Annotated in this window: 52 protein-coding genes, 1 riboswitch and 1 other annotated feature (2 of these 54 running past the window's edge); of the genes, 33 read left to right on the top strand and 19 right to left on the bottom strand. The window is 31.0% G+C overall.

Annotation, left to right across the window (positions count from 1 at the left end):
* From rsgA to BR66_RS0105145, 6 genes are all read left to right on the top strand, one after another.
* On the top strand, nt 1-132 hold the 3' end of the coding sequence (gene rsgA, locus BR66_RS0105170) for a ribosome small subunit-dependent GTPase A (protein ID WP_026881964.1). 939 nt of this gene lie to the left of the window's left edge; 132 of the gene's 1,071 nt are visible here — the last part of the coding sequence; the start codon falls outside the window, past its left edge; it ends in the stop codon at nt 130-132.
* Nucleotides 133-536: 404 nt separating this feature from the next.
* A complete protein-coding gene (locus tag BR66_RS0105165) occupies nt 537-2,252 on the top strand; it encodes a methyl-accepting chemotaxis protein (protein WP_026881963.1) in 1,716 nt (571 codons plus the stop codon).
* 182 nt (nt 2,253-2,434) lie between these two features.
* Complete coding sequence (locus tag BR66_RS0105160) at nt 2,435-2,818, top strand: MerR family transcriptional regulator (protein ID WP_026881962.1); 384 nt, start codon at nt 2,435-2,437, stop codon at nt 2,816-2,818.
* Nucleotides 2,802-3,596: a carboxymuconolactone decarboxylase family protein gene (locus BR66_RS0105155; protein ID WP_026881961.1), complete on the top strand. Its 795-nt coding sequence runs from the start codon at nt 2,802-2,804 to the stop codon at nt 3,594-3,596. The genes BR66_RS0105160 and BR66_RS0105155 overlap by 17 nt, the downstream gene beginning before the upstream one ends.
* A gap of 140 nt (nt 3,597-3,736) precedes the next feature.
* Complete coding sequence (locus tag BR66_RS0105150; RefSeq protein WP_026881960.1) at nt 3,737-4,240, top strand: flavodoxin domain-containing protein; 504 nt, start codon at nt 3,737-3,739, stop codon at nt 4,238-4,240.
* Nucleotides 4,227-4,844 (top strand): TetR/AcrR family transcriptional regulator, encoded by a 618-nt coding sequence (locus BR66_RS0105145; protein WP_026881959.1) that lies wholly within the window; start codon nt 4,227-4,229, stop codon nt 4,842-4,844. Before BR66_RS0105150 ends, BR66_RS0105145 begins: the two co-directional genes overlap by 14 nt.
* 75 nt (nt 4,845-4,919) lie before the next feature.
* Here BR66_RS0105145 and BR66_RS0105140 read toward each other — a convergent pair whose 3' ends face one another.
* Both BR66_RS0105140 and BR66_RS0105135 read right to left on the bottom strand, forming a co-directional pair.
* The gene (locus tag BR66_RS0105140; RefSeq protein WP_026881958.1) at nt 4,920-5,927 is read right to left on the bottom strand and encodes a glycosyltransferase family 4 protein; all 1,008 of its coding nucleotides are present in this window, start codon (nt 5,925-5,927) and stop codon (nt 4,920-4,922) included.
* Between the two features lie 112 nt (nt 5,928-6,039).
* Nucleotides 6,040-6,954, bottom strand: coding sequence for a bifunctional helix-turn-helix transcriptional regulator/GNAT family N-acetyltransferase (locus BR66_RS0105135; RefSeq protein WP_026881957.1), 915 nt, complete (start codon nt 6,952-6,954; stop codon nt 6,040-6,042).
* Between the two features lie 712 nt (nt 6,955-7,666).
* Here BR66_RS0105135 and BR66_RS0105130 point away from each other — a divergent pair.
* From BR66_RS0105130 to BR66_RS0105120, 3 genes are all read left to right on the top strand, one after another.
* Nucleotides 7,667-9,007 carry a glycoside-pentoside-hexuronide (GPH):cation symporter gene (locus tag BR66_RS0105130; RefSeq protein WP_156946231.1) on the top strand — a complete coding sequence of 447 codons (1,341 nt, stop codon included), beginning with the start codon at nt 7,667-7,669 and terminating at the stop codon, nt 9,005-9,007.
* Between the two features lie 141 nt (nt 9,008-9,148).
* Entirely contained in the window at nt 9,149-10,600 is a 1,452-nt protein-coding gene (locus BR66_RS0105125) for a tagaturonate reductase (RefSeq protein WP_026881955.1), read from the top strand.
* 47 nt (nt 10,601-10,647) lie between these two features.
* Entirely contained in the window at nt 10,648-11,073 is a 426-nt protein-coding gene (locus BR66_RS0105120) for an HIT family protein (protein WP_026881954.1), read from the top strand.
* An 86-nt stretch (nt 11,074-11,159) separates the two neighbouring features.
* Here the strand turns inward: BR66_RS0105120 and BR66_RS0105115 are convergent, their stop codons facing one another.
* The 3 genes from BR66_RS0105115 to BR66_RS0105105 form a co-directional block, all read right to left on the bottom strand.
* Nucleotides 11,160-12,599, bottom strand: coding sequence for an MDR family MFS transporter (locus tag BR66_RS0105115; RefSeq protein ID WP_026881953.1), 1,440 nt, complete (start codon nt 12,597-12,599; stop codon nt 11,160-11,162).
* A gap of 133 nt (nt 12,600-12,732) precedes the next feature.
* The gene (locus BR66_RS0105110; RefSeq protein WP_026881952.1) at nt 12,733-13,317 is read right to left on the bottom strand and encodes a TetR/AcrR family transcriptional regulator; all 585 of its coding nucleotides are present in this window, start codon (nt 13,315-13,317) and stop codon (nt 12,733-12,735) included.
* Nucleotides 13,318-13,495: 178 nt separating this feature from the next.
* Nucleotides 13,496-14,386: a LysR family transcriptional regulator gene (locus BR66_RS0105105; protein WP_026881951.1), complete on the bottom strand. Its 891-nt coding sequence runs from the start codon at nt 14,384-14,386 to the stop codon at nt 13,496-13,498.
* A 190-nt stretch (nt 14,387-14,576) separates the two neighbouring features.
* Between BR66_RS0105105 and BR66_RS0105100 the strand changes: the two genes are divergently transcribed.
* The 5 genes from BR66_RS0105100 to BR66_RS0105080 all read left to right on the top strand — a co-directional run bounded on the left by BR66_RS0105100 (nt 14,577) and on the right by BR66_RS0105080 (nt 19,192).
* The gene (locus BR66_RS0105100; RefSeq protein ID WP_026881950.1) at nt 14,577-15,542 is read left to right on the top strand and encodes an NmrA family NAD(P)-binding protein; all 966 of its coding nucleotides are present in this window, start codon (nt 14,577-14,579) and stop codon (nt 15,540-15,542) included.
* A 270-nt stretch (nt 15,543-15,812) separates the two neighbouring features.
* The gene (locus BR66_RS0105095) at nt 15,813-16,532 is read left to right on the top strand and encodes a PadR family transcriptional regulator (protein ID WP_026881949.1); all 720 of its coding nucleotides are present in this window, start codon (nt 15,813-15,815) and stop codon (nt 16,530-16,532) included.
* An 84-nt stretch (nt 16,533-16,616) separates the two neighbouring features.
* Nucleotides 16,617-17,354: an ABC transporter ATP-binding protein gene (locus BR66_RS0105090; RefSeq protein ID WP_026881948.1), complete on the top strand. Its 738-nt coding sequence runs from the start codon at nt 16,617-16,619 to the stop codon at nt 17,352-17,354.
* 29 nt (nt 17,355-17,383) lie between these two features.
* Nucleotides 17,384-18,130 (top strand): ABC transporter permease, encoded by a 747-nt coding sequence (locus BR66_RS0105085; RefSeq protein ID WP_026881947.1) that lies wholly within the window; start codon nt 17,384-17,386, stop codon nt 18,128-18,130.
* The gene (locus tag BR66_RS0105080) at nt 18,131-19,192 is read left to right on the top strand and encodes an ABC transporter permease (protein ID WP_026881946.1); all 1,062 of its coding nucleotides are present in this window, start codon (nt 18,131-18,133) and stop codon (nt 19,190-19,192) included.
* Nucleotides 19,193-19,331: 139 nt separating this feature from the next.
* Here the strand turns inward: BR66_RS0105080 and BR66_RS0105075 are convergent, their stop codons facing one another.
* The 10 genes from BR66_RS0105075 to BR66_RS0105030 all read right to left on the bottom strand — a co-directional run bounded on the left by BR66_RS0105075 (nt 19,332) and on the right by BR66_RS0105030 (nt 29,125).
* Nucleotides 19,332-20,009, bottom strand: coding sequence for a hypothetical protein (locus BR66_RS0105075; RefSeq protein WP_026881945.1), 678 nt, complete (start codon nt 20,007-20,009; stop codon nt 19,332-19,334).
* 26 nt (nt 20,010-20,035) lie between these two features.
* Nucleotides 20,036-20,725: a phosphodiester glycosidase family protein gene (locus tag BR66_RS23135; protein ID WP_051624108.1), complete on the bottom strand. Its 690-nt coding sequence runs from the start codon at nt 20,723-20,725 to the stop codon at nt 20,036-20,038.
* Between the two features lies 1 nt (nt 20,726).
* Nucleotides 20,727-21,803, bottom strand: coding sequence for a sulfate/molybdate ABC transporter ATP-binding protein (locus BR66_RS0105065; RefSeq protein ID WP_026881944.1), 1,077 nt, complete (start codon nt 21,801-21,803; stop codon nt 20,727-20,729).
* A 2-nt stretch (nt 21,804-21,805) separates the two neighbouring features.
* Nucleotides 21,806-22,489 carry a molybdate ABC transporter permease subunit gene (gene modB, locus BR66_RS0105060; protein WP_035795512.1) on the bottom strand — a complete coding sequence of 228 codons (684 nt, stop codon included), beginning with the start codon at nt 22,487-22,489 and terminating at the stop codon, nt 21,806-21,808.
* A gap of 18 nt (nt 22,490-22,507) precedes the next feature.
* Nucleotides 22,508-23,323 carry a molybdate ABC transporter substrate-binding protein gene (gene modA / locus BR66_RS0105055; RefSeq protein ID WP_026881942.1) on the bottom strand — a complete coding sequence of 272 codons (816 nt, stop codon included), beginning with the start codon at nt 23,321-23,323 and terminating at the stop codon, nt 22,508-22,510.
* A 298-nt stretch (nt 23,324-23,621) separates the two neighbouring features.
* Nucleotides 23,622-24,587: a substrate-binding domain-containing protein gene (locus BR66_RS0105050; RefSeq protein WP_026881941.1), complete on the bottom strand. Its 966-nt coding sequence runs from the start codon at nt 24,585-24,587 to the stop codon at nt 23,622-23,624.
* 120 nt (nt 24,588-24,707) lie between these two features.
* Nucleotides 24,708-25,538, bottom strand: coding sequence for an energy-coupling factor transporter transmembrane component T family protein (locus tag BR66_RS0105045; RefSeq protein ID WP_035795510.1), 831 nt, complete (start codon nt 25,536-25,538; stop codon nt 24,708-24,710).
* Nucleotides 25,531-27,231 carry an ABC transporter ATP-binding protein gene (locus tag BR66_RS0105040; protein ID WP_242841112.1) on the bottom strand — a complete coding sequence of 567 codons (1,701 nt, stop codon included), beginning with the start codon at nt 27,229-27,231 and terminating at the stop codon, nt 25,531-25,533. The genes BR66_RS0105045 and BR66_RS0105040 overlap by 8 nt, the downstream gene beginning before the upstream one ends.
* A 111-nt stretch (nt 27,232-27,342) precedes the next feature.
* Nucleotides 27,343-28,020 (bottom strand): ECF-type riboflavin transporter substrate-binding protein, encoded by a 678-nt coding sequence (locus tag BR66_RS0105035; protein WP_051624107.1) that lies wholly within the window; start codon nt 28,018-28,020, stop codon nt 27,343-27,345.
* 139 nt (nt 28,021-28,159) lie between these two features.
* The gene (locus BR66_RS0105030) at nt 28,160-29,125 is read right to left on the bottom strand and encodes a helix-turn-helix transcriptional regulator (protein ID WP_026881937.1); all 966 of its coding nucleotides are present in this window, start codon (nt 29,123-29,125) and stop codon (nt 28,160-28,162) included.
* 468 nt (nt 29,126-29,593) lie between these two features.
* Here BR66_RS0105030 and nifH point away from each other — a divergent pair, with 468 nt between their 5' ends.
* From nifH to BR66_RS0104945, 17 genes are all read left to right on the top strand, one after another.
* Nucleotides 29,594-30,415 (top strand): nitrogenase iron protein, encoded by an 822-nt coding sequence (gene nifH, locus BR66_RS0105025; RefSeq protein WP_026881936.1) that lies wholly within the window; start codon nt 29,594-29,596, stop codon nt 30,413-30,415.
* Nucleotides 30,416-30,468: 53 nt separating this feature from the next.
* Entirely contained in the window at nt 30,469-30,795 is a 327-nt protein-coding gene (locus BR66_RS0105020; protein WP_026881935.1) for a P-II family nitrogen regulator, read from the top strand.
* 16 nt (nt 30,796-30,811) lie between these two features.
* Nucleotides 30,812-31,195 carry a P-II family nitrogen regulator gene (locus BR66_RS0105015; protein WP_026881934.1) on the top strand — a complete coding sequence of 128 codons (384 nt, stop codon included), beginning with the start codon at nt 30,812-30,814 and terminating at the stop codon, nt 31,193-31,195.
* Nucleotides 31,196-31,220: 25 nt separating this feature from the next.
* Nucleotides 31,221-32,834: a nitrogenase molybdenum-iron protein alpha chain gene (gene nifD, locus BR66_RS0105010; protein ID WP_242841111.1), complete on the top strand. Its 1,614-nt coding sequence runs from the start codon at nt 31,221-31,223 to the stop codon at nt 32,832-32,834.
* Nucleotides 32,834-34,195, top strand: a complete 1,362-nt coding sequence (nifK, locus tag BR66_RS0105005) for a nitrogenase molybdenum-iron protein subunit beta (RefSeq protein WP_026881932.1) — start codon at nt 32,834-32,836, stop codon at nt 34,193-34,195. The genes nifD and nifK overlap by 1 nt, the downstream gene beginning before the upstream one ends.
* Nucleotides 34,196-34,293: 98 nt before the next feature.
* Nucleotides 34,294-35,631: a nitrogenase iron-molybdenum cofactor biosynthesis protein NifE gene (nifE, locus tag BR66_RS0105000; RefSeq protein ID WP_026881931.1), complete on the top strand. Its 1,338-nt coding sequence runs from the start codon at nt 34,294-34,296 to the stop codon at nt 35,629-35,631.
* Between the two features lie 21 nt (nt 35,632-35,652).
* Nucleotides 35,653-38,334, top strand: a complete 2,682-nt coding sequence (gene nifB / locus BR66_RS0104995; RefSeq protein ID WP_026881930.1) for a nitrogenase cofactor biosynthesis protein NifB — start codon at nt 35,653-35,655, stop codon at nt 38,332-38,334.
* A 91-nt stretch (nt 38,335-38,425) separates the two neighbouring features.
* Nucleotides 38,426-39,475 (top strand): homocitrate synthase/isopropylmalate synthase family protein, encoded by a 1,050-nt coding sequence (locus BR66_RS0104990; protein ID WP_026881929.1) that lies wholly within the window; start codon nt 38,426-38,428, stop codon nt 39,473-39,475.
* Nucleotides 39,476-39,493: 18 nt separating this feature from the next.
* Nucleotides 39,494-40,318, top strand: coding sequence for a beta/alpha barrel domain-containing protein (locus BR66_RS0104985; protein WP_026881928.1), 825 nt, complete (start codon nt 39,494-39,496; stop codon nt 40,316-40,318).
* Between the two features lie 30 nt (nt 40,319-40,348).
* Nucleotides 40,349-40,990 carry a Fe-only nitrogenase accessory protein AnfO gene (gene anfO, locus BR66_RS0104980; protein WP_026881927.1) on the top strand — a complete coding sequence of 214 codons (642 nt, stop codon included), beginning with the start codon at nt 40,349-40,351 and terminating at the stop codon, nt 40,988-40,990.
* Between the two features lie 30 nt (nt 40,991-41,020).
* On the top strand, nt 41,021-41,977 hold the full coding sequence (locus BR66_RS0104975) for a hypothetical protein (protein ID WP_026881926.1): 957 nt from the start codon (nt 41,021-41,023) through the stop codon (nt 41,975-41,977).
* Nucleotides 41,978-42,200: 223 nt separating this feature from the next.
* Nucleotides 42,201-43,268, top strand: coding sequence for an N-acetylmuramoyl-L-alanine amidase family protein (locus BR66_RS24715; protein WP_051624106.1), 1,068 nt, complete (start codon nt 42,201-42,203; stop codon nt 43,266-43,268).
* 91 nt (nt 43,269-43,359) lie between these two features.
* Nucleotides 43,360-44,427: a LacI family DNA-binding transcriptional regulator gene (locus BR66_RS0104965; protein WP_156946230.1), complete on the top strand. Its 1,068-nt coding sequence runs from the start codon at nt 43,360-43,362 to the stop codon at nt 44,425-44,427.
* Nucleotides 44,428-44,513: 86 nt separating this feature from the next.
* Entirely contained in the window at nt 44,514-46,307 is a 1,794-nt protein-coding gene (locus BR66_RS0104960; protein WP_026881924.1) for an ATP-binding cassette domain-containing protein, read from the top strand.
* Between the two features lie 72 nt (nt 46,308-46,379).
* Entirely contained in the window at nt 46,380-47,363 is a 984-nt protein-coding gene (locus BR66_RS0104955; protein WP_026881923.1) for a Gfo/Idh/MocA family protein, read from the top strand.
* Nucleotides 47,364-47,469: 106 nt separating this feature from the next.
* Nucleotides 47,470-47,745, top strand: a complete 276-nt coding sequence (locus tag BR66_RS0104950) for a DUF2087 domain-containing protein (RefSeq protein ID WP_026881922.1) — start codon at nt 47,470-47,472, stop codon at nt 47,743-47,745.
* A 5-nt stretch (nt 47,746-47,750) separates the two neighbouring features.
* Entirely contained in the window at nt 47,751-48,521 is a 771-nt protein-coding gene (locus BR66_RS0104945) for a DUF2087 domain-containing protein (RefSeq protein WP_026881921.1), read from the top strand.
* A 147-nt stretch (nt 48,522-48,668) separates the two neighbouring features.
* Here BR66_RS0104945 and BR66_RS0104940 read toward each other — a convergent pair whose 3' ends face one another.
* From BR66_RS0104940 to BR66_RS0104930, 3 genes are all read right to left on the bottom strand, one after another.
* The gene (locus BR66_RS0104940) at nt 48,669-50,114 is read right to left on the bottom strand and encodes a DEAD/DEAH box helicase (protein ID WP_026881920.1); all 1,446 of its coding nucleotides are present in this window, start codon (nt 50,112-50,114) and stop codon (nt 48,669-48,671) included.
* A gap of 152 nt (nt 50,115-50,266) precedes the next feature.
* The gene (locus tag BR66_RS0104935) at nt 50,267-51,253 is read right to left on the bottom strand and encodes an asparaginase (RefSeq protein WP_026881919.1); all 987 of its coding nucleotides are present in this window, start codon (nt 51,251-51,253) and stop codon (nt 50,267-50,269) included.
* Between the two features lie 262 nt (nt 51,254-51,515).
* Nucleotides 51,516-53,555 carry a methyl-accepting chemotaxis protein gene (locus BR66_RS0104930; RefSeq protein WP_026881918.1) on the bottom strand — a complete coding sequence of 680 codons (2,040 nt, stop codon included), beginning with the start codon at nt 53,553-53,555 and terminating at the stop codon, nt 51,516-51,518.
* Nucleotides 53,556-53,769: 214 nt separating this feature from the next.
* Nucleotides 53,770-53,848: riboswitch (ZMP/ZTP riboswitch) on the top strand.
* A 54-nt stretch (nt 53,849-53,902) separates the two neighbouring features.
* Here BR66_RS0104930 and BR66_RS0104925 point away from each other — a divergent pair.
* The gene (locus tag BR66_RS0104925) at nt 53,903-55,078 is read left to right on the top strand and encodes a phosphoribosylaminoimidazolecarboxamide formyltransferase (RefSeq protein WP_026881917.1); all 1,176 of its coding nucleotides are present in this window, start codon (nt 53,903-53,905) and stop codon (nt 55,076-55,078) included.
* Nucleotides 55,079-55,265: 187 nt separating this feature from the next.
* Nucleotides 55,266-56,183 (top strand): polysaccharide deacetylase family protein, encoded by a 918-nt coding sequence (locus BR66_RS0104920; protein ID WP_341350061.1) that lies wholly within the window; start codon nt 55,266-55,268, stop codon nt 56,181-56,183.
* Here BR66_RS0104920 and tyrS read toward each other — a convergent pair.
* Nucleotides 56,180-57,373 (bottom strand): tyrosine--tRNA ligase, encoded by a 1,194-nt coding sequence (gene tyrS / locus BR66_RS0104915; protein WP_026881915.1) that lies wholly within the window; start codon nt 57,371-57,373, stop codon nt 56,180-56,182. The genes BR66_RS0104920 and tyrS overlap by 4 nt on opposite strands.
* Nucleotides 57,374-57,489: 116 nt before the next feature.
* Nucleotides 57,490-57,671: a binding site (T-box leader), on the bottom strand; it runs 84 nt beyond the window's last position.

The following is a 57,671-nucleotide window of genomic DNA, read 5'->3' as shown; positions in this document are numbered from 1 at the left end:
TGGCAAAACTATATGAAACTTAGAAAAGAGGCCAAGTTTGCAGAAAAAAAAGAAAATATAAATTTACGATTAAAAGAAAAGTCACGAGGAAAGAATATAGCTGAATTTAGAAATAAAATTAATAGTAGATAAGAAATAATAATAGGGGCTAAGTGCTGGGATAAAAGATAAAATAGAATACAGTTAACACAATGAATGGGACGCAAGTAGATTTTTTATAATTAATCTGCTTATGTCCCATTTTTATTGTTTTTAAATTTTTACTCGGCTTCAATTCTTTGTGTTACAGTACATAGCTATAATTATACTAAAGTATTATTTAATTATGTCGATTAGTAGTAGTGAGTATTATGATAACTTGATTGACATTCAAATTCAGATTAACGTTAACAATTAATGCGAAAAATTATGACTATTGATTATGGAGTTAATAGATAATGCATCTAGCTATTTTATGATAACGTTATAAGAAGTGTAGAAAGTATACTAAAAAAATTTTGAGTGTAAAATATATTTATTACAGGGGGAGATTTAATTTGAAAATAAATTTGAAAAGGCTTAAAAATGTTAAAATTACTAAGAATATAGTTTTAATATGGATAATATCACTAATGTCCACTATTATAATTGCTGGTGTGGGATATGTAAATACTAATAGGATGTATAATATCACCAGTAGCATAAATAGTGATATAATACCTACACTAAAAGATTGGGAAGATATAAATGGAAATATGGGTGTTTTGAGGAATACTTTAACTAAAATAATCGATAGACCATTTGATGAGGCCAATGAAAAAACAATGTTAGATTTAAACAGTAAAATAAATACAATTATTGCTAGACAGGTTATCGTAGCACAAAACAATCCAAAAGAAGCAGCGTCAGTAAAAATTGCTAAAACTGCTTATGAGCACTATTATTCATATATACCTAATATAATAGAGCAAAGGAAACAAAATTTAGTTCCAGATAAGCAAATAACTAATGTGGATATGGGTGTTTATGGAAACCAGCTAGCTAAAGATATTATTGGGCTTGTGGACAATCAGAAAAATGTTGCTAATTCTATGAGTGAAGAATCAAAAAGTTTGTATCATAAAAGTATGGTAACCTTCGCTATTGTGTTTGGATTATCTCTTTTAATTTTAACTATGATATCATTTACTATAATATTTGCAATTAAAGATTTAATAGAGGAGTTTACAGGTAAATTAAAAACTATATCAGAAGGGGATTTCACAATCGAAATCCATACTGAATACAAAAATGAGTTTGGGGTTATGAACACAGCTTTGAAAAAAACTATCACATCCATAGCTTACATACTTAAAACTATTGAAGAAGAGTCAACAGTTATGTCAAACGAAGCAAATTCACTTTCCACTTTATCGGAACAAATGTATATTTCAACAAAGGATATATCAAGTGCTATTGATGGTGTTGCTGAGGGATCCTCGGATCAAGCTTCGCAGCTTGTAACAATGAATAGTAATTTAAGTGATTTTAGCTTGGAGTTAGATGCAGTAGCAATAACAGTTAAGGGCGTAAATGAAAATACAAATGATATAAATCATAAAGTTAAAAGTTGCAATAATGAATTGGTACAACTTATAAATTCAACAAAGGATATATCGTCATCATTTAGTGATGTGAGTAAAAAAATATCTAATTTAACTAATAGTGTAAAAGAAATAACTGAAATTACTGACCTTTTAAATGCTATTGCTGAGCAGACAAATCTTTTAGCTTTGAATGCAGCAATTGAAGCTGCAAGAGCAGGGGAATCTGGAAGGGGATTTGCCGTAGTAGCTGAAGAAATCGGAAAATTAGCACAGCAGTCTCAGAGTTCTTCTAATGATATAAATAAACTATTGATATCTATACAAAATGAAACGGATACGGTTACAACAACAGCAGATGGTGCTAACAATGAGCTTTCAAAGCAAGTTCTAATTATAGATACCTCAATAAGCTCTTTTAAAGATATAATTTCATCTATTGAAGACATTGTGCCTAAAATCAATGGAATTAATAACTCGATTTTAGATATAAATAAAAATAAAGAAAGTATTATTTCTGTGGCTGAGAGCATAGCTGCTGTTTCAGAAGAAAATTCTGCTTCTTCAGAAGAGATTTCCGCAACTACCCAAGAGATAATAGGCTCATCTAACGAAGTTGGAAAGTCAGCCGAATTGTTAAATAAAAAAACAACTGAGATGGTTACTCAAGTTAAGAAATTTACTTTATAATATAAATAATGAAATAATGAAATAATGAAATAAGGAAATAAGGATATGAACTTAGCGAGAATTTGCTAGTTCATATCCTTATTTTGTTTTGACACTAATTGTTATTTAGCATATTATTTACAATATTGTTATTGACTTAAAGTGCACTTTAAGTGATATGATTTTATTAGGGGAGGAGTTTTATGTTGGAGTTAGGAATAAGTGAGGTATCAAAGATTACCAAATTAAAACCTCATACACTTAGGTATTACGAAAGTATTGGTTTAATTAGAGATGTAAAAAGAAATTCATCAGGAAAAAGAATTTATAGCGAACAGGATCTAAGATGGCTTGAGGTAATTAACAGACTTAGGACAACAGGAATGAATATAAATAAAATGAAAGAATATGCAAGGCTAAGACATTTAGGAGATGAAACCATTACAGAAAGAAAAAACATTATGAAAGATCACTTAAGTTCAATAGAATGTGAAATTGAGATGTTGCAAGAGGCAAGGGAATATGTTACTAGAAAAGTTGAAATTTATAATGAGATGGAGGAAAAATTTAATGGAAGAAGAAAGTAGATTAGAACGAGGATATAAGAAACTTAGCGAAGTTGATGGAAAAGCAGGTGAAGATGTGAAAAACAGTTTAAATGATATATCACCAGATTTAGTGAGATACATGGTTGAATATTGTTTTGGAGATATATATTCAAGAGATGGATTAGACCTGAAATCTAAAGAAATTGCAGTGGTAGCATCATTAACAGCCATTGGAAATGCAGAACCTCAATTGAAAGTTCACCTCAATGGAGCATTGAATGTGGGGTGTACAATTAATGAAGTGAAGGAAATAATACTTCAAATGTCTTCATATTCTGGTTTCCCTACATGCATAAATGCTATGAATGCATTAAAGGATGTATTAAATAACCGTGAAAAACAAGGAATAAAAGATGTGATAGGATATGAACCAACTAACAAAATTTCACCTATGGACAGATATGAAGTTGGTGTAGAACAACTTTGTGAATTAGACAGTAAGCAGCTAGATCGCCTTGAAAAAGCCTATAATGATTTCTCACCAGATTTAGTGAAATTTATAGTATGTGGCCAAGCAGATATTACAGCAAGGAATAATATAAATAAAAAGTATAGAGAAATTGCTACTATTGCAGCTTTAACAGCATTAGGTAATGCGGTGGCACAATTAAAATTTCATATTAATGCAGGTATGAATATAGGTATTACAGCTGAAGAGGTAAAAGAAATTATGCTCTTAATGACTGTTTATTCTGGTTTTCCCTCAGCAATAAATGGAACAAATATATTAAAAGAAGTTTTAGAAGAGAGAAAATGACCATATAAAATTTGTAGCAATGTATACCAGTAATTTACTCTATAGACATAGATATAAATTACTGGTATAATTTTTGTAAACAGTGTTCAATAAAATTTAAATGTTTAATAAATATAAAATATTAAGGGGGATTTATATCTATGAAAACACTAATTGTTTATGCTACCAAACACGAGTTCACTAAAAACTGTGTTGTGAGACTATCAGAAAAACTTCATGGAAATGTTGATATTTTCAACTTAAAAGAAGATAAGGACATAGTAGTCTCAGATTATGATAATGTAATTATTGGAGGTCCTATTTATATGGGACAAATGATAAAGGAAGTAAAACAGTTTTGCTTAAATAATTCGGAGGCGCTAACTAGGGAAAAGATAGGATTATTTGTATGTGGTATGAGTGATTCAGAAAAAATCACTTCAGAACTAAATCAATATTTTCCAGAAACACTTATAAGTAATGCTACAATTGGCATTTTTGGAGGAGCTTTTGTATTTAAAAACATGAATTTTTTTGAGCGATTAATCATAAAACTTGTTTCTAAGACAAATGAAGATATGTCAAACTATAAAGAAAAAGATATTGATGAATTTGCGGAGAAAATGAATTCAGAAAGTTCTGAGGAGGAAAATGGGAATAACTGAAAGAAGACAGACAGAAATAGAAAATATAAAGAAAAAGATAATAGATGCTGCAAATGAGATATTAATTAGTGAAGGTTATGAAAATTTATCTATACGAAAGATTGCAGAAAAAATAGAGTATTCGCCAGGAATTATATATCATTACTTTAAAGACAAAGCAGAAATAATAAAATGCATTGTAGATATTGGCTACAAAAATATATTAAAAAAAATAGGAACAGTACCAGTAGATAAAGAAAATACTGATAAAACACTAATACTGGTACTTAGAGCATACATTGATTTTTTCTTAGATAACCCAGGGCAGTTTAGAGCTATATTAATGAATGATATTAATGAAGTACAAGATAAAGTCAATATACTAGAAAAAGGTATAGCGAAGAAGAGAAAGAGCATGGAAAAATTATGTGAATTGATATCTCTATGTATAGAAAAAGGTAAGTTTAGAGAAATGGATGTAGAACTTACGGCACAAATCATATGGACGTCTACCCATGGACTTATAAGCAGATTAATAATAGAGAAAGATATTCCAGAAGAACAAAAATCAAGACTTATAGATCATCATTTCGAAATACTTATAAACGGACTAGTAAAATATTGATAAGTAAACAACTGATTGAAATGGAACACAAATAGAACTTTTATATTGTTTCATTTCAATCAGTTGTTATAATAATTATCTGTTTAATATTTCATTATAAACTTCTATATAATCTTTTACCATTCGCTTTTGCGAAAATCTTTTTACAACGGTATCACGGCATGCTTGTCTTGAAATGCTTTTTATATCTTTTAATTTTTCAGCCATTTCTTCAATATTTGATACAATAAAGCCATTTTTGCCATCTTCAATAATTTCTGACATAGAACCTCTTTTAAATGCAATTACAGGAGTGCCACATGCCATAGATTCAACAACACTTAATCCAAAAGGTTCACTAAAATTAATAGGATGTAGCAAAGCGTATGCATTTCTTAAAATAGAATCTCTTTCTTCGGGGTTAGCACAGCCGATATAAGTAATATCATCATTAAGAAAAGGTTTAACGTATTCTTCATAATACATCTTATCTTGAATAATTCCCGCAATAATTAACTTCATTTTAGCTTTTTTAGCTACTTGTATAGCTTCACTTGTACCTTTGTCTGGACATATCCTACCAAAATACACAAGGTAATCTCCTTGTTCACTATTCACAGTAAAATTCTCAATGTCTATGCCGTGGTAAACGGTTCGTATATAATCCAAATCGGTACATCTATCAGCATTGCTTATAGAAACATAGTCCGTGGTTTCATTATATTTTTTATAAACAGGAATAATTTTTGGTGAGGAAAAGCCATGAATTGTTGTTATCATAGGAGTCTTTATCAATCCGCTATAGGACAAAGGTAAAAAATCATAGTTATTATGTATAATATCAAATTCATTTGCATGCTCCATTAATTCTGATATATGGAGACATTCAAAGGCTTTAGCATCTATGCTTTTATCTTCTTCATAGGGTGATTTACATACACCTCTCAGCTTTCCTGAGGTTAATGAATCACTGGTTGCAAATAGGGTGACATCTATACCTTCTTTAACAAGTCCCTCAGTAATAAGAGACACTACACGTTCCCATGGACCGTAGTGTCTTGGTGGAGTTCGCCAAGCAATTGGTGATAGCATTGCAACTTTCATATTAAAATTACCTCTAATCATTATTTTATTTTATCTATATAATACATTGTATACATGTTAAAAAATTAAAGCAATTAATCACCTTTTGTAGATTAAGCAATACCATGGTTAACTATAAATCTAAATCCCAACGTTCTTCCAATATATTTTTTCCCCAAGCTGTATTTTCATGGGAGTTTGTTATTGAAAAGCCTTTGGAACTATAAATATGTCTTGCTACTTGAAGCAATGAAATTGTTTCAAGGAAAACATGATTATAACCTTTTTCCATGCAAAAATCTAATGCCATGTCAACAAGACGGCGACCAAGACCCATACCACGAGTGTCAGGCTCAAGAAGAAAATATCTTAGTTGAGCGGTTTCATTATTAGCCATAGCAATAGCTATGCTTCCAACAGCACGTCCATCCATTTCACATATCAGCATACACTCTTTTTTGCTATTAAAATGTTGTACGAAATCATGGACGCCTTTATCTACGTAGTCACCAAAAACTGATGACAAGCCATATTCTTTTTCATATAAAAGTTTGTGACTACAAATAACATAATCAATATCATCCTCAATAAAATCTCGAATGGTAATTGGATTAATTTCTTGTGAGATGCTACTTTTTATTATTTGCATTGCATCTAAAACCTTTGAAATTTCTTTTGAATTTAAATGTTTAATAAGACTTTGGATTTGTTTATCAGATTTTTTGCCAAGTATGTTTATGGCTTTATTGCCTTTTTCGGTGAGTACTATAAAGTTGCTACGATTATCTTGCTGAGATTGAACCTTAGCTATGAGGCTATCTTTCTCAAGTCGTTTTATTATTCTGCTCATATAGCTACGGTCAATTTTTAATGTATTGGACAAGGTGTTTGCCATGCAATGGTCGCACCTACTAATCTCTAATAAAACTCTTGCCTCTGTTAGAGAATAACCACTTTTTAAAATATCTTGGTCAAGTAGGCCTAAAACACTAGTATAAAAACGATTAAAATTTCTAATTTGTGTGACAGCATGTAATTCATTATCCATATTTAATAACACTCCTTATATTGCCATAATTCTGGACTGAGCCAATATATATATATTATGAACAAAATGATGGACTGAGCCAACTATTATTTTATTGTTTTTTTAGATCACATAGATCTCATCATGTAAAAAAATTATTGTAACGATTACAATTGCCTATTGATTTTTTTTTTTAGTAAGGTTATAATAAAAACACAGTAAATTGTTCACGTCAACATAAAGCCTATATCACAGGGGAGGTTAAGGGAGAAAAACGTTTAGTGGTGAATGATAAGCAGGTATTTTTAGATTACAGAAAATGAGGATTATATAGGTAAGAGAGTTTAAAGGTAAGTATGGTTTGTAATATTATCTAAAATAGAATAATAGTATTGGTTTTATTGTAAACGTTATTCTAAAATTTGTAACTAATAGCGAATTTAGAAGCCATGAGTAAAATTAAATAAAAAATGAGTTTAATTTATTGAAAATAATTTTGAATCAGGATATAGAAGGACAATAGTTTATAGTAATACTGACATTATAATAACAAATTTTCTAAAAACTATATCAGATATTTTCGATAAAAGTTGTTAACGTGTGCGCAAATGTATTATAATAAACTAGTTAATATTTAATTTATTAAATAATAATTTTAATGAATTAAATAGATACTAAAATGCAAATGATATTATATATTAGTATTTTAATTAACAGAGGGGGATTTAAAAAAATGGAAAAGTTAACTTTTAAGCAAAAGTTTAGCTATGGTTTTGGAGATTTAGGAAATGGATTTATGTTTGATATGGGTCAACTGTATTTACTTAAATTCTTTACAGATGTTGCGGGAATTCCAGCGGCAGTTGCAGGCGGTGTCTTCTTATTTACAAAGTTATTTGATGCTGTAGTTGATCCTTTAGTTGGAACTTTCATTGATTCAAGAAAATTCAATCCAAAATCGGGTAAGTATAGGCCGGTTATGATGATATCATGTATAGTCCTTGCTATTATATCAGTATTTGTATTTTTAGCACCTGATCTTTCAATTAGAGGTAAAATATTCTATGCATACGGATCATACATGGTTTGGGGTGTTGCATATTCATTCACAAATATTCCTTATGGTACACTAGCTTCTACTATGAGCCAAGATCCAGTAGAAAGAACGGATCTTGCAGCATTTAGACAATTAGGGAGTACTATGGCGTTGTTATTATCAGGAGTATTCGTTATACCTATGGTTTCAAGATTTAGCAATCCAGGAGTAGGTTACCCAGTTGCTATCGCAGTTATGGCATTACTTGGTGTTGGTGCATTTTATGTAGTCTTTAGAAATTGTAGAGAGATGATACCAGTAGTTGGAACTAAGGCAGAAAAGCTATCTATAAAAGGTATAGGAAAATTGGTAGGTACAAACAGACCGTTATTGGTTCTGATTTTAATGACAATATTCTCAATTTCAGCGTTTAATCTTAGATCTGCAATGTTAATATATTTCTGTCAATATAATCTTGGCAATATGGTATTAATGCCTTATGTAAGTTTTATAAGTATAGGATGTTCACTTTTAGGTGTTGTTGCTATGCCTATATTATCAAGAAAATTTGGAAAGAAAAATACAGTTATAATTGGGTTTGCAATAAGTATTTGTGCTGACTTATTAAACTTTATAATTCCTTTACATTTAGCATCATTTATTATATTACAAAGTATAGCATACTTCGGATTAAGTATTCCAAATGGAATGACTTGGGCATTGGTTTCCGATGCTATTGATTTTGGAGAATGGAAAACAGGAGAAAAAAGAGGAGCTATTACATACTCAGTATTTAATTTTTCAAGAAAAATAGCTCAATCAATAGCTGGTTTTGCTGCTGGAATTGGTTTATCATTAACAGGATATATTCCAAAGGTAGCACAAACAGCAGGAGCTTTAGTGGGAATAAAAGGATTGCTACTTTTATATCCGGCTTTTGCACTAATAATTGCAATAATAGTAGTTGCAACATTGTACAACTTAACAGATAAGAGATACACTGAAATAGCAGCAGAGCTTAGACAAAGAAACTCATAAAAGTACAAATTAACTTGTAAAAGAATAAAAAATTAAATATAATTAGTAAATATAGTTAACGTGTGCATTTCTTTTGAAATGTGCATGTTAACTTTTAGTAAGATAATATTTTTTTATTCAAAAATTATTGGAGGAATAGAAATGAAATTAAACAAAGAAACTTATAAAGAGTATAAAAAATATCCTGAAAGAGTGCTTCAATTTGGAGAAGGTAACTTCCTAAGGGCATTTGTGGATTGGCAAATTGATGTATTGAATAAAAATGCAAATTTTAATGGTAGCGTTGTAGTAGTACAGCCAATTGAATTCGGCTTAGTAGATAAATTAAATGAACAAGATGGTTTATACACTCTTTATTTACAAGGAATGAATGAAGGAAAACCAATAAAGGAACATTCTATAATAAATAGTATCAGTAGGGGTGTAAATCCCTATACACAGCACGAAGAATATTTGAAAATCGCTGAAAATCCAGATTTAAGATTTGTTTTTTCAAATACTACTGAAGCAGGAATTGCATATGACGAAAATGACAAACTTGAAGATAAACCTCAAAAAAGTTTTCCAGGAAAATTCACAGCCTTATTATACCGTAGATTTAAAACATTTAATGGAGAAAAGGAAAAAGGATTAATAATAATACCATGTGAACTTATAGATAGAAATGGTGATAAACTAAAAAAAATAGTTCTTCAATATGCAAAGCTTTGGAATTTAGAGGAAGGTTTTGCTAAGTGGATAAATGAAGCTAATACTTTTTGTTCAACTCTAGTAGATAGAATTGTACCTGGTTATCCAAGGGATACAATAAAAGAGATAACTGAAGAACTAGGTTATGAAGACAACCTAGTTAATGTTGGAGAACATTTTCACCTATTTATTATTGAAGGACCAGAATGGATTGAAAAAGAATTCCCAGCAAGTAAAGCAGGACTTAATGTTAAATTTGTTAAGGCTATGGCACCATATAGAACAAGAAAAGTAAGAATACTTAATGGATCACATACGTCTCTTGTACCGGTATCGTATCTTTATGGATTAGACACAGTTGCAGAATCTGTTGATCATGAAGTTATAGGTAAATTTATTAGAGATACTATATATGAAGAAATAATACCTACATTAGATCTTCCAGCAGAAGAATTAAAATATTATGCAGGAGTTGTTCTTGAAAGATTTATGAATCCCTTTGTTAAGCATTATTTAATGAGTATATCTTTAAATTCAATGTCAAAATATGAAACAAGAGATTTACCTTCACTATTGCAGTATGTAAAAACAAAAGGTCAACTTCCTAAAAGATTAGTATTTTCCTTAGCAGCACTTATAGAATTTTATAAGGGTAAAAGAGGAGAAGAAACAATAAAATTAAATGATGATGAAGATATTTTAGAACTTTACAAAACTGCATGGGGAAAATGTGATGGATCAGATGAAGCAATTAAAACTTTAGTTACTACAGTACTTGGATATGAAAAAGTTTGGAAGATGAACTTAAATGAAGTTTCAGGATTAACTGATGCAGTAACAGGATACTTGATTAATATTGAAAAGCTAGGAATGAAGGAAGCAGTTAAAGAAATAGTTAAATAAGCCCGAAATTGTAAAAATTACAATTAGGTAAAAAGGGGAAATTAAATATGAGTTTTGATAATGATTGTTTTTACTGCGTAAAGGATAAAAGACTTACAGATATAATGATTGAAATATGTAAATTAGAATCTTCAACTTTGTATTTATTTAAAGAACAGACTTATAGGGGAAGATGCGTTGTAGCTTATAATGATCATAAAAGTGAAATTTTTCAGCTAAATGATGAAGAACGTTCACTATTTATGAAAGATGTAGCAAGGGCAGCAGGTGCTATAAACAAAGCATTTTCACCTGATAAAATGAACTATGGAGCTTATGCTGATACTATGACCCATCTTCACTTTCATTTAGTCCCTAAATATAAAAACGGACCTAATTGGGGTGGAACATTTGAGATGTCTCCTAAAGACAAAGTTCTTCTTAAAGATGAAGAGTATAATCAGTTAATACACAAGATCAAAGAAAATTTATAATATAGTTGATTAATAAAAGGAGGTAAGTAGATTTATTTAAGTCTACTTACCTCCTTTTTTATTGGTACTGTTTCAAATTGGAGATACTAAGCATTAATTTTTTTACTGCTTTTTCTTATAAACAATGATATTACAAAACCAAAACCAATAAGTATAGCGGCAACTGTCACAGAATGGCCGAAACCACTATATATAGCTTTTATTTGATTTTGCGAATTACTTGGAGTAATTCTATTCCTTAAGTAGTTACTTTGATATGCTGTCATGATACCTACAAATAAAGCTGAACCCAAAGCACCTGCTATTTGCATTGAAGTGCTTATTATTGCAACACCATCTGATTGACCTTTAGTTGGTAATTGACTAATACCAGCTGTCTGACTAGTTGACATACACATAGACATTCCAATCATTATAAAGCAATATATAAGTGTAATTACTAGCACAGAAGTTGATGGCGTAACACGAGATAATATGAAAGTAAAAATACACATTATGAAAAGGCCTGCTGGAATTAATGTTTTGCCACCTATTTTATCGTAAATTTTACCTACGAATGGGGTTAATATAGCAGCAACAAGAATTGCTGGAAATAAAACAAGAGCGGATACAAGAGAAGATGTTTTTAAGCCGTTTTGTAGGAGCAAAGGCAACATCATATTTATTGAAAATTGGAACATCTGTATTAGTACAACAAGTATTACACATATAGAGAATACAGGATGCTTAAATGCACGTATATCTAGTATTGGTTGTTCTAATGATAATTGGCGTTTGCTAAACAAAATTAATGCTATTAATCCAATTCCAAAAATAGCAGCAGTAGTTAGCACACTGGAAGTACTAGCCACACTTACTGCAAATATAATTCCTGCAAAACCTATAGTTGATAGCAGGATAGACAGGTAGTCAATTTTAGGTTTTGTTATCTCAGCTGTATTGGTTAAAAAAACATAACCTAAAACTATACAAAAAATCAAAAATGGAATTATTAGAATGAATAATGAGTGCCAATTAAAATATTGTAGTAGTAAACCAGAAACTACTGGGCCAAGTGCAGGACCTAATGTAATTATGCAAATGCATAAGCCCATTACTGAACCATGCTTTTCACGTGGAGTGATAGCTAGTGCTGAATTCATCATAATAGGTATTAGCATTCCTGTACCACACCCTTGAATTACTCTTGCAATTAATAAAGTTGGAAACGATGTAGAAAATGCAGCTAAGACAGTTCCTACTAAAAATATTAACATTGCGCTTACATATAATTGTTTTGTAGTAAAAGTGTGAATAAGAAATGCCGTAACTGGTAAAAGAATTCCAACTACTAAGACATAACCAGTGGTCAGCCATTGGGCAGCGGTGGCTGTGATATGCATTTCTGCCATTAACGTTGGAAACGCTACATTTAGTATTGTTTCATTAAATAGTGATATGAAGCCTCCAAGTAGTAATACAAACATAATTGATTTTGAATTATAGTGTGTTTCTTTTTCTTCATCATAAATTTTTTCTGCGGTCATAAAGTGTGGTCTCCTTTAAATTATATATAGACCAGTCGTTATATTAAATATAGACTAAACTATAAATTTTAATGAATTATTCTATTAGATACATAAGCTATAAATACAGTAAATAAAAGAGCAATTAAACGTATTATTTAGTGTTTAAATAAGGACTTAACAATAAATTTATATGATTACTAACTATCAAGAGGGGTGTAGCATTTTTTTGGGTAAGTGATATGGTAATAGCTCCTTCAATCATTAATTGTATAAGAATGCCTAATTCTTGTGCTACTTTTTTTGAAATTCCACTTTCAATTAGTTTTTTAGCATACATACCTTCTAAAATTTGAAAAACTTCTTTGCAGGCTTCTCTTAGGGGTTCACTGGACAAATAAGTCTCTAAAGCTATAAGGCTTATAGAAATATCTTTTAGTTTATTTCCTTTTTTTAAATCTTCCATTATATTTTTAATAGCGAATTGTATAGCCTCGATTGGACTTGGGTACTTGTCTAATGAAGTTTTTAATTTTTTTTGAATAGATTTACTTGATAATTGTATAGCCTCTATAGCTAACTCTTCTTTTCCATTTGGAAAATAGTAATATAGAGAACCTTTAGGTGAACCACTTTCTGTTAAAATTTCATTTAAGCCCGTAGCATTAAATCCCTTAATCTGAAAAAGCAATGCTGCAGTTGTAAGGATTTTTTCTCTTGATTCGGTTTTACATTTCATTAAATTAACGTCCTTTCTAAGTATAGAATATACCGACTGGTCTATATGTATAATAAAGCATTGTTTTAATAATGTCAAGGCGAAAAAATTTAAGAGGTCTGTAAACAAAACAATTGTCCACCGCCTACTGGATTAGGTTGTTTGATTTTAGAAAAGCAGTTTTTAAATCAAGCAGGAATTAAATTTTATGACTTTTATAAATTTCTTTTGCAATTTTAACAAATCCTTTTATTTCAGCCAGTTCATTATTCTTATGCCACGCAATCCCATAAGAAATTGAATAATTTAAATCCATAGGAATGCAGGATAGCGATGGGTCTTCCGTACATACAAAATCTGGCATCACTGCAATTCCAAGCTTCCCTTTAATCATTGTATGACCAATGATTGGTCCGTCAGCAAAATAAAACATAGACGTTGGACATTGTAATTGGATATCTTTTTGCACACGTGCCATTTCGAAGGGACATTTCAAAGGGTCCAATAGAATTAGAGCTTGATTTTGCAAGTCATCTATTTTAATAATGGTTTTCTTAGCTAATGAGTGGTCTTTTGGCAATACGCAAACAAACCTTCCTGTGAAAAGTTCTGCATAACCAACAACTGATATATCCTTAATACTTTCTTTAACTGTAAAAATCAAATCAAAATTGTGATTGGTGAATAGGTTTCTTTCCTCTTTAAAAGCAGCGCTTTTTAGATAGATATGCATATGGGGAAATTTTTCCTTGAAGGTGCTTAATATGTTTGGAAGGTATTTTACCTCTACATTTCCTCCATAACCAATTGATATATTTGACTCAAATGCAAGAGCATAATGCTTTGCTTTCGCTATTGCAATATTTGTTCTTGTTAACACTTCTTTTATGTCATTGTAAAAAGAAACACCAGCCGGAGTAAGTTCTACTTTTCTCTTTGTTCTAATAAATAATTTTAATCCAAACTCATCTTCTAGAGTATTAATCTGATGAGTAACAGTGGGCTGGGTTATATATTGTAGTTCTGCAGTTCTAGAAAAATTTAGAGTTTCAGCTAAATGAACAAAACATTCAAGTTGTTTAATATGCATATTGTCTTACCTCCCATACTTATAGAAATGTTCTATTAATAATAACATATTTCAATTTCAGTTCAAAGGAGGAAGATGTTACTATATTAGCAAATAGAGTATTACTTGATGTAATTGTTTAAGTCTAGTTAGTTGCTTAGCATATTGTTTGATTAATACCTTTAATTAAAAATAAACGGAGGGAAAAAACATGAGATATATTATTACTGGAGCAGATGGACAACTAGGAGGCAGAGTAGCTTCTAATATGTTAAAAGAGGTATCTGGAGATCAATTGATTTTTACATGTCCATATAAAAGCCATTTAAGAGAAGAACGTTTAAGGGTTTGGGAAGAAAAAGGCGTTACAGTCAGGGAAGCAAATTATGATAATAAAGAGCAAATGATAGAAGCTTTCAAAGGTGGAGATCGAATTTATATTGTATCTGGTGTAATAATAGGACCAGAACGTGTTCAGCAACATAAAAATGTAATTGATGCAGCTATTGCAGCTGGTGTAAAACATATTACTTATACTTCATTCTTTGGTGCTAACCGTCCAGAATACAAACAATATGTATTACCAGATCATACAGCAACTGAAAAATACCTAATTGAATGTGGTATAGATTATAATATTATGAGAAACAATCTTTACTTAGAAAACTACTTACTTAATTCTGTTATGATGGCTAATTTAGATAACAATAGATGGGTTACTACCGCTGGGGAAGGAAAAGCAACATTCATTGCAAAAGATGATAGTGGTCGCGTTGCTACGGAATTGTTATTAGGTAAGGGAGAACATAATAAAGATTATGATGTAACAGGTCAACTAATCAGTGAACATGCAATTTGTGATATGATTAGTAAATTATCTGGCATTAATTATGAATATGTAACCCTTAATGAAGAAGAATATTATGATTATTTAGATTCAATATATATTCCTCGTACTTCACATGGAAATTATTCAAAATCACCAGTGCCATGGTGTGCTAATGATATGGTGACAAATGAATCTGGCATTAGAGATGGTTTAATGGCAGATCAAACGGATACTGTTGAAACATTGACTGGCAGAAAGCCAATAGATCCTAATGATCTATTGGAAAAGTATAGCTTTGTATGGAAGGAAAAAATAATTACTTATCGGGATTTAGGTAAAGTTCAATAACAGTAGTAATTAGGATAAGCTAAAGAATATAATCTATGGTGAAAAATTTTTGCTGGAGTTACACTATGATTAAAAAAATTTGATGCTTCCGTTGTCTCAGTACTTTCCTCTATGTCATTCATGATTTTTGTGCTACTTTCTTTGGAAGCCCACTTTCAATTAGTTTTTTAGCATACATGCTGTGTAAAATTTCAAAAATATATTGACAATACACAACGTTGGGTATATATTAAAAACATAGACAACATTGGATATAGAGGAGGACTTTTTATGGTAAGAGCACTGATATTATTTTATTTAAGTATAAAGCCAACCCACGGTTATGATATACAAAGGTTTGTTGAAATAAATGGAATGGATCAATGGGCAAAGATTCAATCAGGTTCCATATATTATGCGTTAAATAAATTAGAAAAACAAGGGTTTATTTATACCCTAAGAGAAGAAAGAAATGGAGCAAGAATTAGAAAAGTATATGCTATTAATGATCTTGGCAAGGAAGAATTAAAGAGAACATTAAAAGAGGAATTGCTTAAACCAATGCAAAGCATTGAATCCGATAAATTCATGATATATATTATGTTTAATAGACTAACAAAAGATGAAATAACAAGTGGTGTTAAGGAACATATAAAAATGTTAGAAGAAAAAAAAGTATGGTGGGAAAGTGGTAAAAAGCTTAAGGTTACAGATACAACACTTAAATCGGAAGCTTTGCAGTTTGATGTAGTAATTAAAACATTAGGGTATCAGATAGAATGGCATGAAACGTTAATAGAAGAAGTGGATGATTTAATTAAATTTTCTGACGGCGTAGAGAATATAATAGGTAAAATTGATTTTGGAAATTTAGATGAAGTAGACTACAAATTTGAAAATGTTGAAAATTTAAATAAAGTACAATTATTATCAGACGATATAGTTAGAAATCCAATTAACTTAGAAGAAAAAGTAGCAGAGTTAATTGATTTATTAAAGCAAAGAAGGTAAGAGAGAAATACTCTCTTACTTAATAACCCAATATCCAACATTGGATATTTTAATATATATATATAACGTTGAGGAGGAAATTAAATGGATTATATTTTAAAAGTAAAACAACTTGAAAAAAATTATGGGGAAAGAAAGGCAGTAAAGGGTATAAGTTTTAATGTTAAATCTGGAGAGATTTTAGGCTTTTTAGGACCTAACGGAGCAGGAAAAAGCACAAGTATAAACATGATAGCCACAGTTGTAGATTATGATAAAGGTAGTATCTTTTTTCGGGACACTGATGTTAAATCAGATGAGAACTATCTTAAGCAAAATTTAGGAGTTGTACCTCAGGATATAGCAGTGTTTACAGATCTTTCTGCCTATGATAATGTGAAATTTTTCTGTAGTCTATATGGTTTTAAGGGTAAAGAACTTAAACAAAATGTAGAGGAGGCTTTAAATTTTGTTGGGCTCTGGGATAGAAGAAAGGATTTACCATCTAAGTTTTCTGGAGGCATGAAACGAAGATTAAATATTGCCTGCGCTATAGCTCATAAGCCTAAACTTTTAATTATGGATGAACCAACAGTTGGCATAGATACTCAATCTAGGAACAATATTTTAGAAACTGTAAAAGAATTAAATAAGAATGGAACCACTATAATTTATACTTCCCATTACATGGAGGAAGTTGAGAGTATATGTACAAATCTAATAATAATGGATGAGGGGAGTATAGTTGAGGAAGGGACAACAGAAGAGCTAAAAAACAAATATTCAAAAGATAATTTAGAGGAAATCTTTTTACAATTAACAGGGAAGGCGCTAAGAGATTAAGTCTTGGCAAAACAATAGGGGGTATAAACATGAATGGGTTTGTTAAGCTTACATGGTATGGTCTTAGAAGAAGAATGAAGGATTTTTTTATAATAATATACAATATAGTATTTCCATTACTGCTCATATTACTTTTAGGATATTTAGCTACTAATTTTTTTAAAGGAGATAGCAGAGTTACTTCAAATGACTATTATACACTAGTGCAAATTCCATTTTATTTATTAGCTAGTATTATTACCGTAGTTTATGTGGCAAAGGATGAAAGCCTTTATAAAACTGCTTATAGATTTATAATTGCACCAATAGATAATTCAGCTATAGTTTTGTCAAAGATTTTATCCTGCACAATTGTAATTTGGATTTGTAGTGCTGTAAACTTATTAATTTTACGATTATTATTAGGGGTTAATTTTGGAAGCAGTACTCCAATAATACTACTAATGTTTTTTGTAGAAACTTTCATGGCGTCAGCTATAGGAATATATCTAGGTATATGTACAAAAAACTTTAGGACTGTACAAGGCATATTAAATATTCCTTTAAATATTTTTGGACTTTTAGGAGGATCATTTTTTCCGGTAGGCTCTTTAGGTGATAACTTTGAAAAAATAACTTATATATCTCCTTTCACCTGGATAAATAAAGGGCTTATAGCAGCAGTTTATGACAATGACATAAAGATTCTTTTATATTCAATAGTTGTAACTTTATTTGTAGCAGTAGTATTTTCAGTTTTATCCGTGGTTTCATTTAAAAAGGAGGCCTTTTTATAAATGAGAATTATATTTCTTATATTTATTTCAAATTTTAAAAGAGCATTAAGTGATAAAAAGAAGTTTTTTATAAGTCTACTTGTACCAGTACTTGCTATTGTTTTAGCAATGGCTGTTAACTATTTAAGTAGCCCATCAATAACTATTGGTATAGTTAAGAAGGCTAATTTTCAAGAAGGAAATAGGATAATCTCATTACTAAAAAATACAAGAGGGGTTAAAGTAAAACTCGCAGATGGAAATTTAATAAGGACACAAATTATTTTAGGAAAATATGACGGAGTAATAACAATGAATAAAAGCTTTAAGAAAAATGAAGTCACAGATATAGATGAGTATTTTCACTTTTATAATGTTAAGGATATCAAGACTAACGATATGATGAAAAAAATGCTGGGAGTATATTTATTAAGTAACAAACCAATAAATATGGAAAGTACCATAATTAAAGCAGAAGGTGGGATGCTGACAAAGGAAGAAAGAATAATATCATTTTTAGCTACAGTTCTTTTAATAACAACAGTTGTTAATGCAGCAGTGATAATAAAGGATAGAGAAGAAAATACCTTTTACAGATATATGTACTCACCAAATAAAAAGTTTAAATATATATTAGGAAATATAATGTATAACTATGTATTTAGTTATATCCAGCTATTTATAGCCCTTAGTATTACACGCATTTTTGGCATGAAGCTTGGAATTCACTTTGGAACTTTGCTTATTTATGGACTGCTTTTAACTCTTGTTATGACCACCTTTGGCACATTTATAGCTTGTATATTTAATAAAGAACTTTATGCAAATTTATTTGGGTCATCTATAAGTTTAATTTTATCATTAATAGGAGGTACTTTTATAATTTACGATAAAATGCCTAGGGGGTTACAGATGCTAAGCGCAGTTACACCAAACAGATGGATAATAAAATCTATACAATATTTGGAACATGGTACTACAAGCGGCATAAATCCAATGGTGGTTTTGATAGGGTTTAGCATGATATTCTCTGCAGCTGCGGCGATTATGAATGTTGTGCATAAGGCAAGCTACACCAGTTGAGAGCTACACAGGCCCCACAAGCTAAGAGTTAAGAGACTATAATGAAAGAAGGTAAATAGATTTGATTTTAAACAAATCTATTTACTTTTCCACGTTCCATGATTTACACGAATATATATATAATTTATAACATTGATTTTTAGCTAATATTTTTCTTTATGAGTTTTTTATTGTTCACGTATATGATTTCTTTATTAGTTATTTTTAATAAAGTACCAGAGTAATCAATTTTTTTGCTGGGGATTTTGTCTAAAATATAATGTTCTGAAGTATTATTGATATATATTTTTCCTTCATCTGTAACATATATATTGTTTTTATCAACGGGAGTATTAAAAGTTATTGATTTCCACTGAGAGATTGCCTTTTCAGTAGGACCGTATAAAATCTTAGTTATCCTATCATTATCAGTAATACCAATATAAATATTGTTGCTAGTATCTATATTTAGTAGCCGAGCACTACCCCTATACAATGTTTTTTTTGTTTCAGCAGATTTAATGACCTTGCTATCTAAATCCTCATATACTAGGCCGGGTTTACTTTTAAAGATTTTAATGGTGCCGATATTATATGAGTTAAAGATTGGCGTGGTTCCTCCATTAACGTCATTAAAGAAGATATCGTTATCATTATTGTTTTTTAAGGTTTTAACATAAAAACTTCCCATTGCTGTTGAAGGTTCTATGTCTTCAATTTTATCCTTTGCACTGTTTAATTCTAGTTCTATACCATTATTGTGGGTATCAGTTGGAGCTTGCTTAATGTTGTTATCAGCATTATATGTATAAAATTTAACAACACTAGTTCTTTTCATAGGTTCCTCGCACAATATCATTGAATCTATATCAGGAAGCCAACGGTTATAAACCTCTGAAGAATTTTTATTTCGGTTGTTTTAGTATCAAGTAAAGAAAGTTTATAATATCTATCTACAGCAAAAAATGCTATGCTTTCGATTAATAAGGCAGTAGCAACATATCTTTCTCCGTTCCAACCATGGGGATTATTTATTACCTTTCCATCATAATATAGTGTAGAAGAAAATCCCCCATCAAGGCATGTTGCATTAGCTGCGCCATGTTTTAACAGTTCATCTTGAGCATCCTTAAGGGTAGCTCCTGACTTTACAAGGGTTTGCCGACCATCCATTACTAAAAATAAAATTGTTCCATCAGATGTTTGACCAATTGCCGTTCGTGGTTGAAAACCATCGATTCCAGCATCATCATCATTAATTTGTAATTTATTATTAATTATTAAAGCTGGTGGTCTGAAGCACAAAGCTTCTGAAACATCTGCTTTTTTTAAATCATTTATGCTGTGATTTCCAACTATAAGTTTACCGGATTTAGTGAAGGCAGTAACGCTAAAATCATCGTTTTCTCCAACATCTTTATCTTTATATACCACATTACTATTTGAGATCACAAAATCTCCCGGGAATGCAGCAGATCCACCATAGGAATTAATTGATGATGAAATATAAAGATATGAAAAATGAGTAAAAATCAAATCACGACTCTTACTCATTTCAATGAACTTCTTTTATTTGTATGACTTTTTTTGGATCGATTTTTATTTTCAATGGCAGGGGTTTGTGTTTATTTAAATTCCACTCCTCCTTAGAAATGTCCCATAATAGATGATAGCTCTTTTCATCCCCTATAGGTTTAATGAATTTAAGGTATACTTTTGTTCTAAATAAGGCTTCAGTAGTAAAAACCACCCAGCAATCAAAAGTATTTATATCGTTATAATCTTCTTTAATTTCTAAATAATGAGCCCTAATTCCTATGCTTGTTATACTATCATCTATTTCATGATTAAAAGTGATTATACATCCCCAGTCTAAAGCTTCTATTTTGTTATTTGTTATTTTTCTGATTTTTGAGATGTTTTTACAACCAGTTAATTTTGCTGAATAAAGTGTCGGTGGGTTATTAAATATAGTATCCTTAGGTCCGATAGCATCAATATGACCACTGTTTATAATTATTATATTAGTACATAGTTGATAGGATTCTTCCATGTTATGGGTAACAAATATTGACGGACCATTAAAGTCAATAAGATCTTCTTTAAGTTGTATGAGCATATTGCTTTTTAGATGTTCATCTAGTGCTGAAAAAGGTTCATCAAGAAGTAACACCTCTGGGTCAACAACTAGAGCCCTTGCAAGTGCCACCCTTTGTTGCTGACCTCCTGATAATTGAGATGGATATCTTTTTTCAAGACCAGAAAGTTGCAAATCCACAATTTTCTTTTTAATCTTATTAGATTTATCAGCTTTATTAATACTTTTAGGAAGTCCAAAGCCAATATTTTGTTCTACAGTCATATTTGGAAATAGTGCGTAATTTTGAAAAAGAAATGCTACTCGCCTATTTCTAATGGGGATGTTAATTTTATTTTCAGAATCAAATAATACACGACCATTTAATACTATTTTTCCTGCATCAGGTGTTTCAATGCCTGCAATACATCTTAGTGTCATGCTTTTTCCTGATCCAGATGCTCCTAAAAGTCCTAAAACATCATCATCTGCCTTAAAATTAACCTTCAGGTTAAAACCTTCTAACTTTTTTGTAATATCAACCTCTAGGCTCATAGTCATTTCCCCCTTGAAGATGAAAGTAAAAGAAACTTATTTTTAGTCCATTTATCAGCAGCAATCATAACAGCTAATGATATTATGAAAATTAAGATAACCCATTTAATAGCAGTGTTAGTTTCTCCATTTGCCACTGCAAAATATATTGCAATAGGAATTGTTTCTGTTTTTCCAGGAATGCTTCCGGCTATCATCATGGTGGCTCCAAATTCGCCTAAAGCCCTTGCAAAAGCTAAGACAGTACCTGCTGCAATTCCCGGCAAGGCCAGAGGTACAGCTACTTTCCAAAATATTTTCCACTCAGAGGCACCTAGGGTTCTTGCAGCATTAATAACATTAATATCAATCTGACTAAAGGCGCCTACACAGGTTTTATACATTAGAGGAAAAGCAACTACAGTGGCGGCTATAACAGTAGCAAACCATGTAAATATCAAAGTAATCCCAAATCCATTTAATACATCGCCTATAGGAAAATTTTTCCCTATGATTGCCAGTAATATAAAGCCAACTACTGTTGGGGGAAGTACCATGGGTAGTGTGAAAACTGCATCTATAACCCCTCTAGCTTTCCCCTTGTAGTTTGCCATAAACCAAGCTGCTGCAATTCCTATGAAAAATACTATAAAAGTAGCTGTAATAGATGTTTTAATGGAAATCCATAATGGTGAAAAATTCCACATATAATCCAGCTCCTTAGCTTATTTTATAAGAAAATTAAATCCATATTTTATAAATATTTTTTTAGCTTGAGCTGTAGAAAGGAATTTTAAAAATGCCTTAGTATCAGTTACATTTTTACTAGCTTTAATTACAGCGACTGGATAAACTACTGGAGTTTTGTATAAACTTTTATTTGCTACGGCTATAACCTTAACTTTTTTAGAAGATTTAGCATCAGTACCGTATACTACTCCTACATCTACATTACCTGATTCAACCCAAGCCAAAACTTGTTTTACATCGCTCCCATAAATAGCTTTTGTCTTAACTTTATCAAGAATTCCTAATGACGTAAAGATTTCTTCTGAATATTGGCCTACAGGAACTGTTTTTGGTTCCCCTAGAGCTATTTTTTTGATTTTATCATCAGATAAATCCTTAAAATTATTAATATCTAATGTAGAATCTTTTTTAGTTATAAGAACTACAGTATTTCCTAATAAATTAACGTTGGTTTTATCTAAAATCAGACCTTTTTTCTGTAACTCAGTCATCTGTTTTGTAGCAGCTGAAAAAAATAAATCTGCATTTGCACCTTGTTCTATTTGTTGCTGTAGTGCGCCAGAAGAACCAAAATTATAATTTATTGTGACATTTGGTTTTTCTTTTTTATAAAGTGTTTTTATTTCTCCCATGGATTCTGTTAAACTTGCTGCGGCAGAGATTGTAAGTGTTACTGGTTTTGCCTTAGGTGCTGGTGCTGAAGAGGTCTTTGCCTGTTCACCACAACCGGTTATTGCAACTAAAATGGTGATTAAAAATATGACTAATAAAGAACGTACCCCTTTTTTCATTTTCTTTTCCCCCTATAAATATGTATTTTAATATTTCAAATCAAAACATAACAAAATGAAGTAAAATCATATTGTATTGTGTGTTTTATAATGTTTTGTTGTTTTTTATTATATATTAATTAAATTAAATATTCAAGATATTTTTATTAAATTATCAATAAAATGAATTTGAATAACAAATATTAGCATCAAAATGCAACATTGTTTGATAAGTTGTTTTCAATTACATTGATTATTTGCCAAGTAATAAATTTGAATAACATAAAAGGTGATTTAGCTTTAAAAACTAAATCACCTTTTATGTTTCTGCAGTTATTTTTCCTAAATTGGATAAATCATATCCACCAATACCATCTAACTCAAGTTTAAACTCATCAGAACGAATAATTTGAAGTACAGCCTGAAAATGAGGTTTTTCGATATCTTCTTTTTTAATAACGAGCTCATAGCTTTCTGCTTGTAGTGGTATAAAGTCAATTCCGCTCACTTGCTGGCTCGCCTTTTCATTCCCAATAGCAAAGTCAACTTCACCTCTAGCTACTGCACTAGCCACTGCAAGATGTGAAAAGCATTCTCGCCCATAACCATCTATATTGTTTCCCTTTATTCCAAGTTTCTTCAAATGTTCATCTAGTAATATTCTTGTACCACTACCTAGTTCACGATTTATTATAGTAATTCCAGGACGTTTTAAATCTTCTAGGCTGTTTATTCCTTTAGGATTGCCTTTTGCAACATAAATTCCCTGCTTTCTATTTGCCAGATGAACTATAACAGCAGATATTCCAGGGAGCAGTCTTTTAACATAGGGTATATTATACTGATTTGTTTCACCATCCCATAGATGAGCTGTTGCAATCTGTACATTACCATGATAAAGAGCATATAAGCCATCATAACTTCCTGTATAGGATCTAAGTGCCTGAACTCCATTAGGATGATGTTGCAAAAATCTAGCCAATATATCAAGCATAATGTCTTGACCACAAATGACGAAACCATAACTGCTTTTGGTATCTTGTAATTGATATGGGTGGGCTGAGGTGGTAGAAGAATTAACTACTTCATCATTATTTTGTCTAGTAATTTGAAGTTTCCTAGATTTGTTTTTATATTCATCTATATCTTTCAGTTCTATTCTAACTTTGTTTCCGACCCTATAAGAGTTGATTTCTCCTTTTTTTACTAATTCATATACCTTGTTTTTTGAAATTTTAAGTATCGCTGCAACCTCTAGAGGTGTTAATGCAAAATCTTTTTCCATTTTTCTACCTCCTGATATATTACCTAACTAATCATAAAATTATTATATCACTCTAAACTATTAATTATATATATTCGTCCATATTTTTCTTCTTTACATTCCTTAGGCTATTTACTAGAACTAGAAATAAATACACCAAAATCTTTTGAATAAATTAGCTTTTAAATATATCCCAATAATAATCAATAGTATAGATAAGAGAATAAATATAAAATCTGTTGTATTAAGGGGCTTACGGTTATACCAAGTTCTTTTCTTGTATTTTCCAAAGCTTCTAAGTTCCATAGCATTAGATATTACATCTATTTTTTCAAGAGAAGAGAGGAGCAGAGGAAAAAACACTGAAATATAATTTTTTGTTCTAACTAATGTATTTGCTTCTCCACGCCTAAAGGATACACCTTTACATTCTTGTGCATTAATTATATTTTGAAGTTCAGTTCTAATGTTAGGAATATATCTAAGAGCTATACTAACTGCATAGGATACCCTATAGGATACTTTGAGTCTGTTAAGACTACTAGCAAAGGATCCAGGCTCTGTTGTAAATATAAATAAAATTGTAAGCGGTGCCATGCAAATATATTTAAGAGAGAGAGTTACTGCATAAAAAAGAGTTTCATAAGTCAATTTAATATTAAAAATATTTAAGATTACAGTGTAGGTACCAGTTAGTTTTGAACCGTAAGTTGGGGTCACAATTATTAGGAGTAATGAATTACATATTGTGAACACAAATATAAATATTATAAGTGGTAGAACTGATTTTAAAGGTAATTTTGCAATGTACACCATGGAGAAACCTATAACAATCATAACAATAAAAACCCGGGCATCCATAAACATAAAAGTAAACATGGTCCAACAAATAAGCATCAAAAGTTTTATACTACCATCTAATTTATGAAAAATTGAAATTCTATCTATGTACAAAGATCCTGATTTACTCATGTACCTCACCAGCCTTTAATATATTAGTAAAGTATGCTAAGAAATTGGAAGCATCGCTTACTTCATAAATTTCAGCTAATTTTGAAATGGAAGTTTCACTTAAGTTTGCTCGCTCCATAATTTGTTTATCTGAAAGTATTGTGGGTACTAAATCGTTAGCTATAACTGCTCCATCACTAATAACTACAGCTCTGTCAGCATATTCTAAAGCAACATGCATATCATGAGTTATTATAACTATGCTTATACCTATATTTTTTAAGGATTCAAGAAAATTCATAAATTCCACATAATTTTTGTGGTCTTGTCCAGCAGTTGGTTCATCGAGGATTATGATTTCTGGTTTCATTACTAGCACAGAGGCAATAGTTACTCGTTTTTTTTGTCCATAGCTTAACGCGGAAATTGGCCAACGTTTATATGCATATAAACCACAGGTCTTTAAAGTCTCTTGTACTCTAATTGAAATTGTATTATCGTCTAAACCTTTATTTTTAAGGCCAAAAGCCACTTCATCAAAAATAAGATCTTTAGTAATCATGTGATTTGGATTTTGCATTACATAACCTATTGATTCACAACGTTTTTTTATAGATAGCTTGTTTATATTTTTACCATTTAATATTAAATTTCCTTCAGTAAGTTTGTTAATTCCACATATAATTTGCATAAGGGTTGATTTGCCAGCACCGTTATTTCCTAGAATGGCTAAGATTTCACCTTTATTTATAGTGAAGGAAACATTTTTTATAGTGTATGGTTCATCTTTATAGTATCTAAAGCTTATATTATCAAGACTTAAAATGGTGGATCTGCTAGTGGATTTTAGTTTTGAGTCTATTTTATTGAACTCATTTAATAATTTTTCTTTATACTTTATTGAATTATTAATTTGTGAAATTTTATCATCTTTATTTATGGTTACTCCACACTTTTTTAAGATTTCCACATACAAAGGTTCTCTTAAACCATATTTAGGCAGAAGATTTGAGGCAAGAATTTCATCTGGCGATCCTACAGCTATTATTTCCCCAGAGTCTATTAGTACTATTTTATCATAATTGTGAGCTAATACATCTTCTATTCTATGTTCAACTACAATAATGGTTTTATCACCATTTTTATGTATAGAGTCAATTATATCCAATGCCTTTTTAGCACTAACAGGGTCAAGGTTTGCAAGTGGTTCATCAAATAACATAATATCCGTATCTGTAGTAAGTATGCCTGCAATTGATACTTTTTGTTTTTCACCACCACTTAGACTATAAGGAGTTTCTTTTATAAATGAAAGCATGCCAACTTTGTTTAATGCGTCTTTTACACCTTCATGCATTTTATCTAATGCTATATTGTTATTTTCATATGAAAAAGCAACATCTTCTCCAACGGTTAAGCCAACAAACTGACCGTCTTGATCTTGAAGTATTGTTCCAACAAAAGTACTGACTTCATAAATACTTTTTTCATAGGGCTTAATTTCATTTACATAAAGTTCACCGCTTATAGTGCCTTTATATGTAAATGGAATTAGCCCATTTATACAATGGGCTAAAGTTGATTTTCCACTTCCGCTGGGACCTGCAATAAGTATTTTTTCACCGGCGTTTATATCTAAATTTATATTCTTTAAACTTGGGAATTTCAAACTATCATATTTAAAACTAAAATTTTTAAATGATATTATAGACAAATTAGAGCTCCTTTCTATTTAGGCATCTTAGTCATCATGAAAAAAATAACAAGTTAGTATTTTGGAGGTTTTAGCTAAGATGCCTATACAACTTGAAAAACTGTTTTAAAACTAATCTATTTTTGCATCAGATTCTTTATCAATTTCAAGATTATTATTTTTACTTCTTGCCTTAGCAATTGCAATTGTTACAGGTATTCCTATTACAGCAATTACGACTAAATTTGAAACACTTGCTAGGGTGACTTGTAATAATTCCTTTGTTGTAGATTCGCCGTAGAAGAACACATCTCCTGCATAAGCAATAATATCTCCAACTACCATTCCTATAATTGCTAGAATATAAAGTTTTGCAATATGTTTTTTTGATATTTTTCCCGACAGTACATCAAAACCTTTATCAAAAGTGATAAAACCGGAAAAAAGACCTATGGATGCAGAGAGGAAAACCCAACTCCACCAAACAGAACCATTAGTAAAAGCATCATTTAAAGCATGACCAATAAATCCAGCTAAAAAACCTACGATTGGGCCAAATATTGCTCCTAAAATAGGTAATAGCGCAACAGCTATCCTAAATGAAGTATTAGGGCCTACAGGTATAGATATTATGGATAATGCTCCATATAGTGCAGCACCCACACCTATTGCTACAACACTACGAGTAGATAAAGTTTTTTTGCCTTTTCCTCGTGCAAATAAAAATAATGAAGCTATGATAGCGATGATAATTGATACAATTCCTTGCCAAGCAGCTACAGAGGATAAGAAGTCTTTAATAAATTTCAAATGGATCACTCCTTTTATAATATATGTTATAAATAATTATATACTTAACATATATGTTTTGTAAACTAATAATATCAATACATTGTATATGGATGAAAATTAAATTGCGATAAGGGAATGGTTTGAAACCATATTATAGCTAAAGTTCAGCTATAATATTACCTGTTTCACTAAGGTCATATCCTCCTATCCCAATAAGTTCATTTCTAAAAGCTTCTGAACGAATAATTTCAATAATAGCTTTAAAAGGTGGATTATTTAAATCTTTCTTTTTTATAACTAATTCGTACCTTTCTTTTTGAAGTGGTATAAAATCTACATTACCTACTTGAAGTCCTGTTTTTTCATTTCCAAGGGCTACATCGGTTTTTCCCCTAGCTACAGTGCTAGCTACTGTAAGATGAGTAAAACATTCCATATTATAGCCTTTTATAGAGCTTGAATCAATTCCTAAAAGCCGTAAATGTTCATCAAGAAGAATCCTAGTTCCACAGCCCTTTTCTCTATTGACCATAGTAATATCAGGTCTTTTTAAGTCTTCCCAACTAGTAATATTTTTGGGATTACCTTTAGCTACGTAAAATCCTTGCATTCTACAGGCAAGGTGAATTATTACCGTTGGAATTCCAGGCAGTAATCTTCGTACAAAAGGAATATTATATTCCCCCGAATCCCCATCCCAAAGATGGGACGTTGCCACTTGAATTTTTCCAAGATAAAGAGCCATTAATCCATTATAGCTTCCAGTGTATGAGCGAAGAGTACGTACACCAAAAGGATGGAGTTCTAAATAAGAGGCTAATATATCTAGGAGTACATCTTGACCACAAATAACAAAAGTATTATCGGAATTTAAATCATCTAGAATAAGCTGTGGCAATTCTAAGGATGTTGGAATATTATTTTCTGAAATATTTGGGTTATAGGTATTTTTATTTTTAGCTCTATCTCTATAATCTTGAATATCTTTAAAATCAACTCGGATTTTTTTACCAACTTTGTAACCGTTAAGCTCTCCACGTTTTATTAATTCATATACTGTGTTTTTAGCTATTTTAAGTATGTCTGCTACTTCTTGTGGGGTTAAAGCTGTGTCTTCTAACATAATAGGTCTCCTTTCCAAAAGCAGTAATAATATAAAAAATAATTGCTGAAAATATGAATTAATCAATTAATCCATATTAAAATTTTACTTATTATTATGAATTTAATAATATAATGTAATATTAATATAAAAATCATTAAAATACAATGATTATAATAACATATTAAATGAAGTATTACTAAACATCACATAGTATAAAGCTACATAACTTAGTTTTGTAAAATTATATAACACAACTAAAATAAAGTGAACAAGACACTACGAAACTAAATGATACAAGAAAACATAATATCATTTAATTAAATTATCAATATAATAATAATAATTTTATAATATTATCATTAAATATTGAATAAATATATATAATTAATAAAAATACATTGCATTTGTTATTAAACAATGATATATTGCTTTTAAGCTAATTATTTAGCACAGATTCAAAATATTAAAAAAGTAGGAGGAGTTAACATGAGACAAATAGCTATTTATGGTAAGGGTGGAATTGGTAAATCTACAACAACACAAAATCTTACAGCAGGCCTGGCACAAATGGGAAAACAAATTATGGTGGTTGGATGTGATCCAAAAGCGGATTCCACGAGACTTCTATTAGGCGGACTTGCTCAAAAAAGTGTTTTGGATACATTAAGAGAAGAAGGGGACGAAGTAGACTTAGATCTAATATTAAAACCTGGCTTTGGTAATATCAGATGTGTTGAATCAGGTGGACCTGAACCTGGAGTTGGTTGTGCAGGAAGAGGAATTATTACATCAATTAACATGCTAGAAGGTTTAGGAGCTTATACAGACGATCTTGATTATGTTTTTTATGATGTTTTAGGTGACGTTGTGTGTGGCGGTTTTGCTATGCCAATGCGTGAAGGAAAAGCTCAAGAAATATATATAGTTGCTAGTGGTGAAATGATGGCATTATATGCTGCAAACAATATTGCAAAAGGTGTACTTAAATATGCGAACAGCAGTGGTATTAGATTAGGCGGCATCATTTGTAACAGTAGAAATGTTGATAAAGAAATAGATCTTTTAAAAGCATTTGCTGAAGAACTTGGAAGTCAACTTATTTATTTTGTACCACGTGACAACATGGTTCAAAGAGCTGAAATACACAAACAAACAGTAATAGAATTTGATCCAGATCAGCCTCAAGCTCAGCAATATAGAAACCTTGCTAAAGCAATTGATGAAAATAAAATGTTTGTAATTCCAAAACCAATGGCACAAGAAAGATTAGAAGAGATATTAATGGAGTTTGGTCTTGCTGATATATAAAAAATAATTATGGTAAAAAAATCAAAAGTAATAAACCTTGGGAGGTTATTTTAATGTTAATGATAAAATCTATTATTAGACCTGAAAAAGTTGGCATAGTACTTTCAGAACTCTGTGATGCAGGTTTTCCAGCAGTTACAAAATATGATGTAGTAGGTAGAGGTAAACAAAGAGGCGTAAAAGTTGGGGATGTACATTATGATGAGATTTCTAAAGAAATGCTTATGCTTGTTGTAAAAGATGAAGATAAGGATGATGTTATAAGCATCATAATGAGAAATGCTAAAACGGGAGAAAAAGGTGCTTTTGGGGATGGAAAAATATTTGTAACATCAGTAGAAGAAGCATATACAATAAGCTCAGGTTCAAGTGAACTATAGGTAGGAGGGGTTAATTATGAAAGAAGTTACTGCAATAATTAGAATGAATATGATTAGTAAGACAAAGAATGCCCTTCTTAAAGAGGGATTTTCCTCTTTAACTTGTAGAAAAGTACTTGGTCGAGGAAAGAAAAAAGTTGATTTTTCCGTAATTGACGAAGCAATATCAGAGGGTACTATATTTAGTAACACTGCTATTGAAGAAATATCAGAAATTCATAGACTTGTTGTTAAAAGATTGGTGACCGTTCTAGTAAAAGATGAGGATGTACAAAAGGTAGTTAATACAATCATTGATGCTAACAGAACGAATAGTCCTGGAGACGGTAAAATTTTCGTGACTAACGTAACTGATGTCGTAAGAGTAAGAACCGCAGAAACAGGGACTGCAGCTCTATAAAATAAAAAGAGGTGAATGAATAAATATGGAAAAAGATATGAAAAAAGTTATAAACAGGGTTTTAGAAAAATATCCTGCCAAAACCTTTAAAAATAGAAAAGCTCATATTGTAGTAAAAACTGAAGAAGAACCAAATCCTGTTATTCAAGCGAATGTAAGAACTATTCCAGGAATAATTACAAGCAGAGGTTGTTGTTATGCAGGATGTAAAGGCGTTGTTATGGGTCCAATTAAGGATATGCTTCATATAACTCATGGACCAATAGGGTGTGCTTATTACACTTGGGGGACAAGAAGAAATAAAGCAAAACTAGAAAAGGGCGGTCAAAACTTTATTGAATATACCTTTTCAACTGATATGCAGGATAGAGATATAGTTTTTGGTGGTACAAAAAAATTAGCATTAGCAATAAAAGAAGCTGTTGAAATATTCCACCCAAAAGCTATTGGAATTTATGCAACATGTCCTGTTGGTCTTATAGGTGACGATATAAATGCCGTTGCAGCAGAGGCCACCGCTCTTTATGGAATTGACGTAATGGCATTTAACTGTGAAGGATACAAAGGCGTAAGTCAATCAGCCGGTCATCATATTGCAAATAATGTTGTTTTTTCAGATATCATCGGTAAGGGTACTAATAAAGAACATAAAAAGTACGCTGTGAACATCTTAGGTGAATACAACATTGGTGGTGATGCATGGGAAATGGACAGAATATTAACAAAAATTGGTTACAATGTGGTTGCTACTCTAAGTGGTGATGCAAATCTTGATAGTATTCAAAATGCCCATACTGCAGATGTAAATGTAGTACAGTGCCATAGATCAATCAATTATATAGCTGAAATGATGGAAACTAAATACGGAATTCCATGGATAAAAGGTAATTTCATTGGAGTAACATCAACAATTGAAACTTTAAGAGATTTAGCTAAATGTTTTGATGATCCATACATTTATGAAAGAACTGAAACAGTTATAGCAGAAGAACTTTCTGAAATTGAAGGTGAAGTTGCTTATTATAAAGAAAAACTTGAAGGCAAAAAAGCAATGCTTTATGTTGGAGGTTCAAGAGCGGATCACTATCAAAGGCTACTGGCTGATTTTGGAATAGAAACAATTGTTGCAGGATTTGAGTTTGCTCATCGTGATGATTATGAAGGTAGAGAAGTTATTCCTAGCATTAAATTGGATGCGGACAGTAAAAATATTCCTCAATTAACTGTTCAAAAAGATGAAGAAAAATACCGTGTAACTATGACGCCAGAAAGATATGAAGCTCTTAAAAGTGAAGGAGTTCCACTAGCATATTATGGTGGAATGGTTAAAACATTAAATGAAAATGCAATAATGGTGGATGACCTTAATCACCATGAAATAGATGAACTAATAAAATCATTAAATCCTGACATGTTCTTATCAGGTATAAAAGAAAAATATTCGGTACAAAAAATGGGAGTTTTATCAAAACAACTTCATTCATATGATTACACTGGACCATATGCAGGATTTAGAGGAGCATTAATATTTGCAAGAGGTCTTGAAGCTGGTATTTACACTCCAGCATGGAAATATGTAACACCACCATGGAAAACAGAACCAATGCTAGAGGGAAAAGTTGTCGGAGGTGAAGAATAATGTTAGATGCAACGCCAAAAAAAATTGTAGAAAGAAAGGCATTAAAAATAAATCCAGCAAAAACATGTCAACCTATCGGTGCCATGTATGCGGCTCTTGGAATTCATAATTGTCTTCCACATAGTCACGGATCACAAGGATGTTGTGCATTTCATAGAATGCAACTGACAAGAATGTTCAAAGAACCAATTATGGCATCTACTAGTTCTTTTACTGAAGGCGCAAGTGTATTTGGTGGAGGAGCTAATTTTAAAACAGCTGTAAAAAATATTTTCACATTATATAACCCAGATATAATTGCAGTTCATACAACATGTTTATCAGAGACTATTGGTGATGATATTCCTACTTATATCTCAACTTCAGAGGTACCAGAAGGTAAAGTGATTATTCATGCTAATACCCCAAGTTATGTTGGTTCCCATGTTACTGGATTTTCCAATATGGTTAAAGGTATGGTAAATTATCTTCCTAAAAATAGTGGAGAGAAAAATGGCAAAATAAATATAATACCAGGATTTGTAGGGCCTGCTGATATGAAAGAAATAAAAAGGCTTTTGGGTATAATGGATATTCCATTTATTATGTATCCAGATACAAATGGGGTACTTGATGCACCAATGACAGGGAAATTTGAAATGTACCCTAAAGGTGGTACAAAGGTTGCAGATATTATTGATTCAGGGAATTCTGAATTTACCTTTGCTATTGGAAAAACAGCTTCAGAGGATGGAGCTACAGTTTTAGAAAAGAAATGTAAAATTCCATTTAAAACATTATATACACCAATTGGAGTAGAAGCTACAGATGAATTTTTAGTTGAATTAACAAAAGAAACAGGTAAAGAAGTGCCAGAAGAGATTGAAAATGAAAGAGGACAACTGGTTGATTTGATGCTTGATAGTTATCAATATTTTCATGGCAAAAAAGTCGCAATATTTGGAGATCCAGATGTAGTTATATCATTAACTAGATTTGTGCTTGAATTAGGTATGATTCCAAAGTATGTAATTACAGGCACTCCAGGTGAATCATTTGAAACTGAAATAAAATTACTTCTAGAAAAAGCAGGAGTAGAAGGTACCGCTAAGGCTGCCAGTGATCTATTTGAACTTCAACAATGGATAAAAAATGATGGTGTTGATTTACTTATAGGAAATACTCATGGAAAGTTTATAGCAAGAGCAGAAGATATCCCTTTTGTTAGATTTGGATTTCTTACAATGGACAGATTTGGATTCTATTATAACCCAGTGGTAGGTTATGAAGGTGGAAAAAGACTAGTTGAAAATATAAGCAATGTGCTTCTTGATAGAATTGAAAGAGATTGTACTGATGAGGACTTTGAATTAGTTAGATAATTTTTAATATTGACCTTATGATTCAGGACCGTAGCAGTGGTCCTGAATCAAATTTTAATACACATAATTTAGTAATAAATAAAATTGGGGGTGAATTTATGGAAAACGAAAAATTGGAACTCATAAAGCAGCGAGAAGACTTTGTTTGCTACAATTCTAAAACCAAAAAATCATCCTTAAAATGTGATGAGGAAAGTGTATCTGGGGCAGTAAGTCAGAGAGCCTGCGTATACTGTGGTGCAAGAGTTGTTTTAAATCCAATAACAGATGCTTATCATCTTGTTCATGGGCCCATCGGATGTTCAAGTTATACCTGGGATATTAGAGGTAGTTTAACTAGTGGCTCTCAGGTATTCAGAAACAGCTTTTCTACAGATTTAGGGGAAATGGATGTCATATTTGGAGGAGAAAAAAAATTAACAGCTGCAATTGATGAAATTGCTATAAAACATCATCCCAAAGTAATTTTTGTATATTCAACTTGTATTGTCGGAGTTATTGGAGATGACACAGACGCAGTATGCAAAATGGCTGAAGAAAAGCATTCAATAAGAGTAATACCAGTGAAATCTTCAGGATTTGCAGGAAGCAAATCCACAGGTTACAGGGCTGCTTGTAATGCAATAATAAGTTTAATGGGTGAGAAAAAAAATGAAGAAATAATTAATGGTGTTAATCTTTTGGGGGATTTCAATTTAGCCGGGGAAATTTGGATAGTAACAAATTATTTAAAAAAACTTGGAATTGATGTTGTTTCAAAGGTTACTGGAGACGGAAAATGCGAGGAAATAATGAGAGCGCCTAGAGCAAAACTTAATGTTGTTCAATGTGCTGGATCCATGGGATATTTAGCTAGTACTATGGAAGAACTTTATGGGATACCTAGCATTAATATAAGCTTTTTCGGAATTGAAGATACTAAAAATTCACTATTAAAAATTGCTGATGCAATTGGTGATGGTGATGCAGTAAGAAAAGCTAAAGAATTTATAGCTTTAGAAGAGAAGAAAATAGAAAAGGAGATGCTATATTACCTTGCTAGATTAAAAGGTAAAAGAGCAGCTATTTATGTTGGGGGAGGGTTTAAAGCAATATCATTGATAAGACAGTTTAAAAGTTTAGGAATGGAGACCGTTATGGTGGGAACGCAAACTGGCAAAAAGGAAGATTATGAAGTTATCAGAAGTATAACTAATGAAGGAACAGTTATTTTGGATGATGCCAATCCATATGAACTAGAAAAATTCATACTAGAAGGAGGTGCGGATATATTAGTTGGTGGAGTAAAGGAGAGACCGTTAGCTTATAAACTTGGAGTTGCATTTTGTGATCATAATCATGAGAGGAAGCATGCACTTAGCGGTTTTGTTGGAGCGGTGAATTTTGCAAGAGAAATAGATTCATCGGTAAATAGTCCTGTATGGAATTATGTATAAAAATATGAGGAGGTGTTTTTCATGAGTAATAAAAGTTATGTAAATTTAGATGTAAATCCGTGTAAAATGTGTATGCCTATGGGCGCAGTGCTTGCATTTAAAGGCATAGAGGGAAATATGGTAATTTTACATGGCTCACAAGGATGCAGCACATATATTAGAAGACATATGGCAACTCATTATAATGAGCCAATTGATATAGCATCATCTTCGCTAACAGAAAATGGTACTATTTATGGTGGTACTAAAAACTTAAAAACAGGGCTAAAAAATATGATTAAGATGTATACTCCAACTACAATTGGGGTAATGACAACTTGTCTTGCTGAGACAATTGGTGAGGATATCAACAGGATCGTGGGAGAATTCTACGATGAAAATACAGATGAAAATTTGAAAAATATAAAAATAATAACAGTTCCAACACCAGGATACAGTGGTACTCAAACAGAAGGGTACTATAGGGCATTAAGAAAAATAGTGGAACAGGTTACAGTAAAATGTGAGAAAGATAAAAAGATAAATATAATATGTGCAAATTTAAATCCAGGAGATGTAAGGAATATAAAAAGCATATTGGATTGTTTTGGAGTGGGGTATACAATTTTACCTGATGTATCAAATACATTAGATGCACCACATGAAAAAGGATATAAAAGAATTCCAGATGGAGGCACAAAAATAAAAGATATTGAAAGTATGGGTGGAGCCCTAGGAACTATTGAAATGGGCGTTACACTTGAAGATCAAGAATCGCCAGGAGTTTATTTAAGAGATACATTTGGGGTACCACTATATAGATGTGGAGTACCTATTGGTATAAGAAATACAGATGAGTTTATTTCTCAAATATCAGAAATAAGTGGAATACCAGTACCAGATAGTTTTAAAACAGAACGTGGAAGATATTTAGATGCTATGATAGATAGCCATAAATATAATGGAGAGGTAAAAGCAATTTTATATGGAGAACCGGAACTAGTTCTCGCTGTAACAAAAATTTGTGCAGAAAATGGTATAACATTAAAACTTATTGCCTTAGGCACAAAAAATAAAATATTGAAGAGTAGCGTAAAACATGAATTAGAAAATCAGGTAGAAGATGCTATCATAATTGATGATACAGATTTTGAAACCATAGAAAAACATGCAAAAATCTTAGATGTGAATCTGATTATTGGTAATTCAGACGGTAGAAGAATGGCAGCACGCATGGGAGTAAAGATGGTTAGAATTGGTTTTCCTATTCATGATAGAGTTGGAGCTCAAAGACAAGTTATTACAGGATATAATGGCTCGTCGTTTTTAATAGATAGCATCGCAAATACAATACTAGAATATAACGAGGATAACTTTAGAAAAAAATCTTATGATAGTTATTTTGTACCAGAAGAGGAGGAAATAGAAATTATGCAAAACACTGAGGAATTAAACGTTGAAAATAAGAACATTATTACAAACGAGGATAAAACCTGTACACATCCTTGTTATGGGGACAATGCACATCAATTTGCTAGAATGCATATACCAGTAGCACCAAAGTGTAATATAAGTTGTAATTATTGTGTTAGAAAATATGACTGCTTAAATGAAAGTAGACCTGGTGTTACAAGTGAAGTTTTAACTCCAGAGCAGGCTCTAGCAAAATTCAAAGAAGTTAAGAGTAAAATGAAAAACTTAACAGTTTTAGGTATAGCAGGACCAGGTGATGCACTTGCAAACTTTGATGAGGTTAGAAAATCCATAGAATTAATTAAAAAAGAAGATCCTAATATTACATTTTGTTTATCTACAAATGGTTTGATGCTTCCATTTTATGCAAATCAATTGGTGGAGCTAGGAGTATCACATATTACAGTTACTATTAATGCAGTGGACATAAAGATTGGAGCAAAAGTATATAAAGAAGTAAACTATTTAGGAAAAAAATATGTTGGAGAAGAAGCAGCAGAAATACTTATGAATAATCAGCTTACTGGTCTTAGATATTTATGTTCCAAAGGAATAATATGTAAAGTAAATACAGTTATGATTAAAGGAATTAATGATGAGCATATTGTAGATGTAATTAAAAAGGTTAAAGAATGTGGAGTTTATATAACAAATATTATGCAGATGATTCCTGTAAAAGGGAGTGGATTTGAAAACTTGCCTATGGTAAGTAATCAAGAACTAAAGAAAATGAGAAAAGAAAGTGAAAAACATGTAAAACAAATGTATCACTGTAAGCAATGCAGAGCAGATGCTATTGGAACATTATCTCAAGATTGCTCCATAGATTTTAGAAATATTGGATGCAATAGTGATTATAATGATATAGAGCCTAAAGCTACAAAAACAAATGAAGATACACAAAAAACAAAGATTTTGAAATTTGCAATTTCATCTAAATCAGGTATAAATATTGATCAACATTTTGGACACTCGAATGAATTTCACATATATTCTTATGATGGGGTTAATGTAAAATATTTAGAAAAAAGAGATGTGGATAAGTATTGTGATGGAGCTGAGGAATGTGATGAACATGATGACAAAATAGGGAAAATCCTAAAAACTATTGAGGGCTGTGATGCTGTACTTACATTAAGAGCTGGGATAGAGCCTATAAAAAAATTAGAGAAAAAAGGAATTAGAGTTATCCAAATGTATGACAGTATAAATGAAGGAATTCAAAAAGCTGCAAAAGAGATGCAAGGTTAAATATTGTTAAGGCATCTGAAAGAAAATAGACTAGCATACTGACTAGTTATTTTTTTGAAGATGCCTAATTTCAAATTGGAGGTATTTTTATATGTCCATCTTATTAGAAGAGAGTAAAAAACTTATTATTGATAGAACGTTAATTCATATGAATATTGATATACAAGCACCTCATAGCTATAAGGTAGTGAAATTTTTAAAACTACTTTATGGCTTAGGTGTTGATTTAATAGAAATAAACAGTGATATTGCAAGTAACGTGAAAGAACTTCCAGAAGATTTAAATTATATGCTTAGGATGAATAAAGATTCGGATATATTTTGTTTGAATAAATATAAATTTGATTATATTGTTATTGAATATAATCAAATTTTGAATTTTAGTTGTAAGGGTGTTAGCAAGCTGAAAAACAATAAAGTGATGCTAGAAATAGACATTGAGAATTTAGATGAATTATATTTAGATGAAAGCAATAAGATATTTAGTATGTTTAATATTAAATGCATAAGGATAAAAAATATAAGTAAATACAATTTGAAGAGCTTTACTAGTCTGATCATGGATTTAAAAACAAATTTTTTAGTAAAAGTAGATATTTGTGCTGATAATAAATTTTATATGGGCACAGCAATTACTATGGAAGCATGCGTAGATGGTGCGGATTTTATTACTACAACTTTTAATGGTGAAAAGTATGGATATACACCACTTGAGGAGATTATTGTGGCGCTTAAGGTAATAAAAAAAGGCATTCTACATGGGAATTTGAAATTATTACCAGCTGCCTCAGGTGCCTATACAGAGCTAACAGGAGAAGCGATATATAATATGAAACCAGTACTTGGAGAGGATATATTTAAATATGAATCAGGGATACATGTTGATGGAATAGCAAAAGATTCAAAAACTTATGAACCTTATGAACCAAAAGAAATTGGGAAAGAACGAAAAATGCTTATTGGAAAACATTCTGGAAGAAAAGCAGTTATGGTTAAATTGAAGGAGCTTAATGTAGATTATACTTTTATAAACATGGAGGCTTTTTTAAGTGAAATAAGGGTAAATAGTATTAAGCTAAAGAGAAATATTTTAGATTATGAATTAATTGAAATGAGTAAGGGCTTTAATAATTTTTATTGAAGGCGGAGAGTGATAGTAATGAATGCAAGGATAGTAGATACTACACTTAGAGATGGAGAACAAAAAGCCGGTATAGCATTTAGTATAGAAGATAAAGTTGAAATCGCTAAACTAATTAATGCTATGGATATTTTCCAAATTGAGGCGGGTATTCCTGCAATGGGTGGAGATGAGAAAGAAAGTATCAAGGAAATTGTTAAATTAGGATTAAAAAGTAAAATATCTTCTTGGAACAGGATGAGCATCAAAGATATTCAGCAGTCAATGGATTGCGGCGTGGATATAATTCACATATCAGTGCCTTCATCAGACATACAAATTCAATCAAAACTTGGAAAAGATAAATCATGGGTTATTGATAATTTATCAAAATGTATCACTTATGCAACTTGCAAGGAATATGAGATAACAGTGGGGCTTGAAGATGCATCAAGGGCGAATATGGACTTTCTAATTGAGATATGTAAACTTGTTTTTGAAATGGGTGTGAAAAGAGTAAGATATGCTGATACAGTGGGGATTTTATGTCCACGCAAAACAGTTTATGACATAAAAAAAATAATGAATGAGGTTCCAATTCAGATAGAAGCTCATATGCACAATGATTTTGGAATGGCCATGGCCAATTCAATGGCTGCAGTTGATGCAGGTGCTCAATATGTGGATTGTACCATTAGTGGCATTGGTGAAAGAGCTGGAAATTGTAATTTTAGCAGGTTTGTAAGGGTGTTATATGAACTTACAGGAGAAGATTTGTTCTCAAAGGATTATAAAAGTTTAATTAGAAAAGAAGAAAATATAAAACATATAATTAAATATGGCATAGAACATTTATTAGTTTAAAAAACAGTTTGCAGAATGGAGGGAGATTTAATGGGTAAGACTATAGCAGTATTTTTAGGCATTAATGGAGCGACTACATCTTTAAATGAATCCGGTGTAGTTAAAGTATATTCAAAGGAAAATGAAAATTGGAAAGTAATTAAAGAAATCTTGCTAAAAATGGATGAGAGTATGAGTATAGTATCAATTCGTGAAAATATTCAAAGTACTATTGAAGCATTAGGTGATTGCAGAATATTTATAGGAAATAAAGTTACAGGAATTCCATATACAATTCTCGAAAAAATAGGATATAATATATGGGAAATAGAAGGAAAACCTGAGGAGTTTTTAGATTATGTTCTTGAAAATGAATATAAACAAGATGAGCTAGAATTTGCTGACGATGTTAAACTACAAGCGGTGCCCTGTCCAGTTAGTAATGGTAAGGATGGTTATTTTAGCATTGATTTAAAAAAAATCCAGGAAGGTAATATAAACTATTCGTCTAAACAGGTGCTATTACCATTTTTAAACAATACTCCATTTTATGAACTAGAAATAATTTGTTCTCATGAACCCAAATGGCTTGACATGGAGTTAAAAAGAAAAAATTTAAAAGCTGATGTTGAATCAAATGTTAAAAATAAAGTAAAGATAACTGTTTCTCATAAAGTATGTGGTGAGTTATAGCTGAGTATAGTTTCATGGGGAGGTAAGCATATGAAGGAAATCTTCACAAAATATGGACTGATTAAAGGAATAAGTGATATAGAATATTATAATGATAACAATATAAAAGAATGTAAACTTGATAAGTATTGTGAAATGACCACTAGTATTGGAACCTTTGTGCCACAGTATGAAGATGATGGGTCAAGACGTAAATACACAAAATCTTTATCATTTTATAAGGACGGCAATATTAGAACTATATCATTAGATAAACAAACCAATGTAAGGACAAGTGTAGGTGAGATTCCAGCTGAATTTATTTCATTTTATGAAAATGGGAATATAAAACGTATTTTACCACTAAACGGTAAAATAACAGCATTTTGGACAGAAGAAAATGAATATGAGTTAGCTACAGAATTAAATTTTGATTTTGAATTTGCAAAATTTACAAAAAAAATTATTGGGATTAAATTTTATGAAACAGCACAAGTTAAAAGTCTAACATTCTGGCCAACGGATAGAGTTAATATACAAACGCCTTGTGGAATAGCTGATATTCGTATTGGATTATCACTTTATGAAGATGGAAAACTAAAATCATGTGAACCTTCAAAACCTTTAAAAGTAAAGACCTCCATAGGAAATATTATGGCATATGATGTGAATGCCATTGGAATTAATGGTGATGATAATTCATTGAATTTTTATGGGGATGGAAAAGTAAAATCCTTAGTAACATCAATGGGAAAAATCAAAGTTACTAGTTCCAAAGGGCTTTTAAGTATTTTTGAACCTGGATTAAAGATCAGCTCATATAATGATGAAAGCAAGGACATAGTACCTTTATACATTGAATTTTATGATGATAAAATAAGGTTCAATAAGGATGCAAACGGTGAATTTTTAATAGAAGACAATTCATTTATTATTGAAGATTTTATGAAAAAATTTGATTCAAGTTGTAATAGTTGTGAAGGCTGTGAAAGTAACTGTAAAAGTTAATATGAAGGAGCTTTTAAAAGTAGAAAATATTTATAAATTTGTTATACAAATCTATAAACATTTTCTACTTTTTTTCATTGGCATAATTAGTTTCCAAAACATTCATAAATAGGTTAAATATATTACATTAAAATAAAGGAAAGTTTCATTTAATTGTGTTACAATATAATGAAAATATAAAAATAAAATAAGTTAATAAACCCGTGTAAGGAGGCATATATTAATGAGGTTAATATTAGATGAAAAGAGCAGAAGAAAATTTTTTTTACGATTATCAATTATAATACTTATTTTGTTAATAATTTTAGCCTTAATAGTCTCAGGCATAGAGGTTAATTCAAATAAAAAAAATAATAAAGCTAGTAGCACAAGCAAATTATTAACAGATAATAATAAACTAGCTGTAAAAATACCAAAGAATAAAGATGGAAATATATACATGGAACAAAATAATATATTTAAAAAGTATACAATAAATATTGCCAGTACAAACAAAAATGTAACTTATAAACAGGATGATAGTGCTATAGTGATAAGTTTTGACAAAAATTCATCACTTATACTTAATTCTGGAATTAGTGATAGCAATTCAACGGATATATATTTGAATAATGATAATGGTAAAGAGAATTTAGTAATAAAGAAAAACTATAAAGAGAATAATTTTGTAAATATAAATGAAGGTAATGACAAAAACCAAGTTATTATTTTAATTAGTAAAGTAAAAAAACCGCTTACACATAAAGCGGTACTTAATCCAGGGCATGGTGGTATGGATAGTGGCATAAGTGTTGGTAGTATTCATGAGAAGGATATAACATTAAGAATAGTAAAACTTATGGTGAGTGATTTAGAATATAATGGTGTTGGAGTAGTTCTTACAAGAGATAAAGATGAGGGACAAGCATTAGCTGATATTGCTGATTTTGTTAACAAAATCAATCCAGATGTATTCATGTCAGTTCACGTAAACGGTATGGATGGATACCAGGGTGAATATCAAGGAATTGGCACTTATTATTATAATGAAAATGGATATCAGACTTCTCAGAGAATTAGTTTAGCTAATATAATTTTAAAGCATGCAACTGCGAGTGATGGTTGGAAAAATGATGGAGTAGTGAAAGATAAGCTTAAAGTGATTAGATTAAGTAAGCCACCAAGTGTTCTAGTTGAGGCAGGTTATTTAACCAATAATAATGACAGGGCCAGGCTGCAGAATGATAAAGTTTTAGGCAATTTATCAAAAAACTTATCACTTGGAATTGTTGAATATGTTAATAAAAAATAGACAATAAGAGACATAAGTATATATGTATTGACAGCAGGGGAAAATTAAATTAAAATATAACAGAACACGATTTCGCAAGGGAGATAATACTTTGAGTGATATATATGGAAAAATTAATAGTGCAAAGATAGCAAAGCTAGCAGGAGTGTCAAGAAGCACAGTTAGTAAGGTTATTAATAATTATGATGATGTATCTAAACAAACATATGAAAAGGTAATGAAAATTATTAAGCAGTACAATTATTATCCGGACATATCAGCTCAAGGGCTTAAGGGTAAAGAAACAAAGACAATAGGATTATTTATAATATCACCTGAGGGATTTTCAAATGATGCCCATTGTAATTTTATGTTAGGAAGAGTTGTGGAAAGCGCATCTATTAAGGGATATCATGTACTAACATATATTATAAATGATACTAAGGATGAACTTGAAGCAGGAAGGATAAAGAGAGTATTTTATGAAAAGAGAGTTAATGGTGGTATTTTCATAGGTACTAAAAATCATGAGCCACTTGTAGAAGAATTAATAGGTGATGGATTTATTGTTGGTGTGATGGATGGAAATTTAAAAGGAAGAAAAGAAGCAAACAGATTAGTAATTAATTTTGAGTCTAAGGATAATGCTATTGAGGCTGTTGATTATCTTATAAGTTTAAACCATAAAAAAATAGGTTTTATAAATGGAAGTTTAGATAAAAATTCTGGATTAGAAAAATACAAAGGGTTTACAGAGGGAATTAAGAAGAATAATTTAGATATACCTGATGAATGGGTTACTTTTGGAGATTTCAGTGAAAATGGTGGATATGTAGCAATGGAAAAAATTCTCGAGAGTAAACGTGAGAATCCAACTGCTATATGTAGTGCAAATGATAGCACAGCTTTTGGTGCTATTAAGGCTATAACTGAAAAAGGTTTAAATATTCCCAAGGATATTTCAATTATTGGAAGTGATGATCATATACTTAGTGCTTATTATAATCCGCCACTTACAACTTTTAGAGTAGATTTCACGGAGATAATGACTTTACTTGTCACTAATTTAATTAAACTTATTGAAGGAAATGTAGAAGAAATGATTATAATACCTAAATTAAATACAGAGTTTATAATAAGAAAATCTTGCAGAAAGTTAGAAGTGGCAATTAATAAATAACAAATGAATATTTTTTTAATAATTTACGAACACGTGTTATAAAATAAAAATCATTATATTTTTCTTAAGGGACGGGGGTAATTAATTTGAAATCACAAAAGAATAAAGAATCACAAGGCAATAAGGATTTTGAAAATTTACTTAAAAGTTATAAGCAGAATAAAAACAAACCACTTATAACCTTACTTTATATGTATAAAGGAAATTGGGGGAAACTTATTTTATCTATATTCTTTTTTATTTTAAAGAACAGTCCAGTATGGATTTTGCCAATTGTAACAGCTAATATCATTGACATAGCCAGTAATCGTTCAAAGCATAACATAAATGGATTGTGGATAAACCTAATAGTGGCCGTAGTGGTAATATTACAAAATATACCTACCCAAATGTTGCATATGAAGTTTTTATGTGAGCCAGTAAGATATGTAGAAGCAAAACTTAGAAGTGGTTTAGTTAAAAAACTTCAAATTTTGTCTATTTCATATCACAAGGAACTGCAGTCAGGAAAACTTCAATCAAAAGTATTAAGAGATGTGGAAGCAATACAATTTTTGTCTATGCAAGTTTATGTAACAATTCTACCTGTCGTATTTAACATAGCGGTTGCACTGATTGTCACTGTAAGCAAAAGTCGTACAGTAGCAATATTTTTTTTAATGACACTTCCTGTTGCACTTATATTTATAACTCTATTTGGTAAAAATATAAAGATAACTAACTCCGAATTCCGTAAGGAAATAGAGGAAATGTCGGCAAATGTTGCAGAAATGGTAGAAATGGTTCCATTGACAAGGGCTCATGGACTAGAAAAGGTTGAAATCAAAAAGATAGATAATCAACTTGGAAGAGTAAGAAAAAAAGGATATCATCTTGATATTATAAACGGGCTTTTTGGAGCTTATAGCTGGGCAACTTTTCAGATTTTTCAAGTCATATGTCTTGGTTTTACAGGATATCAGGCTTATATGGGAAGAATAACTGTAGGAGATGTGGTTTTATATCAGAGCTATTTTGCATCTATTTTGGGACAGATTGCTAATGTTATCAATACATATCCAGTACTTGTAAAAGGAGTTGAGTCAATCAATTCAGTGGGAGAAATACTAATTGTGGATGACATTGAAGATAACAGAGATAAAAGGAAAGTTAATGACGTTAATGGAGCTTTTTCTTTTCGAAATGTTGAATTTAAATATAATCTAGGTGATGAACCTGTACTTAAAGATTTTACAATGGAAGTCAAAAAAGGTGAATGTATTGCCTTTGTTGGTGAATCTGGAGCAGGAAAAACAACCATTTTAAATTTGATCATTGGTTTTAATAAGGCAACAAAAGGTAAACTACTAATGGATGGAATAGAAATGTCTGATATTGATCTTAGAAGTTATAGAGAGCACATAGCTGTGGTGCCTCAGAATACAATATTATTTTCAGGTACTATCCGTGAAAATATAACTTATGGATTAAACTCTGTTAGTGAAGAGAGATTGCAAGAAATAATTCAATATGCTAACCTTCAAGATGTTATGAAAAAGTTACCAGATGGAGTGGATACTAAAATTGGTGAGCATGGTGGGAATTTGTCCGGTGGCCAGAAACAGCGTATTTCCATAGCAAGGGCATTGATTCGTGATCCTAAAATAATAGTTCTTGATGAAGCAACTTCAGCACTTGATAACGTAGCTGAAGTACAAGTTCAAAAGGCAATGAAAAGCCTTATAGAGGGACATACTACCTTTATTGTGGCCCATAGACTTTCTACTATAAAAGATGCAGATCATATTGTGGTTATGAAAAATGGAAGTTGTGTTGAATATGGTACCTATAATGAGTTAGTGGCACTCAAAGGCGAATTTTATAAACAATTAAAAAGTTAATTATTAAGAAAATGTAAAAGTTAAAACATTTAATTGTCATTAAAAAAGATAAAAATTTTGGGAGTGAAGTATATGATTAATGTAGGAGTAATAGGAACTAGTTGGATAACGGATGAATTTATAAAATGTGCAAGTAGTATAGAAGACTTTAAACTAAATGCAGTTTATTCTAGGTCAGAGGAAAAAGCCAAGGCTTTTGCAGATAAATATGGAGTGAAAAACGTATTTACTAGTTTAGAAGAGATGGCTAAAAGTAATAATATCCATGCGGTGTATATAGCAAGCCCTAATTCACTTCATAGTCAGCAATCCATTCTATTCTTAAATAATAAAAAACATGTGTTATGTGAAAAGCCAATAGCTTCAAATCTTAAAGAGTTAAATGCTATGATAGATGCTGCTAAATCTAATAACGTATTGCTAATGGATGCAATGAAAACTACCTTTTTACCTAATTTTAAAGTTATAGAAGATAATATAAAAAAACTTGGAAAGATAAGAAGATTTTTTGCAAGCTACTGTCAGTATTCTTCAAGATATGATTTTTATAAAGAAGGAAAAGTAGTAAATACTTTTGAACCTAAATTTTCGAATGGTTCAATTATGGATATCGGTATATATTGTATAGAACCTTTAGTTAGACTTTTTGGCAAACCTAAGGATATAAAGGCTTCCTCATTAAAGCTTTCGTCGGGAGTAGATGGTGAGGGAAGTTTAATTTTATCCTATGAAGATATGGATGGAATTATTATTCATTCAAAGATTGCTAACTCATATTTGCCCAGTGAAATTCAAGGGGAAAAGGGCACAATGATAATTGATAAAATAAATAAACCAGAACAAGTTAAAATTATTTATAGAAGCGGAGAGATAGAAGAGTTGTCTGTAATGCAAGTAGAAGAAACTATGTATTACGAAGCTAAAGAGTTCATTGAATTAATTAATAGTGGAAAATTGGAATCAAAGGTTAATTCTTTTAAGCAATCAATTATAAGTGTAGGGATTATTGAAGAAGCAAGAAGACAGACTGACATTATGTTTCCAGCAGACGTATAGACAAAACAAATATTTGTCTATATGCCAATAGACAAAATAGTTACATTGCCATATAATATTATTATAATAAGTCTTAACCATATTATAATAAAGGGGCAGATTAATAATGAAGGATGTAGAAAAGTTTCTTGATAAAGATGGAAAGATAAGGTCATGGCCTACTAAAACCAATTTTAAAGTTGAAGTTTTAAAATACATGGCTAGCAAATTTGAATTAGGCAAAGACTATAAAGAAAAAGAGGTAAATGATATAATAGAAGAATGGCATACTTTTGGAGATCATTTTCTTCTAAGACGGGGCATGATAGAAAATAAATTATTATTTAGGACAAGGAATGGTTCAAAATATTGGCGTGAACAGGATAAAGCTAAGGGTGAGTGAATAACATGGAGTCAAAATCAAATGAGCAATTTTGGAACGCGAGTAAAGAAGAAATAAAAAAAGGATATATTCAGGATGCAGAAAAGTTTCAATGTCTAATTTGTGGAGAAACTTTTACTCTAGGCAGAATATATCAAGTAGGACCAGTATTTTATGAAGCAAAAAAAACTGTGGAGATTCACATTAAAGAGAAACATAATTCAATGCTTCAATATTTGTTAAATATGAATTCAACTTTCACCGGAATATCTGAAGCACAAAATCAATTAATAAAATTGTTTTCCTTAGGAATATCAGATAAAGAAATATCAAATCAACTTGGCATTGCAACCTCAACTATAAGAAACCACCGTTTCAAATTAAGGGAAAAAGAAAAACAAGCTAAATTATTTTTGGCAATTATGGAATTGTTATCAGAAAATACTGATAAAAAAATAAGTAAACTTGATAAAGGAATAATTTGTGATGCTCACAAGACAGCTACAACATTAGATAGTAGATTTAATATAACTGATGATGAGAAGGCTGAGGTTATAAATATATATATGGATGAGAATGGCACTATAAAGAAATATCCCTCTAAGGAGAAGAAGAAGATTATTGTTCTTGGAGAAATAATTAAGAACTTTAAACCTTCAAAAGATTATTCTGAAAAGGATATTAATCTTGTGTTAAAAAGGATATATGAGGATTATGCTACGATAAGAAGAGCATTGATTGAATATGGATTTTTAGATAGAACTAAAGATTGTAGCCATTATTGGGTAAAAGAATAGTAGAGAAGCGGATACAAGATACAAAGTAATGAGGATCTTCTGCTGCGGCACAATAATCTAAAAATAAAAAAGCCCTAATAATTGGAAAATATCTTCCGATTATTAGGGCTTTTAACTTATCACTTGCAACTTGAAATTTGTCACTTTTTATTTTTGTGCCTTTGCGACTCTTATTGTTTTTCCTTTTATGCTTTTATTTTTTAAGGCTTCCATTACCATTTCACCTTTACCATTAAGTATATCAACATAAGAAAAAGTATCTTGAATTTCTATTATACCAATATCATCCGGGTTTATTCCCTCAATACTTGAAATTGTACCAGCTATATCTCCTGGTCTTATTTTTTTCTTTTTCCCAGCACTTATATATATCTTTGTGATTTCTTGGTTTAACTCACTATTTTTAGCTTTTTTAAGCTCAGGTTTAACTTTAAGGTTTTCAATGAACAACGATTTTCCTTCTTTAACCTCTTCAATGGATGGAATAACACCTCTTTTAATTTCAAACTCAAAATGTTCTTCGATTTCTTGAAGAAATCTATATTCTCTAGGAGAAACAAAGGTTATGGCAACACCGTTTTTTCCAGCACGACCGGTTCGTCCTATCCTATGAACATAACTTTCTTTTTCCATAGGTATATCATAGTTTATTACATGGGTTATGTTTTCTACATCAAGACCTCTAGCAGCTACATCGGTTGCCACTAAAAACATAAATTCTCCTCTTTTAAAACTATTGATTACTTTAGTTCTGTCAACTTGAAGCATTCCACCGTGAAGCTCATCACAGGAGAATCCGGTTTTTTTCATATTCAAATAAAGTTCATCTACATTATCTTTAGTTCTACAAAATATAATTGAGCTTTCAGGCCTGCTGCTGTATATTATTTTGTTTAATAAATCGGGTTTTTCATCTCGTTCTACTTCATAATATAATTGTTCAATTCGATCAGCTACGGAACTTTTTGCATTAATTTCGATATTAACTGGATTACGCATATATGTATTACATAAATGAAGTATTTCAGGTGAAATGGTTGCAGAAAAAAGTAGAGTTAATCTATTCTTAGGTAGATTTCTAATTATAGCTGTAACTTCATCTATAAAGCCCATACTAAGCATTTCATCAGCTTCATCTATAACTAAATACTTTATTTTTTTTAAGTTTATTGTATTACGTCTTATGTGATCCAAAATTCTTCCTGGCGTACCAGCTATAATGTGAATCCTTTGTTTAAGCGCTTTTATTTGATCACGTATAGGTTCTTTACCAAATATCGCAGCACATCTTAAACGTTTAAATCTTCCTATGTCTAAAAAATCTTGTTTTATTTGAAGTGATAATTCACGGGTAGGAGAAAGAACTAATACCTGTGGATCATTTTCTTCTAATTCCAATTTTTCACATATAGGTATGGCAAAAGCTGCAGTTTTACCACTACCTGTCTGGGACTTTGCTATAACATCTCTATAATTAAGAATCAATGGTATAACCTTTTCTTGAACCTCTGATGGATTTTTATATCCTAGTTTTTCTATTGATTCTAATATTTCGTCGCTTAGACCAAAATTTCTAAAATTCGATTCACTCATTAATTTTACCTCATATGATTTATTTTTTACTACACTTCATCATACTATTATATATTGATAAAGTATATGGAAATAATGAAAAAACATTTAAAGTAGAGGTTTGAAGGCAGATAAGCCTAAAAAATATACGTAATGCTTATCATTTGGGGGTGTTAATAATGACCTTCCTCAAAAATCTTTTTTATTTCACGTAAGCTACTGGTGAAACCTAAAGCAACCATAAGTTTGACTCTAGCCTTTTGTCCAGGAAGATTATCACCTAAAATGACACCTTTGTCTGTAAGTTCTCGCCCAGCTCCTTCATAACCATAATCATCAAGTACTTTACCCATTAAACATCTTGAAACCAAGATAACAGGTATGCTTTGATTTATGGCATATTCAATACCAGGGACCATGGTTGGAGGGATGTTGCCTCTTCCCATGCCTTCTATAATAATGCCACTAGTTTTAGAATCAACACAGAATTTTAAAAGGCGGTCATCCATTCCGCAGCCACATTTTATTAGGTCTATATTGGAGTTTATTTTTTTTGCACCAATATATTCACGTTTGGTGTAACTGAAATGAAAATACACTTTATTATTGTCAATAGAACCAATAGGACCAAAATCCAAACTTTTAAATGTATCTAGAGTATGGGTATTTGTCTTTGTAACTTGAGACGCAGAGTGAATTTCACCATTCATTACAACCATGACACCTCTGTTTTTAGAATCATCTGATGCAGCAGTACGCACTGCGTCAATAAGGTTCGACGGTCCATCCCATCCCAGCTGGGAGCTATTTCTCATGGAACCAACAAAGATTATAGGCTTTTCACCATTATATAGTAAGTCAACAAGGTAGGATGTCTCCTCTAATGAATCGGTACCATGAGTAACTACTACTCCATCGTAACCTTCAAAACTAATTTTATGTTGTATGAAATTTGACAGTTGAAGCATTTTTTCTGGAGTAATATGGGGGCCAGGAAGCATTGCAAAATTAAAAAGGTCAATGGTGGCAATGGTTTCAATTCCCGGTGTTAGTTTCAAAATATCTTCTCCGTTCATAGAAGGCACTGCAGCACTATTATTTTCTTCATCAGTCTTCATGGAAATCGTGCCTCCAGTAAATATTATAATGATTCTCTTCATTAAATTACCTCTTTTCAAAGTTTTAGATACTAGTTAGGCATAGCACAAAATAGCCAAGACAAATAAGTTTTTGTATATATTATACCATATTGGTTGCATATTGATTCTCTAAAGTCATCTATGAAATACATTAAAGGCTACAAGGGTTGTAGTATACCAAATATTTTGGTCGTTATGCATTAGGATTTTCCGTTGAATATAATAAAATAAGCTACACAAAATGAGATTATCCCATTCTGTGTAGCTTATTTTATTATTTAATTTAAAGTTTAAACTTAGAAATTAATTCATGAAGCTTATCAGCGTTCCCTTTAGTCTCTCCTGTACTTTCACTTATGTCTTTAAGCCGTTCCGTTATGGTTAAAGTCTTATTAGAAATATTGGATATGCCAGAAGAACCACTGCTAACGGTTTGGGATACTTCATCTATAGCGGTAACGATACCGAATATAGATGTATTTAATTCTTTAGAAATAGAACTAAAATGCAACATGAACTCCTTAACAATTTTTGCATCATTGCTGTATTCATTTCCTATATCAATAAATTTATCATAATCATTATTTATGTCTTCATCCATAAAGGTTAGAAGCTTTCCTGAATTCATACTTAAACTATTTACTGATGTTATAACTGTTTTTACCACACTCTGAATATTTTGAGTAGCTTTAGCTGATTCTTCCGCTAACTTTCGTACCTCTTCAGCAACAACAGCAAACCCTTTTCCAGCATCACCAGCTCTAGCAGCTTCTATAGCTGCATTAAGGGCTAAAAGATTAGTTTGTTCTGAAATTGCTAGTATTGATGCAGTGAGGTTGTTTATCTCATTAACATTTTTTGAAGCGGATATTGATTTTTCAAGTTCCATCTTAACTTGATCATAAATATTCCTTGTATTATCTCTTGAATTTATTGATGAAGTTTTAAGGGACTCAGCTCTTTTTGAAATATCCTCAGCTTCATTTGAACCATCTTGGGCTCTAGTTGTAACATCTAAAACAGATTGTTCCATTTCATTTGAAGCAGCAGAAATTTCCTCAGAAGCAGCAGCAGTTTCCTCAAGACCAGCGGATATTGATTGAATTTCCATAGATGTTTCTTGTGTGTATTTTTCTAGCTCATGAGTAAGCATATTTACAAAATCAGCATTACCATTTATATTAGCTGATGCTGATTTTATATCTTCAACAATTTTTCGTAGTGAGGTTCGCATTTTAAAAATTGATCTTCCAATATCACCAATTTCATCCTTACGTTTTATCAATGATTTGATTTTTTCACTACTAGCAAGACTTAATTCGGAAGTTTCGTTAACAGCAAAGGTTACATCTTTTAGTGGCTTTGTTATTGATTTGGATAAGATTAAGCCTATACCAATGGCTACTAAGGCAATTAATAAAGCTAATTCTAGGATTGATAAAATTGATTTATGAATTTGACTCATTACTTCAGAGTTATCAACCGATATAGTTAATATCCAGTTGGTCCCAGGAATGATTTGATAATAAGCTATTTTATCCACACCACTCAGAGTATACTCAACGGATTGAGGTTTTACTGATGCGCCATTTTTCAATTTGTTTACTACTTCTTTGATTTTACTTATATCAACTTGTTTACCTATTTTGGATGCATCAGGGTCATATATGGTTAGCCCTTTATTATCTGTTAAATATGCATAGCTTGAACTATAATTTGATACTTTAATATCAGATAAATATTTAGCAAAGCTTAATGCATACACAGAAGAATCGACATAACCTAAGTTAACGTTTTTATAAATTATGGGACTTGTAAAATCCACAACCAAGGAACTAGTATTAGGTGATATATGTACTTGTCCAATAATAGCCTTACCGCTTTGAGCGGATGAATTATAACTAGTGTTTGATACATCCTGATCTCTTAACATCACATTACTATCTGAATATAACATATTATTTTTATCAACTAAATAGGTATGGTCAATAAAATCTGTGCTGGTAACATATGCTTTCATATTATCATTATTTTGACTTCTCGTAGTTTGGAAATCCGAATCTTCCGAAGTTCCTAGCAGTTTTCTTTTTTGCGCCAATTCGATAATATCTTTACTTTGAGCAAGCCTAGCAACATCGAGCTGTTGTTTCTGTGACATAATATTTAGAGTTTCCATATAACCTGCTGAGGATGTTGCCATATTACTTTTCATTTGACTGAGCAAAATATTAGAAAACTGAAAATAAACTAGAACACATATTACTCCTATTGATGAAATAATTAAACTTATTATAACTAGTGGAATTTTTTTTCTGAGCTTCATGTAAATACCTCCTTGTGAATTATGATAGTTAGATAAATAAAATATAAAAGTATACTTTATATAATTATATATATACTTTTAACAAAAGTATATATATAATTATATAAAAATGAAAACGAATACAAAATATAACAAGGGAAGTGAAATAATATAGTTGAAATTATGATTGTTTGACATTATATTTTCAATATAATATAATTCTAATAAAATGAAAAGGTAATCATGTAACTGGCGGAAATGGAGTTCACCATGGGGAACATGATTAAAGAAAATCGACCGCCTGGGTAAATTATAAAAATTTTCTCAGGCTTTTTTGCGTTAAAAATTATTATTGGAGGGAAATTAAAATGAAAAATCAAGAAGTGACCTTAAAATATGGTTGTAACCCACATCAAATACCTGCAAAAATTTATGATAAAAAAGGAGAGCTGCCATTTGAAATATTAAATGGCAAACCCGGGTACATAAATTTCATGGATGCATTTAATTCTTGGCAACTGGTAAAAGAACTAAAGGAAGCTACGGGGCTTCCTTCAGCCGCTTCATTTAAACATGTTAGTCCAGCTGGAGCAGCAGTTGGCGTACCACTTAGTAGTGTGCTTAAAAAAGCCTATGGAGTAGAAGACATAGAATTAACACCTGTAGCTACAGCTTATGCAAGAGCTAGGGGAGCAGATAGAATGTCTTCTTATGGGGATTTTGTAGCAATTAGTGATATTGTTGATGTGGCAACAGCCACAATATTAAAAAGATCTGTTTCGGATGGAATAATAGCACCTGGTTATAGCGAAGAAGCATTAGAAATATTGATGTCAAAGAAAAAAGGTAACTATTGTGTAATTAAGATGGATTTAAATTATGAACCTGAGGAAATAGAGAAAAGAGAAATATATGGGATAACTTTTCAGCAGAAAAGAGATAATATTGCTATAAAAGATGACTTGTTAAAAAATATTGTAACTGATGATAAATATATTACGGAGGAAGCAAAACGTGATTTGCTTATTGCTACCATTACTTTAAAATATACTCAATCAAACTCTGTTTGTTTTGCATTGGATGGTCAGGCAATTGGAGTTGGCGCAGGTCAGCAGTCAAGAGTTCATTGCGTGAGGCTTGCAGCATCAAAAGCTGATATTTGGTTTTTAAGACAACATCCTTCAGTGCTAAACTTACCTTTTAAGGATGAAGTCAAAATACCTGAAAGAGATAATGTAATTGATCAATATCTTAGGGATGATGTAACTGATCAGGAGAAATTAGGATGGGCTAGGGTGTTTAATAATATACCAGAAACACTTAGTAAAAAAGAAAAAGATGAGTGGCTTTCTAAACTTACTGGAGTTTCCTTGAGCTCAGATGCATTTTTCCCATTTAGAGATAACATTGATAGAGCGGCTAAAAGCGGAGTTAAATATATAGTTCAGGCAGGTGGATCAATAAGAGATGATTTGGTAATTCAGGCATGTAATGAATATAAAATGGTAATGGCTTGTTCGGGAATAAGATTATTCCATCATTAACTAGCTAAAGAGCATAAAAAATAGCAATGATTTTATAAACTAAATATAATCTTAAGAAAGTCTTAACAATTGTTTACTATTAATTGTTAAGACTTTCTTGTAGTATATATATGTACTAATTTAAAAATATTGATGAAATATAACTTATAATGTAAGATATATAATATAAGGGAGCTGAAATGTAGTTATGTTAATAATGGATATGCACAAATCCAGAATTAGAAGGAAAAAAATATTTATAACAGGTGTGGTTGTATTTATATGTATGGTGGTTCTAGGCACAACAGGTGTATTTATAGTAGCCCAAAGATCTAAAGCAAATAGCATTAATGCTATGAAACAAGATAGAATTAGAAGCATAAAGAATGCTGAGATAATTAAAAAACAATATTTAGTTAAAATTGAAGAAAATAGAAAACTTGCAGCAAAACAATTGGATTTAGAGAAGGCCCGAAATGCATTTAATCAGCCCCCAGGAGAATTTGCACCTTGGAAAACAAAGAGAACAGATGGTAAAAAAATCGCATATTTAACGTTTGATGATGGTCCATCTGAGAATACTACATCTATATTACAAATATTAAATCAAAATGCTATAAAAGCAACATTTTTTTTAATTGGCCAAAATGCGGAAAGAAATGCGGACCTTGTTAAGAGAGAAGTAAATGAAGGAAATGTGGTTGGAAATCATACATATAGTCATCCAAGTAGTTATAAAGAAGGACCACAAAATTTTCTTGATGATGTGGAAAGATGTGGTCAAGTTTTGAAATCCATACTAGGCGATCAATATAGCTTAAAGCTTATGAGATTTCCAGGTGGCTATTTTGGACATGGAAATAGATTAGTTCCATATAGAGATGCGGCAGTAAAAGCGGGATACACATATGTAGATTGGAATGATGAAACAGGGGATGCAGAAGGTAGCAATCCACCAGTTCCAGTACTAATGAATAATTTAAAAGTGAATACTGCATCAGCATCATCTGATTCAGTAGTAGTTTTAATGCATGATGCAGGACCAAAGAAAAATACTGTACAAGCCCTACCCGAAGTTATACAGTATCTTAAGGAAAATGGATATGGTTTTGAAACAATACATTAAACTAAATTAATCTTAACAAAAATTTTTTTACCTATTTGTATAAGCATTCTCTCAGATGCAGGAATTTCTAATATATTAAATATTTTATTGCCATTTATTCTAAGGGCACCTTGGCTAGCAAGCCTCCTAAATTCACTTTTGCTTGGTACGATTTTATTCTTCACTAAAACATCAGCAATATCAAAATTGCTTTTGTTTACGCATAGTATATTTATATCATCGGGGATTTGCTTTTTTTGAAATATACTTTTAAATCTTTCTTCAGCTTTAATTGAAGCATTTTGGTCATAGTACATTTTCACAATTTCCTTAGATAAATTCATCTTAATATCTCTTGGATTCGTTGTGCTTTTGGATAAAAGCTCCTTAATTATATTTATATCATCAGGATGTAAATCTGTTATAAGTTCATAATATTTTATAATCATATTATCAGGAATACCCATAGTTTTTTCATAAATAGTGTTTGGATCTTCATTAATACCAATGTAATTTCCAAGGCTTTTGCTCATTTTTTTAACACCATCAATTCCTTCGAGTAGTGGCATGAAAATTGTTGATTGTGGATTTTGTCCATTTTCTTTTTGAAGAGTTCTCCCCATAAGCACATTGAATCTTTGATCGGTTCCACCAAGTTCAATGTCAGCTTTAATTGCGACTGAATCATATCCTTGTAGCAGAGGATAAAAAAATTCGTGAATTGATATAGGGGTTTGGCTTTCGTATCTGTTTTTAAAATCATCTCTTTCAAGCATTCTAGCAACGGTGGTTGTAGCTGCTAGATTAAGTGCATTTTCCATAGTAAGTTTTGATAGCCACTGGCTATTAAATCTCACCTGAGTTTTATTTTTATCTAATACTTTGAAAATTTGTTCTTTATAGGTGTTGGCATTGGTTATTACATCAGCCTTGGTAAGTGATTTTCTCGTTTTTGATTTACCAGTGGGATCCCCTATCATTCCGGTGAAGTCGCCAATTATTAGTACTACATTATGGCCTAAATCCTGTAAGGCTTTTACCTTCCTAAGTACAACGGTGTGACCTAAATGTATATCGGGCGCACTTGGATCTAATCCTAATTTAATAGTTAAAGGTCTATTTTCTGCTAGCTTTTCCTTAAGGCCTTCCATACCTATAATATCCTCTGTTCCTTTCAATATAATTTTCAGTTGATCTTCAATAGATTTCATAATTTACAATCCTCCTTACAGTATTTTTTTGCATAAGGCATCTGAAAGGAAATATAACAGAATGCTGATTTGCTATTTTCTTTTAGATGGATAAATAAAAAACTCCCGTCCTTAATTAAAAGGACGGGAGTATTAATCACGTGTTACCACCTAGGTTTGTAATTATCTCACGATAATTACCTTTTCGAGTACGACAAAATTAAGAACTTTGTTTATACTCTAGCACTATAACGTGTGCAAAATCGTCAACTTCCTAATTGGGATTACCTTTCGGAGTGCTGCTCTAAGATGTATTCAA

Source organism: Clostridium akagii DSM 12554 (genome assembly GCF_000686725.1).
Classification (GTDB): domain Bacteria; phylum Bacillota; class Clostridia; order Clostridiales; family Clostridiaceae; genus Clostridium_I; species Clostridium_I akagii.
The sequence above is the reverse complement of the archived record's forward strand: the minus strand, read 5'-3'. Positions and strand labels throughout refer to the sequence as shown.

Bases quoted from the DNA above. Each gene is read 5' to 3' on its own strand.
- BR66_RS0105160 (WP_026881962.1), top strand. From the start codon at position 2,435: ATGTTGGAGTTAGGAATAAGTGAGGTATCAAAGATTACCAAATTAAAA.
- BR66_RS0105155 (WP_026881961.1), top strand. From the start codon at position 2,802: ATGGAAGAAGAAAGTAGATTAGAACGAGGATATAAGAAACTTAGCGAA.
- BR66_RS0105150 (WP_026881960.1), top strand. From the start codon at position 3,737: ATGAAAACACTAATTGTTTATGCTACCAAACACGAGTTCACTAAAAAC.
- BR66_RS0105145 (WP_026881959.1), top strand. From the start codon at position 4,227: ATGGGAATAACTGAAAGAAGACAGACAGAAATAGAAAATATAAAGAAA.
- BR66_RS0105140 (WP_026881958.1), bottom strand. From the start codon at position 5,927: ATGAAAGTTGCAATGCTATCACCAATTGCTTGGCGAACTCCACCAAGA.
- BR66_RS0105135 (WP_026881957.1), bottom strand. From the start codon at position 6,954: ATGGATAATGAATTACATGCTGTCACACAAATTAGAAATTTTAATCGT.
- BR66_RS0105130 (WP_156946231.1), top strand. From the start codon at position 7,667: ATGGAAAAGTTAACTTTTAAGCAAAAGTTTAGCTATGGTTTTGGAGAT.
- BR66_RS0105125 (WP_026881955.1), top strand. From the start codon at position 9,149: ATGAAATTAAACAAAGAAACTTATAAAGAGTATAAAAAATATCCTGAA.
- BR66_RS0105120 (WP_026881954.1), top strand. From the start codon at position 10,648: ATGAGTTTTGATAATGATTGTTTTTACTGCGTAAAGGATAAAAGACTT.
- BR66_RS0105115 (WP_026881953.1), bottom strand. From the start codon at position 12,599: ATGACCGCAGAAAAAATTTATGATGAAGAAAAAGAAACACACTATAAT.
- BR66_RS0105110 (WP_026881952.1), bottom strand. From the start codon at position 13,317: ATGAAATGTAAAACCGAATCAAGAGAAAAAATCCTTACAACTGCAGCA.
- BR66_RS0105105 (WP_026881951.1), bottom strand. From the start codon at position 14,386: ATGCATATTAAACAACTTGAATGTTTTGTTCATTTAGCTGAAACTCTA.
- BR66_RS0105100 (WP_026881950.1), top strand. From the start codon at position 14,577: ATGAGATATATTATTACTGGAGCAGATGGACAACTAGGAGGCAGAGTA.
- BR66_RS0105095 (WP_026881949.1), top strand. From the start codon at position 15,813: ATGGTAAGAGCACTGATATTATTTTATTTAAGTATAAAGCCAACCCAC.
- BR66_RS0105090 (WP_026881948.1), top strand. From the start codon at position 16,617: ATGGATTATATTTTAAAAGTAAAACAACTTGAAAAAAATTATGGGGAA.
- BR66_RS0105085 (WP_026881947.1), top strand. From the start codon at position 17,384: ATGAATGGGTTTGTTAAGCTTACATGGTATGGTCTTAGAAGAAGAATG.
- BR66_RS0105080 (WP_026881946.1), top strand. From the start codon at position 18,131: ATGAGAATTATATTTCTTATATTTATTTCAAATTTTAAAAGAGCATTA.
- BR66_RS0105075 (WP_026881945.1), bottom strand. From the start codon at position 20,009: ATGAAAAGAACTAGTGTTGTTAAATTTTATACATATAATGCTGATAAC.
- BR66_RS23135 (WP_051624108.1), bottom strand. From the start codon at position 20,725: ATGAGTAAGAGTCGTGATTTGATTTTTACTCATTTTTCATATCTTTAT.
- BR66_RS0105065 (WP_026881944.1), bottom strand. From the start codon at position 21,803: ATGAGCCTAGAGGTTGATATTACAAAAAAGTTAGAAGGTTTTAACCTG.
- modB (WP_035795512.1), bottom strand. From the start codon at position 22,489: ATGTGGAATTTTTCACCATTATGGATTTCCATTAAAACATCTATTACA.
- modA (WP_026881942.1), bottom strand. From the start codon at position 23,323: ATGAAAAAAGGGGTACGTTCTTTATTAGTCATATTTTTAATCACCATT.
- BR66_RS0105050 (WP_026881941.1), bottom strand. From the start codon at position 24,587: ATGGAAAAAGATTTTGCATTAACACCTCTAGAGGTTGCAGCGATACTT.
- BR66_RS0105045 (WP_035795510.1), bottom strand. From the start codon at position 25,538: ATGAGTAAATCAGGATCTTTGTACATAGATAGAATTTCAATTTTTCAT.
- BR66_RS0105030 (WP_026881937.1), bottom strand. From the start codon at position 29,125: ATGTTAGAAGACACAGCTTTAACCCCACAAGAAGTAGCAGACATACTT.
- nifH (WP_026881936.1), top strand. From the start codon at position 29,594: ATGAGACAAATAGCTATTTATGGTAAGGGTGGAATTGGTAAATCTACA.
- BR66_RS0105020 (WP_026881935.1), top strand. From the start codon at position 30,469: ATGTTAATGATAAAATCTATTATTAGACCTGAAAAAGTTGGCATAGTA.
- BR66_RS0105015 (WP_026881934.1), top strand. From the start codon at position 30,812: ATGAAAGAAGTTACTGCAATAATTAGAATGAATATGATTAGTAAGACA.
- nifD (WP_242841111.1), top strand. From the start codon at position 31,221: ATGGAAAAAGATATGAAAAAAGTTATAAACAGGGTTTTAGAAAAATAT.
- nifK (WP_026881932.1), top strand. From the start codon at position 32,834: ATGTTAGATGCAACGCCAAAAAAAATTGTAGAAAGAAAGGCATTAAAA.
- nifE (WP_026881931.1), top strand. From the start codon at position 34,294: ATGGAAAACGAAAAATTGGAACTCATAAAGCAGCGAGAAGACTTTGTT.
- nifB (WP_026881930.1), top strand. From the start codon at position 35,653: ATGAGTAATAAAAGTTATGTAAATTTAGATGTAAATCCGTGTAAAATG.
- BR66_RS0104990 (WP_026881929.1), top strand. From the start codon at position 38,426: ATGTCCATCTTATTAGAAGAGAGTAAAAAACTTATTATTGATAGAACG.
- BR66_RS0104985 (WP_026881928.1), top strand. From the start codon at position 39,494: ATGAATGCAAGGATAGTAGATACTACACTTAGAGATGGAGAACAAAAA.
- anfO (WP_026881927.1), top strand. From the start codon at position 40,349: ATGGGTAAGACTATAGCAGTATTTTTAGGCATTAATGGAGCGACTACA.
- BR66_RS0104975 (WP_026881926.1), top strand. From the start codon at position 41,021: ATGAAGGAAATCTTCACAAAATATGGACTGATTAAAGGAATAAGTGAT.
- BR66_RS24715 (WP_051624106.1), top strand. From the start codon at position 42,201: ATGAGGTTAATATTAGATGAAAAGAGCAGAAGAAAATTTTTTTTACGA.
- BR66_RS0104955 (WP_026881923.1), top strand. From the start codon at position 46,380: ATGATTAATGTAGGAGTAATAGGAACTAGTTGGATAACGGATGAATTT.
- BR66_RS0104950 (WP_026881922.1), top strand. From the start codon at position 47,470: ATGAAGGATGTAGAAAAGTTTCTTGATAAAGATGGAAAGATAAGGTCA.
- BR66_RS0104945 (WP_026881921.1), top strand. From the start codon at position 47,751: ATGGAGTCAAAATCAAATGAGCAATTTTGGAACGCGAGTAAAGAAGAA.
- BR66_RS0104940 (WP_026881920.1), bottom strand. From the start codon at position 50,114: ATGAGTGAATCGAATTTTAGAAATTTTGGTCTAAGCGACGAAATATTA.
- BR66_RS0104935 (WP_026881919.1), bottom strand. From the start codon at position 51,253: ATGAAGAGAATCATTATAATATTTACTGGAGGCACGATTTCCATGAAG.
- BR66_RS0104930 (WP_026881918.1), bottom strand. From the start codon at position 53,555: ATGAAGCTCAGAAAAAAAATTCCACTAGTTATAATAAGTTTAATTATT.
- BR66_RS0104925 (WP_026881917.1), top strand. From the start codon at position 53,903: ATGAAAAATCAAGAAGTGACCTTAAAATATGGTTGTAACCCACATCAA.
- BR66_RS0104920 (WP_341350061.1), top strand. From the start codon at position 55,266: ATGTTAATAATGGATATGCACAAATCCAGAATTAGAAGGAAAAAAATA.
- tyrS (WP_026881915.1), bottom strand. From the start codon at position 57,373: ATGAAATCTATTGAAGATCAACTGAAAATTATATTGAAAGGAACAGAG.